Origin of the sequence: Peptoniphilus olsenii, assembly GCF_040545475.1 — a bacterium.
Lineage (GTDB): Bacteria > Bacillota > Clostridia > Tissierellales > Peptoniphilaceae > Peptoniphilus_A > Peptoniphilus_A olsenii.
The window spans coordinates 1-57,671 of record NZ_JBEPMA010000010.1 but is presented as its reverse complement, the minus strand read 5'-3'; the positions used below and the strand labels follow the sequence as shown (position 1 = coordinate 57,671).

Here is a 57,671-nt window from a genome sequence, read left to right as displayed (position 1 = left end):
GCCGCATTTTTAAACTCTTCGTCAAGTATTTTTTGACCTTGTGTAGATTTTAAATCTCCTGGCAAATAGGTTAAAATATCATAATTTACACCAGTCATTTTATAACCAATAAATGATGGTATAAGAAGAAAAGTCATCACCAAAAGAACTAACTTCGGGTGATGAGAGATAAATTTTGTAAATTTTTTCATATACTCACTCTATCTAAAAATTTTTTCTACAATTTTGAAAAGTACAGGTTTCATTTCTTCAATACTTAATACAGAATCTTCCATAAGCGAAGACTTACAAGTTGAAAGTACAATGTGAATTGTTAATGATAAAATAAATAATTGTTCAGATTCAGACAGTTTTACAGAAAATAATGAAGCATATTTATTCAAAATAAATTTTAAAGTTGTGTCCGCTTCTTTAAACCTATCATCATTTTCTACTTTTGCATAAAGAGCCCAATTGGCATTCTTTGAAATTAATTCCAGCTCTAGAGGATCTTTTATCAAATAATCGATTATATAGCTTATAAAACATATATATCTCTTAGTCGGATTTTCCTCATCGCTGCACTGTTCTTCTGCCTTATAAAATAAATCTGTAAGTATATCTAAAACTATTTTTTCTTCTAAATCTTTTTTATCTTTAAAATACAAATAAAAAGTACCTAAACCAAAACCTGATTTTTTCATGATGTCTCTTATCGAAGTCTTATCAATTCCTTTTTCTCTAAAGGAAGAAATAGCAGCTTCGGTTATTTTATTTTCTTTTTCTTTTTTTCTCTCGTCTACTGTTAACATTCATACCTCCAATGCTATTGAACGCCGTTCATTTAACGTCAAATATTATAATACTACAATTATGAACAATGTTCAATAGCTTTTCTGTTTTTTATTTACTACTATTATATCTCATAAAATGAAACAAGATTTCTTCTTTAAGCAGAGTTTGTTAAATTTAAAAACTATATTAATTTCATATATTAATATGATAAAATATTTATTGTTAAACCTCTTCACAAATCAGCAATTACATACTATAATAGAGATATCGGAAAATGTTTTTCTTAAATGTATTTTTAGTTAGATTTGTTATTAATTATTTAGCCTATAATTTGATTATTTTTGTCATATTAATTTTTTTGTAAGAATATATTTATTTGAGCATACTTTTAAGATTAATATTATAAGAAGAATATTTTAGATGAATTTCTGTATTTTAATTTAAAATATAGGCTACTTTAAAGCAAACTATATATGTATTTCAGATGCTGATTTAATATACATTTGTTTTATATCCTGTAGAAAACGATTTCTATGTTTGCACTATTAATATTAATCACTAAATTTACATATCTCGCCTACGCGAGAAGATTTTTGTTTCATTTTTTAAGGAGGGTTATTAATGGAAAACAAAAATTTAAAACCAAAGGCTAATGGTGCGGCACTCTTACCTTTTATAGTTTTTGTGCTTGTATATCTTGCTACTGGTATTATTTTAAATGCCATGGATGTAGAAATGGCTTTTTACCAAGTAGCAGCACCTGTATGTATACTTCCAGCTATTATACTAGCCTTTTTTATGTTTAAAGGAACAGTTGATGACAAGTTTAACGACTTTGTGCGTGGCTGCGGTGATGAAAACATAATTATAATGTGTTTAATTTACTTATTAGCTGGAGCTTTTGCCACAGTTTCTAACGCATCAGGGGGCGTTGATTCTGTAGTTAATTTTGCTCTATCCTTAATTCCTGTGCAATATATAACTGCCGGAATATTTTTAATCGGCTGTTTTATTTCAATTTCAACAGGAACTTCTGTTGGGACAATTTCAGCTGTTGGCCCAATTGCTGTGGGTGTTGCCCAAAAAGGTAATTTGCCACTTGCTCTTGTTATTGGATCTCTAGTTGGGGGCGCAATGTTTGGAGACAACTTATCTGTAATTTCGGATACTACAATTGCTGCTACAAGGACACAAAATGTAGAGATGAAAGATAAATTTAGAGCAAATATTAAGCTGGCTATTCCAGCGGCTATAATTACTTTCATAATATTATTAGTTGTTGGTAAACCTGAAGGTGAAGTTGTTTTAGATGATTTAAGTTATAATTTTGTTTTGATAATTCCATATTTATTCGTACTAATTGCAGCTCTTGCTGGTATGAATGTATTTTTAGTTTTGACTAGTGGTATAGTACTTTCGGGTATAATTGGTATTGCAACTGGTGGTCTTAGTATGATGACTTTTGCACAAAATATATTTACTGGTTTTAGTGGCATGTTTGAAATATTCTTATTGTCATTATTAACTGGTGGTCTTTCATATATGGTTGCAAAAAATGGCGGCATCGAGTGGCTAGTGCAAAAAATTAGAGGATTTGCCAAAGGTGTTAAATCTGCAGAAATATCAATTGCACTCTTAACTCTTGTAACTGACGCTGCAACTGCAAACAATACTGTTGCCATTATAATAGATGGTCCCGTTGCAAAAGAAATTTCAAAAGACTTCAAAGTTGACCCTAGAAGATCTGCATCTTTCCTTGACTCATTTTCTTGTGTGATGCAAGGTATAATCCCATATGGAGCACAAATTTTAATTGCTGCAGGGCTTACTAAAGAACTTGGTGCACAAGCGGTAGCACCTGTTGAGCTCATTCCATATTTATGGTATCAAGCTCTTCTTGCGATTTTTGCTACAATCTCAATTTTTGTTAGATTTGCAGAACCTAAGGGAGAATGGAATTTCGAACTTGATATGCCACAAGATGAAGTTAATCAAACTACAAAAGCATAATTAGACAATTTAATAGGACTTTGTTCCAAAATAATAAAATTTAAAAAGAAAGAGGGATATTTTAATGAACAGTAAAGACGAACTTAAAAAAATGCATTTTGAAACTAAAGCAATTCATGGTGGATACGAAAAAAATAAATATGGAGCATTAGCTACTCCTATTTATCAAACTTCCACATTTATTTTTGACAATGCAGAGCAAGGTGGCAAGAGATTTGCCCTTGAAGAAGAAGGTTATATCTATTCAAGACTAGGAAATCCTACTAACCAACAAGTTGAAGATAAAGTTGCTCTACTAGAAGAAGGTGAATCTTGTGTATCTGCTGCCTCTGGAATAGGTGCAATAACTTCTGCTATATGGCCTTTTATCGCTTGTGGCGATCATATTGTAGCTGCAAAAACTCTTTATGGTTGTACTTTCGCATTTTTAGAACACGCTGTTTCTAAAATGGGTGTAGAAGTTGATTTTGTTGATATTACAAATGTGGATAATATAATTAATGCAATGAAAGATAATACAAAAATTGTATATCTAGAAACTCCAGCAAATCCGAATATGGATATTTGCGATATTGAGCTTGCGGCAACAAAAGTGCATGAAAAAAATAAAGACTGCCTAGTTATTGTAGATAACACTTATTGTACTCCATATATTCAAAAACCGCTTACTCTTGGAGCAGATATTGTAGTTCACTCTGCTACAAAATATTTAAACGGACATGGCGACGTTGTTGCTGGTTTCGCAGTTGGAAGAAAAGAGCTAATAGACCAAGTACGACTTGTAGGTATAAAAGACTGCACAGGTGCAGTACTAGCACCTATTAATGCTTATTTAATTTTAAGAGGAATGAAAACTCTTCAAATTAGAATGGAAAAACACTGTGCAAATGCTATGCAAGTGGCAGAATTTTTGGAAAAACATCCAAAAGTTAAAAGTATTCAATATCCAGGTCTTAAATCCTTTAAATATTATGATGTAGCTAAAAAACAAATGGCTCTGCCTGGTGCTATGATTGCCTTTGAAATTGAAGGCGGCAAAGAAGCCGGTGCAAAACTTATGGATAGTGTAAAATTATGTACTCTTGCAGTTTCACTTGGAGATGCAGAAACACTAATTCAACACCCAGCTTCAATGACTCACTCACCATATACTGCCGAAGAAAGAGCAGCTGCTGGTATATCTGAAGGTTTAATTAGACTTTCTGTAGGGCTTGAAAATGCCGAAGATATCATTGAAGATTTAAAACAAGCTTTTGAACAAATTTGATTTTCATTTTTAACTCCATAAACATTATAGTTAGTGTGTTAGAATTTAATTATTCTAGCACACTACTTTTTTATTTAAAATATATACAATTTCATTATCTTTTTATTTTGTGATAGAATCAACTTAGCAAATCAATAGGAGTATTTTATGAAAATTGAAGTTAAGGATAATAATTATTTTATAGATATAGATTATAAAAGTGACTCAAAGCTAAAAAAATTTTTGACTGAAAACAAAGACTCAAAATATTTAGTAATAACAGACGAAAAGGTTTATTATATTTACAAAGATAGAATAAATGAAGTGATGCGTGGGCTAAAATATTTTATATTTAAATTTATTCCAGGTGAAAATTCTAAATCTATAGAAAACTATATAAAAATCAATACATTTTTATCAGAAAATGAATTTAATAGAGGCGATTGTATCATAGGATTTGGCGGTGGCGTAGTTGGTGATATAGCTGGTTTTGTGGCCTCCACATATCTTAGAAGTATAAGTTTTATATCTGTTCCCACTACTCTACTGTCTATGATTGACTCATCCGTTGGCGGTAAAAATGGTGTGAACTTTATGCATCTAAAAAATCAAATAGGTAGTTTTTATTTTCCTGATTATGTTCACATAGATTTTAGTTTTTTAGAAACTTTGGATAATAGAAATATAAACAATGGTCTAGCCGAGATTTTCAAATATTGTGTTCTAAAAGACAAAGAACTTTTTGATTATCTTAAAAATACAGATAATATAGATTACGAAAAAATAATCTTCAAATCTTTAAATATAAAATTAGATTTTGTAAAAAACGATGAACATGATAAAGGTAAAAGACAAAAATTAAATTTGGGCCATACAATTGGTCATGGAATTGAATCACTTTCAAATTATAGCTTAAATCATGGAGAAAGTATTGGCATAGGAACAATATATATGGCGAGAGCTAGCTACAGAATGGGGCTTAGTGAGAGTGATTTTTCTAAAAATTTAATTGATGCTTTTTCAAAATACAATCTACCTACAAAATACGATTTCGAAACTGATGAAATTTTAGAAATCTTAAAACATGACAAAAAAATAAATAAAAATTTAATCAATATAATCCTGCCTATTAGAATAGGTGAAGTTATAAATAAAAAAGTATCTTTTGATGAGCTACGAGATATAATTGAATTGGGTAAAATAGATGAATAGAATTGTAGAAAACAAAAAATTAAAAGGCGAAATCACTGCCATTACATCAAAATCTTATGCACATAGAGCAATTTTTTGTGCAGCTCTTTGTAAAGGCGAGTCTATAATAGAAATCGATAATATATCCAAAGATATAGATAGTTCATTAAATGCGATAATTTCAATGGGAGTAGAGGTTAGAAGGTTAAAAAATAAGTTTTATATAAGACCACCTAAAGAATTTACTAGTCCTATTACAATAAATGTAGGTGAAAGCGGAACTACCTTAAGGCTACTCATGCCAATAATTGCATCGCTTGGCCTTGTAGCAAAAATAATTCGCACGGGCAGTTTAATTAATAGAACAAATTCAGTTTACTTTGAAGAGTTTCCAAAACACGGCGTCAATATATATGAAAAAGACGAGTGTATATTTTTGAGTGGTAAACTTCAAAATTATAATTTTGTACTCCCCGGCAATATAAGCTCTCAATTTATCTCAGGGTTTTTGATAGCATCTGGTTTTTTTAACGAAAATTTTAATATTCATATTTCAACTCAAATTGAGTCTAAGCCATATATTGACATGACAATAGATGTAATGGAGAAATTTGGTGCACTTGTGGTAGAAAAATATAATTCATATATTGCCAAAAATACTTTTCTATCTACAAACTATGTGGTGGAGAAAGATTGGAGCAATGCTTTATTTTTCTTAGCAGCTGGTGTTAATGTGAAGGGTCTTGATATAAACTCAAAACAAGGTGATATAAAAGCTCTCGAATTTTTTAAAACATTGGGTTATGAAAATATTTCAAAGAGGGGTTTTCATCTAGTTAAAAAGAGCCCCACTCAATTAACTAGAGTTTTGGATGCCAAAAATATGCCCGATGCCGTGCCAATTTTGTGTGTAATGGCTGGTCTTTCTAAAACTAAAACAAAAGTAATAAATATTGAAAGACTTAGATTAAAAGAAAGTGACCGGGTAAAAAGTACAGTAGAAATGTTAGAAAATTTAGGAATAAAGGTTAAACTTGGTGAAAAGTCTTTCTCATTTGTTGGTATAGATAAATTTAATAAAGCTACTATCAATTCTTATAATGACCATCGAATTGCTATGACGGCAAGTATTGCAGCATCATATTCAGATGGAGCTTTGACTATAATTGACAGTGAAAGTGTAGAAAAATCTTATCTAAACTTTTTTGATGACTTTAAATCTTTAGGAGGAGAAACTCATGTCTTATAGCTTTGGCAAAAACTTTAAAATTACAATATTTGGCCAATCTCATTCCAAAGAAATTGGCGTTGTCGTTGATGGAATTAAAGCAGGATATAAAATTAATCATGACCTCATATCTAAAAATTTGTATAGAAGAAGACCTGGAAAAAATAAATATTCAACTAGTAGAAAAGAACAAGATATATATAAAATAATAAGCGGCGAAGTTGATGGAATAACTTGTGGTGCTCCATTATGTGCAATAATTGAAAATAAAGACCAAAAAAGCTTAGACTATGAAGAATTAAAAGACAAACCTCGCCCATCTCATGCTGACTATCCAGCTTTTGTTAAATACAATGGTTTTAATGATATAAGAGGAGGCGGCCAATTTTCAGGTAGAATGACTGCTCCAATTACAATAGCAGGTTCAATTGCTGAAGATATTCTAGCCAAGAAAGATATTGAGATAGTTTCTCGAATAAAAAGTATCGGTAATATCAGAGATGTCGATATAGATTATATAAATATTAACTCTCAAATTATTGAAAATCTAAAAAATGATGAGTTCCCGACTATAGATAGTGATGCCAAAAAAAGTATGAAAAACGAAATTCTAAAAGCCAAAGAAAAAGAGGATTCAATAGGTGGAGTTGTAGAAATTGCCATTCTAAATATGCCAGCAGGCTATGGCGAACCATTATTTAACTCTGTTGAATCTGTAATTTCTCATGCAATATTTTCTATACCCGGCGTTAAAGCAATAGAGTTTGGCAGCGGATTTAGTTCTACAAAAATGTTTGGCAGCGAGCACAATGACCCATATTATTATGATGATGATTTAGTAAAAGCCAAGACAAATAATCATGGAGGCATAATTGGTGGCATAACAAGTTCTATGCCTATAGTGTTTAGAGTCGCAGTAAAACCTACAAGTTCAATCGCAAAAGTACAAGACACCATATCTCTTAAAAACAAAACTAACGAAAAATTATCTATAAAAGGCAGGCATGATCCATCAATTGTGCCAAGAGCTCTTATAGCACTTAAGATGATTACTGCTATTGCTATTTTAGATTTAACAATAGAAGGTGACAAATGAAAAATTTAAATAAATCTAGAGAAAAATTAGACAAAATAGATTCCCAAATAATAAAACTTCTAGAAAATCGAATGAAAATTGTTAAAGATATAGGAATATATAAGCTAGAGAATAATTTAAATATAACTGACAGCTCGCGTGAAGATATAATAATTGAAAATCTAAAAAAACAAATATCTAAAGAGTTCGAAAATATAGTTGAACCAATTTATGATAGAATTTTTCATCAGAGCAAAGAAATAATCTCACAAATAAAAGATAAAAATTTTAAGTATGGACTTATAGGTGAAAGCCTATCTCATAGCAAATCTGCAGAAATCCACTCTATGTTTGGCAGATATAATTATCATCTTAAAAATATAGAAAGAGATAAACTAGAAGAATTTTTCACAAAAAGAAATTTTAATGGGATTAATGTCACTATCCCATACAAAAAGAAATCTATCAAATATCTAGATGACCTCCACCCATTAGCCCAAAAAATTGGAGCAGTAAATACAATTGTAAATAAAAATGGAAAACTAATAGGTTACAATACTGATTATTTGGGTTTTGATTACAGTCTTAAGTTTTTTGATATAAATCTAAAAGATAAAAAAGTTCTAATACTTGGCAGTGGCGGTGCTAGCAAAATGGTCGAAGAGTATTGCAAAGATAATTTAGCAAAAAATATTGTAATTATCAGTAGAAACGGTGAAAATAATTATCATAATTTAGAAAACTACAAAGACTTTAATGTTATAATAAATGCGACGCCTGTTGGGATGTATCCACACAATTTAGAATCAAAGGTCGATATTTCAATTTTTGATGACTTAGACTTTGTAATAGATTTAATATACAATCCATTAAATACAAAGCTAATCTTAGATGCAAAGAAGAATAATATAAAAACGATGCCTGGTCTGTTGATGCTTGTGGCACAGGCTTTCTATGCATGCGAACTATTTGTAGATGAAAAATTAGACGAAAGTTTAATTTCAAAAGTCTACAAAAAAATAAAAAGAGATATGTTAAACATTGTATTCATAGGTATGCCAGCAAGTGGCAAGACAACAATGGCAAAGCTTTTGGCAGATAAATTAAATCGAGAATTTTGGGATACAGATGTATTAATTGAAGAAAAAGAAAATTCATCTATACCTACAATTTTTAAAACTAAAGGCGAAACATACTTTAGAAGCCTAGAGACAAAAGTGTTAGAAGAAGTTAGCAAAAAAACAGGTGTAGTAATAGCCACAGGTGGTGGCACTATTTTGAAAAAAGTAAATAGAAATCTTATACTACAAAATTCTTTTGTAATATATCTAGATAGAGAAATTGAAAATCTTGAAACTGTTAATAGACCACTATCTAAAAATTTAGATTCACTAAAAGAGATATATTCTAATAGAAGTGAAATATACAATCAACTTTCTAATCTCAAAACAAAAGTTATAGAAAACAAAACAAAAACTCTAGAATTAATTTTGGAAGGACTTAAAAAAGATGAAAATTTTAGTAATTAACGGACCAAATATAAATATGTTGGGCATAAGAGAAATTGATATCTACGGCAAAGAAACATACGAAAATTTACTTCAATCATTGCATACAATAGGACTTGAAGAAAATATAGAGATAGAGCACTTTCAATCAAATCATGAGGGAAATATAGTTGACATCATCCAAAAAAGTTACAACAATGTGGATGGAATAGTAATAAATCCAGCTGCATACACACATACCAGCATAGCAACTCTTGATGCATTAAAGGCTGTAAACTTACCCACAGTTGAGGTGCATATTTCTAAAGTATCCAAAAGAGAAGACTTTAGACAAACAAACTTTATAAGAGATTTTGCCATTAAATCTTACGAAGGATATGGCATTGATGGATATAAAAAAGCAATAATATATCTAAAAAAATATTTAGAGGAGCAAGTATGAAATCACTAATAGTAGACAACTATGATTCCTACACTTATAATTTATTTCAGTTAATAGGAAAAGTTACTGGCACAGAGCCAATTGTAATTAAAAACGATGAGATGACTTATGAAGAAGTTCTTAATTTAGACTTTGACAATGTAATAATTTCACCAGGCCCAGGAAGCCCAAATAATGAAAAAGACTTCGGCGTTTGCAAAGATATAATAGAGAATTTAGAGAAACCCATTCTAGGTATTTGTCTGGGACATCAAGGCATATATCATTATAATGGCGGAAAAGTTATAAAAGCTAAAGAGCCAATGCATGGCCGTCAGAGTAAAATAAAACACAACGGCAAAAATTTATTCAAAGGATTTGAAAATAATTTTTTAGTCACTAGATATCATTCACTAGTCTGTGAAAATAAAGAGTTAGATAATATACAAATAGATGCTACTACTGATGATGGAATAGTGATGGCGATATCTCATAAATATAAACCTATTTATGGAGTGCAATTTCATCCTGAGTCAATTGCTAGTGAATATGGAGAGAAATTAATCGAAAACTTTATAGATATTTGCAAAGACTTCTACAATAATTCATCTCTTTATTATGAAATCATTGCCATGAATATTGATACTAAGGATTTGTACGAAAAATTGTATCTATATGATGAAAACACAATTTGGCTAGACAGTTCTAAGGTAGAAGATGGATTGTCTAGGTTCTCTATTTGTGGATTAATTGGCCCTAAAAGAGGACATGTATTAAAATATAATGTAGATGTAAAAACAGTAGAAAAATATAATCCATTTACCAATGAAGTAGATAAATATAACAACAATATATTTAATTATTTAAAAAACAACCGACCAAAATGGCAATATGTCGAAGAGTTGCCTTTTGATTTTCAGCTTGGATATATTGGATATTTGGGTTATGAGTTAAAAAATGATACCGAAAATATATCAAATAAACATAGCTATTCCTACCCAGACGCATATTTTAAATTTTGCGACAGAGCTTTAGTTTATGATCACAAAGAAAAAAACTTGTATATACTATCTTATAAAGACGACAAGAATTGGATATCAGAAATAAAAGAAATTATAAAAAAAGATTTTGAACCAAAAACAGATGATGAGTCACAAAGAGAATTTCCAAAATTAAAATTTATAAAAGATAAAAATACTTATTTATCTGACATCAAAAAAATCAAAGATTTAATTTGCGAGGGCGAAACTTACGAAGTATGCTTAACAAATAGACTTGATATTTATGATAATATAGATGCAAAAGAATATTATATGCACCTAAGAGAAAAAAGCCCGGGCCAATACAGTGCCTTTCTACCCCTTGATGAAATAAAAATTGCATGTTCATCAATGGAAAGATTCATAAAAGTTGATAAAAATAAAATTGTAACAACTAAACCAATAAAGGGTACAATAAGACGTGGTACTGATGCCAAAGAAGACAAAAAACTAATAGAAGCATTGCGAAGCGAAGAAAAAACAAAATCCGAAAACTTAATGATTGTTGACTTGCTAAGAAATGACTTGGGCAAATTCTGTGAAATAGGTTCAGTAAATGTGCCAAAACTCATGGATGTAGAAACTTATAAAACACTTCATCAACTTGTGACTACAGTTTCTGGTAAAATAAAAGAAGATGTCGATATAATCGAAGTCCTAGAAAAAACTTTTCCAGGTGGATCTATGACTGGCGCTCCAAAGAAAAGGACGCTCGAAATAATTGACGAATTAGAAAATATCCCTAGAGGTGTTTATTCTGGTACAATAGGATATATATCAAATAACTCTACTATGGATTTTAATATAGTGATTCGCACAGCCATAATAGAAAAAGATTTAGCGACTATAGGAGTGGGAGGTGCAATAATACTGCTATCCGACGCTTATGAAGAATTTGACGAGATTGTTCTTAAAGCTAAAGGAGCTTTATTGGCATTACAATCTTATTATAATAATTATGACGAAATCAAAATTGAGGGAAGTAATTAGGAGATAAAATGAAACAAGATTTAAGCAGCAATAAAATAATAAAAGTTAAAGACTTAACTATAGGGGACGGAAATCCTATAATTATAGCTGGCCCTTGCTCAATTGAATCGAGAGAACATATTATAGAAGAAGCAGCCCAGTTAAAAAAATTGGGTGTAGATATTTTGAGAGGTGGAGCATTTAAACCTAGAACAAGCCCTTATGACTTTCAAGGACTTGGTTTTGAAGCTGTAAAATATTTAAAAGAAGCTTCTGAATCCACAAATTTACCAATTATTACAGAAATCTTGAGTGAATATCATGTGGATTTCATGAACCAATATGTCGATATATTTCAAATTGGATCAAGAAATATGTACAACTATTCACTGCTCAAAAAAGTAGCTCAAACTGGCAAACCTATACTCATTAAGAGAGGATTTTCAGCTACACTTAAAGAATGGGAAATGGCAGCAAAATATATTGAACTTGAAGGCAATGAAAATATAATTTTTTGTGAAAGAGGAATTCGCACTTTTGAAACCGAAACTAGAAATACCCTAGATCTTGCAGGAGCTTATTTATTAAAACAAAAGACAGGTTATCCAGTTGTTGTCGATCCAAGTCATGGAACTGGAAAAAGAGAACTTGTTGAACCAATGACAAGAGCAGCCCTTGCACTTGGACTTGATGGAGTGATGATAGAAGTTCATCCAAATCCAGATGATGCCATGAGCGACTCTTTCCAGACAATAGATTATAAAACTTATCAAAGAATTGTACAATTTATGGGAAAATATAATGAAAATTGAATTTGACGAAGGCTATTCTTTTGGAAAAGGAGCCTTTGAGACAATTAAAGTAATAAACAAAAATCCACTCTTCTTAGACGAACATTTATTGCGACTCAAAAAGAGCCTGGATTTTTTTGAAATAGATATTGATATAAAAAAAGAGAAAATTTATCAATATATTGAAGATACAAAATTGAATAATTTTGCCCTAAAGATTATAGTTTCTGATAAAAATATTATTTTGACTCATAGAGAAGATAATTATAGAAAAGATGATAAAAGTTTTAAATTAAAAATTTCGAAAGTAAAAAGAAACTCCACATCTAAACTCGTATATCACAAAAGCTTATGCTACTACGAAAATATATTTGAACACAAAATAGCTTTAAAAGAAGGGTATGACTCTAGTGTATTTTTAAACGAAAGAGATGAAGTCGCAGAAACCTCTTTTGCCAATATATTTTTTGTAAAAGATAATAATATTTACACCCCTGCCCTATCTTGTGGGTTATTAAAGGGAACTATGCGAGACTATCTGTTAGAAAAATATAAAATTTATACAGATATTATAAAACTAGATGAAATTGATAATTTTGATGAATGTTTTATATCAAATTCTCTAATGGGAGTTAGAAATGTAATCTCAATAAATAAAATTGAATTTACAAACCAAAATATGACCAAAATAATACAAAAAAATCTTAAAAAAATTGGATTCTAATATTAAATTATGTCAAAACCAGAATATATTAAAAATTTAATTTTTAAATTCAAATAATAATATTAAAATAGTTGTTAAACTCCTCTCCTATTTTAATTCGATATCAATACAAAAGCACCTAATGGAAATATTCTATCTAGGTGTTTTAATTTGTCATTTTTGAGATATATATTATTTAAGTAATAAACTAAATTTCCATAAACATATATGAAAATTTAGTTTATTTGCTATATTGAATTTTAACACTAAAACTATAACCTTTACCTTTATCTAATTATAGTTATCAAGTTATAATTAGTGTTAAATATGGTTTTTTATTATTCATTATTTAATGGATAATAGTGAGAGGAGGAAAAATTATGAAAAATTATGCCGAAGATGTAAGAAAAATGTTGGATAATAAATTTGAAAAATTTAGCGAACTCTCCGACTACATCTGGGAGCATCCAGAGGTCGGATTAATCGAATATGAATCAAGTAAAAAATTAATGGAATTTTTAGAAAAAGAAGGTTTTGAAGTAGAAAGCCCTATTTCAGGCATGGAAACAGCATTCAAAGCAAGCTATGGCGACAAAGGTCCAGTAATTGGATTTTCAGTAGAATATGACGCCTTGCCAGGACTTTCACAAAAAAGAGGCAGTACTACAAAAGAAGAAGTAACACCAGGTGGTGCAGGCCATGGCTGTGGCCATAATTTACTTGGAGTTGGAGCACTTAGTGCAGCAGTAGTTCTTAAAGATTTAATTGAAAAAGAAAATTTAGAAGCGAGTATAAAAGTCATTGGAGCACCATCAGAAGAACGTGATGGAGCCAAAACATTTATTGGTCGCGATGGTCATTTTGATGGGATTGATATAATGCTTACATGGCATCCCGAATCTAAAAATGCAATATGGAATGGTGGAAGTCTTGCAAATGTTATAGTGACATATAAATTTAAAGGGACAACATCCCATGCAGCGGCAGCACCTCATTTAGGTCGTTCAGCTCTTGACGCATGCGAGCTAATGAATGTAGGAGTAAATTATATGCGTGAACATGTAGTCGATAGTGCAAGAATACATTATGCATATCTTGACGTAGGTGGCAATGCACCAAATGTAGTTCAATCTCACGCTACACTTTATTATTTCATAAGAGCTGCAAAAATTGATGACGCACTTGAAATATATGAAAGAATAAATAATATAGCAAAAGGTGCCGCGCTAATGGCAGGAGTCGAAGTTGAAATTAATTTAAAAGGGGCACTCGCAGACTATAGCCCAAACCTTTATCTATCCGGTATATTGCATGAATCTATAGAAGCATTTGGCACACCTAAATTTGACGAAGAAGATTTTAAATTAGGTAAAGAACTATACGAAACCTTAGATGACAATACAAAAAAAGCTGCCAAAGATAATATGATTGCATTATATGGCCAAGAAATTGCAAAAGAAGAAATAGAAAAAGGACTCTCCACTGCCCTTGCACCTTATGATGGTAATTATGGGAAAATGGAAGTTATATCATCTGATGTTGGCGAACTCTCACATTATGTTCCTACCGCTCAAATGTTTTTAGCAACATCAGCAGTAGGTACACCTCTTCACACTTGGCAAATGTGTTCAGCTGCCGGAAGTACACTCGGCAAAAAAGCACTTTATTCTGCCATAGGTTCGCTTGCCACTTGTGGGCTTACGGCAATTAAAGAACCAGAAATTATAGAAAAAGCACGAGAAGAATTTAAAAATGTAATCGGAGAATATCAGGCTCCAATTCCTGATGATTTAAAAATTAGAGATCCAAAAATAGAAAGTTAGGTGTGACAATGAATGAAAAGAAAAAAAGTAAAAATGTAAACCCTTATCTCTTGCTCTTTTTGGTAATAGTTGCCTGTGGACTTTTATCTTATATAATAAGTCCAGGTGCTTTCGTAAGAGAAACAATAAATGGAAGAACAGTAATTGATCCATCCTCATACCATGCAGTAGAAAGAACACCAGTGTCATTTTTAGATTTCTTTAAAGCTGTGCCCGAAGGTTTGATAGGCGCTGGCAATGTAGTCTTTTTAATATTAATAGTAGGTGGCTCAATTGAAGTATTAAATAGAAGTGGCGCTCTAGGTATGGGCATAAACAAATTGATAAACAAATTTGGCGACAAAGGAAACGCCATGATTATAATAATAATGGTATTCTTTTCAATATTAGGAGGATTCCTAGGTTGGGTTGAAGCAGCAGTTCCTTTTGTGCCGATTATTATACCAATAATTATAGCCCTGGGCTATGACGCAATGACAGCAGCAGCAGTTGTTATACTAGGACTTTTAGTTTCTTTCTCGGTAGGGCCAACAAATGTCTACACTGTGGGAGTAGCTCATGAAGTTGCAGAACTAAAAATGTTTTCTGGTTTTGGATATAGAACCATAGTATATTTAGTTTTTGTAATAACAGCAATACTTTACACATTAAGATATGCAAATAAAGTCAAGAAAAATCCCGAATTGTCACTTACCAAAGAAGTTGACACAAGTAAAATGTCTATAGACCTCACACAATTTGAAGGAAAAGAATTTACAACAGGTCAAAAACTTTCCTTATTAGCCTTGTTAATTATATTTGTCATAGTTATGTATGGAATGTTGCAACTAGGATGGGGCATGAATGAAATGACAGCAATGTTTTTCTTATTTGCAATAATCTGCGGTATACTAAATAAAATGGGAATAGATGGAACAAGCAATGCAATACTTGATGGAATTAAAGGTGCAGTCAATGGAGCAATGATAGTTGGAGTTGCCAGAGGAGTACAATGGATACTAGAAACAGGTGGAGTAATTGACCCAATAATAAATGCATTATCCAAAGCAATATCTGGTTGGCCAACAACACTTTCAGCAATAGGAGTCGTGATAATCGTATCACTATTAAATGGACTTGTACCTTCCGGCTCAGGAAAAGCAGTAGCACTTATGCCACTAGTAATACCATTAGCCGATATAGTAGGGCTGACAAGACAAACCGCGATACTTGCTTATCAATTTGGTGATGGAATAACAAATATGTTTTGGTTCACTTATGGAACATTGCTTATGTTTTTAGGATTTGCAAATGTTCCGCTCAAAAAATGGTACAAATTCCTATGGCCTTTAGGACTAATACTAACAGTATTCGCTTGCATATTCCTATTTATAGCAGTAAAAATGAAATATGTATAAACCTTGTTAATTAGGTTCACGTCAAACCTTGTTAATTAGGTTCACGTCAAACCTTGTTAATTAGGTTCACGTCAAACCTTGTTAATTAGGTTCACGTCAAACCTTGTTAATTGGGTTCACGTCAAACCTTGTTAATTGGGTTCACGTCAAACCTTATTATTTGGGTTCACGCTCAACATTTTGAGAATATGAATAAAATCTATTCTCAAAATGTTTTTTTATACTAAAATTTCTATCAAATCCCAAGTCATCCTGAGCGAAAGAAATCTGTCAAGATTCAGAAGTAGAAGGATATATATGTGGTGGAGAGAATCTGTAATGATAAAACAAAAAAGTATTCAAGCACCCAAACCAAGAACAATTATAGCAAAAAGTCGAAAATGATTTTTAATTATTCATACAGAACAAGTCCTATACAGGTAGATTCCTCGACTACAGTAAATTCTTTTCAAGAATTCACTTCCGCTCGGAATGACAGTTGTGGAGGTTGTAGCGGTCTATAGGCTTCAATTCTTGATAATTATTCTTTCGTGTATTCAAATGACAATAGTAAATCTTAAATGAAATCCTCTTATAGTGTCATCTCGACTAAGTGAGCGGCTGCGAACGCGTGGAGAGATCTGCATTTGGTGGAGAGAATATGTAGAGTTTTAAATAAAAAAGTGATTTTAAAAAATAAGAAAAAACTTCTATTTGTTCTTACAGAGCGACTCCTATACAGGCAGATTCCTTACTCTTCGAGTACACAGCGACTTTCCAAATCCTACGGGTTTTCCGCTCGGAATGACAGTTGCTGAGGTTGTCGTTGCCCTTTCCCATGTCATCTCAACTAAAAAGCATAAAGATTCTTGCATGTGGTTGAGAGTATACGTAATGATGAAATAAAAATAGTAATAACACCAAAAAAAGAGTGGCAACCACTCTTATTTTAAATCTTATTTATATATTTCTAAATACTCTTCATGAGTTTTGTTTGGATTTGTCAACCTTTTGCCCATTTTTTTTGCAGCTTTTTCGTCAAAATATTTTTCATGGAAGTTTTTTAACCAATCTTTGTCGCTATTTTTTAGTAAACAGTTCTAGTGTTCTCGTCCCGTTTAACATCAAGATTTAAATAATCTGCAATAAATCTAAGTGGCACCATTGTTCGGCCATTTTTAATCTCGGGTGCAACATCTGCTCTATATGCACCTTCACTAATTTTTGCAATTGGTGAACCTATATGCAAAGATATTCCTAATGGTTCATATGTTCCACGAACATACACTGATTGATAATTATATTCCTCATTTTTATTGTATTTTACTTCGTCACCAAGTTCTTCGGTTATAAATCTAACTGGCACCATTACTCTATCATTTTTTATATAACATTCTACATCTGATTTTATTTCTTTTCCGTTTACATTAATTTTTATATCAGACGATGCAAATATATTGCTGCAAATTATGATGCCAAAAATAAAAGTAAATATCAAACTAAATATAATTTTTTTTAATCATTTTTATACCTCTCAATCTTTTAGTTGCCACTCTATTTTTCATACTTCTCATGTAAATTTTTTTATTATTAATAATATAATATTTATTAAATTTACAAAAATTTGTCAAAATTATCTCGTTGCTGCAAAATCTTCTTCTTTTCTTCAAGATTTGCAAAAAGTTTTTGATTTTTTTTCTTATAATTTTCATCTATTACTGAATTGCTGATTATTTCTTCTTGTATTTTTATAATATCTTTTTGAAGATTTCTAGTGGTGATTAAATTTCTGGATATGTTTTTATGTCTATGTTCAATTATATCAGATAAATCATTTAATCTGTCACCTACTGCCATCTTTAATTTTTCGGTGTCATTTTTTACGCGTTCAAGCCTTGCTTTTACTCTTTCTGTTCTAAATACGAGTTCTGGGTATGCGTCTATAATTCTTCTGTGAAAAACAGATTTATTCTCTAAAAGATATCTAACTTCTTTGGCTATCGCCTCACTTTTGTCTGCTTCGGAGCTTTCTACTCCTTCTTTTAACAATTTGATTATGAAATGAGATAATATATAGTCAGCTCCCATAATTAGAATTATTACTGTGGATAATAACCTAATTGTATCTATATGTATTTCTCCTAAAAAATTCATGATATATGGATTAAAGACCTTGTCAATGAGCATCCCTCCTATTCCAAATAGAATTAGATTTCCAATCCACACTCTTCCATGAAAATTCATTGGTTTAAATGAATAATCCCACCATCTTGCATGAAATCTTTTTTCTAACATGAAGCTTGTATAATACTCCAAAGCTCCACAGAAAAAGAATGAAATCAAAAAACTTGTTCCCAGTGATGAGTCATATTCTGAGAGTAAATTGCTTATTATAGTTACTATCACAGCTCCAGTTCCATAAATTGGGCAATAAGGTCCAATTAAAAAACCTCTATTTATAAATCTGTGATACTGAAAATATTTAAGTGTTACTTCCATTACCCAGCCAGCTACAGAGTATATAAAAAATATCAAAACTAAATTATCAAAATATAAAATGTCCATATCATGCCTCCTAATTATATATTTTAAACTTCAATCTTGGAAATTATAAATAAAAACAATTTTTTATTTTATATAAAATTGAGATTTTATGTTTAAATATTTTTCAATGGGATATTATTTATTAATAAAAATTTATTGACCAAAGTTCAAATTATTTTAATTTGACGATTAAAGTCAAAAACGACATTAACTTGTGTTTAATTATACCCTTATAACCTAAATTAAATATATTATATGAATATTATTAATTTTTGTGGTATAAGGGTATAAAGCAATCAGCTGCGAAAGGATGATGATTATGGGCTACATACCTAATTATGACGAAGCTCTTGTTATTCTTAAAAAATATAACAAAGAACCTTTTCATATTAAACATGGCAAAACTGTGGGAGCTGTGATGGGTTATTTTGCCGATAAATACGATTCTTATAATCGTGATTTTTGGCAAATTGTAGGCTTATTACATGATCTAGATTTTGAAATTTATCCAAATGAGCATTGCATAAAACAGGTAGAGCTTATGAGAGATGAAAATCTAGATGAGAAAATTATTCGTTCTACAATATCGCACGGCTACGGCATGGCACAAAAAGAAGTTGAACCTAGTCATATTATGGAAAAAATTTTATATACAATTGACGAACTCACAGGCATTATTGGTGCTGCAGCACTTATGCGTCCATCCAAATCTGTATCTGACATGAATTTAAAATCTGTAAAGAAAAAATTTAAAGACAAAAAATTTGCTGCAGGTTGCGACAGAGAACTCATAAAACATGGAACCGAACTGCTTGGTTGGGATATCGACTTTCTGCTAACAGAAACTCTAAAAGCCATGCAAGCTACTGAAGAAGAGTACAACTACTAATAGAATAAATAAGCTAAAGCAAAAGACACTAAGAAAATAACTTAGTGTCTTTTGCGTTTTTTGAAAAATTGTAATTATATTGATTATTAAAAAATTTTATAATTATTTACCAAAAAGAATATTGGCAAATTCTTCGGCTGTTTCTTCTCTATTCCAGTCTCTTTGAAGTTCGCATGCAAGTTGAACCCAAGAGATTAATTTAACTCCTGCTTGTTCCATTCTTCTTAGTGCTGTTTCGTGAGCAGTTTTACTTGTTCCACCAACTGCATCAACTACTGCATATACATCATAGCCTTCTTTAACAGCATCTAGTGCTGGAAATGACAAACAAGCTTCTGTCCATAGTGCAGTCATGATGAGTTTTTTTCTGCCTGTGGATTTAACTGCTTCATTAAATTCTTCATCTTCCCAAGAATTTATTGTAGTTCTATCAATTGGTTTTACATCAGGATATAAATCAGCAACATATTGCAAAATTGCATTAGCCTGCGTTTTTATTTTTTCATTGCCTGTATCAAGTGCTGGCACTGCTCCCAATGGATTAATTTTTTTATATTCATCAGAACCTAGCTTCACTTGCTCTACTTCATAATCTGCCCCCGCCCATTCGAGCGATATCCATACAGATAATGCACAAGTGCCAGGTGCATAATATAGTTTCATCATAAAACTTCTTTTAAAATTTTATACCCGAAAAATCTTATACCATCATCTAAAATAATTAATTTGCTATATACATTCATAATATTACCTCTAAAATTTTCATAATAATATAATTTGTCGCATTCACACATTTACACATCAAAAATGATTTATTGAAATTATTCTGTAAGTCTAGTATATTTTATGTGTATATAATAATCAATATATCCATATAGGCAAATAAGATTTATAATAAATTTTTGGTTTCACCATTAATTATAATTTATTACAATTTTAAATTATGTTCACAAAGGAGGACATTATGCAATATATTTCCCAATATAACTCTTTACTTGGCAAAATTGTTTTAGCAAGCGAAGAAAATTACTTGACGGGATTGTGGTTTGAAAATCAAAAATACTTTGGCTCTACTTTGGGAGAAGAATATATTAAAAAAGATGATTTAAAGATTTTTGAAATAGTTAAAAAATGGTTAGATAACTATTTCGCAGGCAAAAATCCTTCAATTGATGAACTTAAAATTAAACCCTCAGGCACCAATTTTAGGAAAATAGTGTGGCAACTTTTATGCTATATTCCCTATGGAGAAGTTATCACCTACAAAGAATTATCCCAAAAAGTTGCAAAAATTTTAAATATAAAGAGCATGTCTAGTCAGGCTATTGGCGGCGCAGTGGGACACAATCCAATTTCAATAATAATCCCGTGCCACAGAGTTGTCGGCACAAACAAAAAATTAGTTGGATATGCCGGTGGACTTGACAAAAAAATTAAACTCCTAGAATTAGAGGGCAACAATATTTATAATTTGAAATAAAAGAGATGGTTAAATGATAATTAGTGCAAGCAGACGTACAGATATTCCTGCATTTTTTGCAGAATGGTTTATAAATAGATTAAAAGATGGATATGTTTTGGTTCCAAACCCTAAAAGCTCCAAAAGATTAAGCCATATTAATTTATCACCACAAATAGTAGACTGCATCGTATTTTGGACCAAAAATCCAATACCTATATTTGATAAATTAGATATTATAGATGACTTAGGCTATAAATATTATTTTCAATTTACTTTAACACCCTATGGAAAAGACATAGAGCAAAACCTTCCCGATAAATTAAATTTATTAAATGCTTTTATAAGGCTATCAGAAAAAATTGGCGAAAACCGTGTTATATGGCGATACGATCCAATTATTTTAAATTCTAAATATAATTTGAAATGGCATATCAAAAACTTTTCTTACCTTTGCAATAAATTAAAAGGAAAGACAAAAATATGTGTATTCAGTTTTTTAGATATCTATAATAATATAAAAGGTGAATTTCAAAATGTATCTGATGCAGAAGTACAAAATATAGCTAAATATTTTTCTGCTATTGCCAAGGATAACAATATTAAACTAAAAGTATGTGGCGAAAAATATAATCTAGAAAACTACGGAATAAAAAAGGCAACATGTATTAGTAAAAAAATAATTGAAAATATTACAGGATATAAAATAAACGCAAAAAAAGATATAAATCAAAGAAAATTGTGCAACTGTATACAGAGCATAGATATTGGAGCATATAACACTTGTAAAAATGGATGTAGCTATTGCTATGCCAATAATAATTTAAATTTAATATATGAAAATGAGTTGAATTTTGATGTGAACTGCCCTATTTTGACAGGTTCAATAAAGGGAAATGAGATTATTAAAAAAAGAGTGTGTGAGTCAAATAAAATAAATCAAATTAGTTTTTTTGATTATTAAATTTTAATGATATTAAATAATCGCTTATAGCAATATTTATAACAAAATAAAAAGCCATGGTTTAGAATTAGTCTAAATCATGACTCTTATTTCTTTCAAATTTCAATTTTATTGTATTTCAAAATAAAATAATTAATTAATTCGTATATAACAAACATAATAAGCGAAAAAGTAAAAATTATGAAAAAAGCAAAATTAAATCTAAACTTATTAATAATAGATAGGAATATTATATTTACTACAAATAAGATAAAGATGAACGCTGAATTTCTCTTTACTTGGTACAACTTTGCATTTCCATCACTTTTTATATATCTCAATTCTTTGCAATTTTCAACAATTCTTCTATCAATAATAAAAAACGCCAAGATATTTGAAATTATTAAACAAAGTAACATTGGAAACATATATAGTTTTATAAATCTAATTTCCTCTTTGCCCTTTGAATTTTGATCTACTAATTTAATATAAGTATTTTCGAAAATATTTTTATAATCATTATCTAAAGAATTTTCTAAGTCAGCTTTATCCAATTTAATATTTTCTAATAAATAAATGATCTCTGTCCCATATAGGTTGTAATCAGATATATGTTGAAATTCTTTAGATTTTGATATTAGGAAAATATACTTAGAACTGTCTGAAAATTCCAATATTCCGAGTTTTTTAAGTTCAACTTGAATATTTTCATTGAAATTAATTAATTCAAAATTCTGATTTATATTTTCCGTCATAAAATCTATTGGTACAATCCATATATATTTATTGGAATATTCTTCAATATTGTTTGAAATAAAAACTTGTATATTGGTATTATATTTCTCGTTCAAGAAACGAGATACAAAACTGGTAGAACCACCTTTTTTTAACAAATTATCTAAACTTTCATATACATTATTATTTAATTTTTCTTCATATGAAGTAGGTACGGCAGAAAATCCATATGAATCAGATTGCTCCATATACACTTCAACAAAATAAGAGTGGAAAATTTCAGTGAAAAGTATTGTACTAGCTAAAAATAACAATAACAAAATAATAAAAGAAATTTTATTTTTTCGTATATCATAAATACCATGTTTAAAAAAATTACTATTCATGTTTTCTCACCAAATTTTCTGGTTTGTCGGAGCTAATTTTATAAACACCAGCAGCAAATAATGTTAAGAATACCTGTATCTCTATAAAATTAACCACCCCTAGACTAAGTTTTCCAATTAAATGTAAATATAATCCTGTCAGTATCAAGGAAACGAATATACATAACAACGAAAGTAATATAAACGAAGAAAATTTTACAGAATATCTTTTTTTCATTTCAGATACATACAAATTCAATACATAAACTTCTGCAATAAAAACTGCCAACAAAGTCATAATAACTGTCCGAGAATGAGATGTACTATCCAAAAAAGATTTAATAAAACTAGATACAATAGAACTATTATTAGGTTTTATTTCAATATAACCTAAATCCTTCATGCTCTCTTTAACTGTTTTTAATTCTTTCAAATTATCAGAATCTATATAGATCTTATTGATTACATTACTATCTAAGGCAAATAAATTCTCGACAATTCTCAAGTTTTTATAAACTATTTTGGAACTGGTATCAAAATAATTAATTATATCTAGGTTATAATACTTGCGTATAAGTTCATCATCTATTTCACTAATACCTCCCTTTTTGATCTTATCAATAGAGGTTATTACAATGCCTACTTTGTTTTTCTCTTTATAATCTTCTGTATCAAAATACCTAAAATCATTTGGATTTATAAACTTAGTAGCTGCAACATAATATTCCATAGATGGATCATATATGCCAATTAAACTTTCATTATTGGTTTCTGCAATAGCGACAATATCATCATATCCTTGTAAAAACTGCAATTCTTCAATAGAATTATCTTTTTTATCTTTTTCCAATAGGATATGATTATTGCTTAGGCTATAAACATTGTCAAACTTAATATCCCCAAATAGATAATTAGTTCCTAAAATCAATACGGAATTAATTACTATAAAATATAATAATATAAGTTTCTTATAAATATTTTTCATAATCATATCCCCATTAATTTAAATTATTTTATAAAATTTTCATCAATTTGAATTATATTTTCCACCTGATTCAGCTGTTGCAGATTGAATATCTCCTTGTACATCATATGTTATCCTTGTCCATGTATAATATATGTTTCTTCCATCAGAACTTACTCCCCTATCTCTTCCTCTAACAGATGCAGTTCCAATATATGTGTCTGCCAGGAAATTATCTCCATGTTCAGACTTAACAAAGGTATAATCACTTGCTCTCCAAAGAGTATTAACGCTCGCAAAGGCATTCCCAATAACAATACTGATTAAAATAAATAAAGCAACTGCCATTCTTGTAATCCTTTTCATATTTATTATCCTTTTTATATAAAAAATATAATTTACAAGGCATATGATGACTTGTTTGTATTATATCATAATAATCATCGGATGTAAATCGCAATAATACAATATTATGATAAATAGATGATATGATTTTTAAACAACAGCTATCTAAAATTTATATCATCTAAACTCTTTTATTTCCCTCTTCATCAAAGTTTTCTTTTAAAGCTTTCTCTATGGGAATAATAGTACCCACAATAGCAATTACCTGCAAAATACTAATTATCCCACCCACAACGCCAATATAATCTTCACTTTTATTTATCACAAAAAGCATTGGAATTAAAGTCAATATAAGTAATAACCCAACTTTTCTCCACAATCTACCCATACACTTATTTGCAAAAAGCCAAGTTTCGTTACTCTTCATTGATCTCTTAGTCCTATAACCAGTTCTCTTGCTGATAGACTTAGGCGGTTTGTTATAAAAATAATTACCAACAAAAATCATACTTAAAGGTACAATTAATAGCATCACGAACATAAAAACCCAAAATTTCAATATTGTCCCCCTTGAAATTACATCTTGAAATACAAAAATATATCAATACCCAATATTATCTATATCATATAACATTTAAATAAATAAAAGTGTAAAATCTCAATTAAAATTACAGATGAAAATTCTTGTAAAATCTATTATATGAACTAGCACCAAAATTTTGCTAATGGCAAAATTAATTTTTATATTTGTCCTCAATAGATGCAAACAAAATAATCCATATACAAATTTTAATATCTTAATAAATATTAAAAATATTGCTATCCTATAATCAATATTGATAAAATAAGGAGCAAAAATGAATACCTCAGATGTGGTAAAATACCAAATTATAATGATTTTAATACAAATTGTACTTTACTTTGGTTGCGAAATATTTCAAAAAAACCCAAAATATATAAACATACCCTTAGATGAAAAAATTCCATTAATTACACTTTTCACTTTGATATATATTATGTGGTTTCCGATAATAGCAATCTTTCCGATAAGTCTATTCAAATCATCTGTCGATTTATACAAAATATATATGGCAACATGGATTATAGATGTATTAATAAGCATCTTGATTTATATAATATATCCCACAACATTTATAAGACCAAAAGACTTAGACAAATATTTCGGTGGATGGATGTTAAAAATAATATATAAATTTAGTTATAAAGGATTAAACTGCATGCCAAGCCTTCATTGCTCGCTTTCGACAATAATTTTTATATTCGCAAACCTCAGCAAAACATTGCCAGTGGAACTAAAAATAATATATTCACTCTTATCCATAGGTATAATAATTTCAACATTATTTACAAAACAACATGTAATTATCGATATGATGACAGGCGTAGGTCTTGGAATTTTATCATGTGTGTTAGGTTTTGTTGTTTTTTAAAAATTATAACATTTCATCTGAATTTGACTAATTAATATTTATAAAAATTTTAATTAAATTATGCTTATAATTTTTTATTTTTATAGTAATTTATTAGCCCTCCACTAATTATAATATTAGTCTCATCTCTAGATAACTTATCTAAATATAAATAAAATTCTTTATCATTAGTTAAATTCTTGGCAACTATCTTAGTTTTTTGTGCAACTAAACTTTTAAGAATATCCTCGACTAATATATAATCTCCTATACTAAATTCTTTGAAGTCTTCTGCATCTACCCTAAAAGGCAATAACCCCCAATTTATTAAATTAGTTCTATATCTTTTAGTAGCGTAATCGATGGCAATATTAGCCCATCCTCCTAGTATTTTTTGCGAAGAAGCAGCCTGTTCTCTTGCCGAACCATCACCTGGTCTTTTAGCAAAAATTGTAGAACCAATACTTAAATCATCTTTATCTAAATTGTAATTAGATAGAATATTTTTTAATATATCTGTATTTTTTTTAGCTAAGTTTTTCACTTCTAATGCTCTTTTTACATAAAATGGATCTTTCTTGGATAGGGTATATTCTGCTAACTTAAAAGGATTTGACCTATATGATGCAGTTTCGCCTGATGGTATGAGTTCGTCTGTAGTTGTAACCTCATCAAAAATTATAGAGCACACTTTTAATAGTAAATTTGATTTAAGACTACAAAAATTAGACCACGATTTGATATTAGGTCCTAAAATTAGATTCTCATTTTGTGATGCTCTTTTGAAACAATCAGTAACTCTGTTTTTATAAATACTTTTATCATATTCAAATTTAATTTGCCTAAATTGATATTCCTCTAATTCATCAGCTCCTGTTAGCCTACCTTTATTTAAAGCTGTAGCTGCAATCGATTTTGCATCCATAAGCGCTACAAAAGAAGCTTGGTTTTCAGAAGGAATAGAACCTTCTCGATAAGGAAAATTGCGTGTTGCATTTCTAACTGAAAACTCTCCACTTGCTGGAGTATCGCCCGCTCCAAAACAAGGCCCACAAAATGATGGTTTAATCAAAACTCCAGCTCTTACTAAATCATCAATAATCCCATTTTTTGACAAAGACAAATATGAAGGCACAGACTGAGGATATACGGACATATTAAATTTTGCATTTCCTATATTTTTATTTTTTAAGATTTGTCGAGCATTATATATATTCTCACAAGTCCCTCCAGCACATCCAACTATAAGGGCCTGATCAACATATACATCTCCTCTATATATTTTATCAGATAATTTATATATTGAATTAGGATAAAACTTTTCAATATTCTTATCAATTTTTGAAAAAATTTTCGCAGGATTTGCTTTAACTTCTTTTATTGTATAGGCATTTTTAGGATGAAAAGGTAAAGCTATCATTGGCTCTATCTCACCTAAATTTATTTCTATCACCGCACTATACAATGCTCTATTTTTTAACTTTAACTCTTTAAAATCGCATTCTCTATCAAATGACTTATAAAAGTCTTTCACTTTATTGTCAGTTTCCCAAATAGTAGATAAAGACGCCATTTCCGTTGTCATTGTATCAATACTATTTCTAAAATCAATAGATAAATTAGAAATTCCATCACCCATAAACTCTAACACTCTGTTTTTTACAATATTGCTATCAAAAACTTCTTTTATTAGAGCTAGGCTCACATCATGAGGTCCCACAAAATTTTTTGGTTTCCCCTTTAATATTATAGCTACAGTTTGAGGTAATTTAATATTATAAGTACCGCCGATTAACTGTTTTACTAATTCACCTCCACCTTCACCAATACCCATTGTCCCCAATGCTCCATATCTAGTATGAGAATCCGAACCTAAAATCATTGCTCCAATTTTAGTCATCATATCGCGATTATACGAATGAATAACAGCTAAATTAGCAGGCACATATATTCCCCCGTATTTTTTTGCGGCAGAATAAACAAAAGCATGATCATCTTCATTTATAGTCCCACCTACTGTACATAAGCTGTTGTGACAATTTGTAAATACATAGGGTATTTCAAATTTTTTAAGTCCTATAGCTTTAGCAGTTTGTATAATATTAACACTGGTAATATCATGCGATGTCAAACTATCAAAACTTATTTTTAAATCTATATCAGAATCAGATTTATTGTGTTTTTGCAAAATATTATAAGATAAAGTATTGCAAATTAAACTTGTATCACCATTAAACTCTTCTATTTCATATTTCTCATTTACAATTTTATGTTCCGGATATATATTCATTACAAATTTCCTTCCTAAAATAAAATTATTCTTTAAAAAACTTCTCTACAGTCTTAATAAATTCTAAAGTAATTTTGGACTTATACATATTTGGATTAGCACACAGACATCGTATCCAATAAGCTTCTTCAGAATCAATAAAATAATAATCATAATCTATATCTTCATTAAAAATTTTAAGATAATAATGTGGCATGATCGTAATTCCATAACCCCTGATAGCCAGTCGCTTAGCAGTTTCAAAATTAGTCGTTGTTAATTTTATTTTAGGTTCAAACTTTGCTTCATCAAATATAATGTCACAAATACGACGTATTCCTCTATCTTTTCTAAGTAAAATAAATTCTTCATCCTTTAAATCAATTAAACTTAAATAATTTTTATCATCTTTCAACTTAGAATATTTAGAAACAGGACTATTCTTTTCAGTTACCACTACAAATCTATCACAATACAAATCATTGTATTCAATAGCAGAATTTCTTCTTAATGGATGATAATGACTAAGAGCAAGGTCTACCTCAAAGTTCTCGACTTTTTTCTCTAAAGATTTTGAATCTCCTTCAGTTATATATATTTCAATATTAGGATATTTCCTGTTGAAATCAATTATTACCTCAGGGAAAATCATTGTACCTAAAAAAGTAGTAGCACCCACATGTATAGTTCCCTTTTGAAGATTATTAATATATGAAATATCATTAGTAAAATCATTATATATAGATAAGACCTTTAGTGCAGTTTCATAATACTTCTCACCTGCAAAAGTCAAATTCACACCTTGAGAACTACGATTGAAAATTTGTGTACCAAGACCCTCTTCAATTTTTTGTATAGTCTGAGATAAACTAGGTTGCGAGATATAAAGTTTAGCAGCAGCTTTCGAAATAGATTTCTCTTCTGCTATAGTTTTTATATAAAGAAAATCCTTATAATTAAACATATAGGTCCTCCTATTCATATAATATATTATACATTAATATTTCAAATCCGTTTAACTTGAAACAAGAAAAAGTGCCTGTAACGGCACTTTTTCTTACATTCTATCTTTGTAATTTTCAAATTCTTTTTTTATTTCTTTTATTCTTTCAAGATTAGTTAAATCAAAAACAGTAGCTGCCAATATCTTTGCTGAATTTATTATACATTCATGAGCTTCTTTAGTCTTACCATATTCTAAAAATACATCTGAATGTGAAGTTGTTCCATCAGGAACAAATTGTACCCTAATACAAGCTCCCGGAATAATATAAGTTACATTTCCAAAATCTGTAGAACCTGTTTTTTCTCTAGCTTCTTTAAGATTAGGAGCATTTATTAATTTAGCATTATTTATTAATAATTCATTTAAGGAATGCACGGGAACTTTACTTTCAAGCCTTTTTACATTTTTAACTTCTACATTTGTTTCTGTCATTAAAGCAGCACCATTTACAATTTTTTCAAAACGAGCGACTATTTCATTCAAATATTTAGAATTATAGCTTCGCAAAGAAAATTCTCCAACAGCTCTACTTGGAACAACATTTGGTGGACCTGGTAATTCGCTTATAGTATAATGCATTCTTGTATCTTCTTTAACATGTTCCCTAAGAAATTCAATACCTTGGAATGCCAACATCAATGCATCTAAAGCAGAACGTCCATCTTCGGGTTTTAATGCTGAATGTGAACTTTTACCTTTAAATACAACTTTATGTGTAGACATTGCCATGGATTTAACGTCAACTTGAGTAGCTGGCCCTCCATGCATCATTAAAGCAATATCTAATTCTTTCATAAAGTTTTGTTCCAGCATTTTTATCTTGCCCCCACCGCCTTCTTCTGCTGGAGTTCCATAAACAATTAAATTGAAGGGTAATTCTAATTTCCTAAGAGCAACAGCAGCTCCAACAATAGATGGACCTTGCAATTGGTGACCACATCCGTGCCCCATTGGTAAAGCATCATACTCACACAAAAGACCAATATTTATTTCACTATCTTCATTGCTTCTATATATTGCTCTAAAGGCAGTTTTCAAATTCCCCAATCCACGTTCGACATAAAAACCATTGTGTTCAAGATAATCCTCTAGAATTTTTGAAGAAAAATTTTCTTCAAATGCAAGTTCTGGATTATCAAAAATTTCATCAGACATTTTGACTAATGTATCTTTTTGTTTTTCAATATCTTTAAATAACTTCTCTTTCAAATAAATCTCCTTTTATATATAATTGAAAAAATTTGTCCCTATCATTATCAATGATCCTAAAGCAATCCAAACACCAAATATTTTTCCCATAAATACCATCCATTTATCATAAGGAATATCTGTAGCCCCTAATATACCCATCAAAGCGGTTGATGTTGGTAAAATATAATTACAAAATCCATCTCCAAAATTATATGCCAATACCGCAGTCTGTCTCGTAATTCCAATTGTATCTGCTAATGGAGCAAAAATTGGCATTACAGCAGCAGCTTGTCCTGAACCTGAAGTTATAAACATATTTACAATAATGTTAACTATAAACATCAAAGGTGCCTTGATTATATGTGGAAACATATTAATAGCATTAGTCATAGCAAATATAGCAGTATCCATAATTTTGCCTTCATCTAGAACCCCAGATACTGTTCTAGCAAATCCGATAATAAGTGCAGCACCTATCATTTTTTTAGCGCCTTCAACAAAATATTTTGCTATCTCTGAAGGAGTAAAACCAGCAATTAGTCCTGCTAAGACAGCTAACCAAATAAATACTGCTGCAGTATTATTCATCTTCCAATCCAACTTAATTCCACCATAAACAATAATAAATAAAGCTGCAAACAAAGATATAATTACCATCCATTTTCTAGTATTCATTGATTCGTTAAAATCTTTATTATCTTCTGAATTAATATCTCTCTTTTTATCTATTTCATACATAGGACTGAGTTCCGGATTTTGTTTTATTTTTTTAGCATACTTTATCAAGAGAAAGTTTGTCACTATATAATATAAAATAAAGCTAAATACTCTATAACCCAAACCAGAATACGGAGCTAGACCAGCTATCTCTTGAGCAACAATAGTAGTATTAACATTTAATGTTCCAGTAGAAAAACCCACAGCTCCGCCCAGAAGTATAATCGAAGCTCCTACTATTGAATCATATCCCAAAGCCAACGAAATCATGACCATTATAGGTGCAAAACCTATGAAAGTATTTACACCTTGAGTCGTACAAATCAAACCAAAAATTAATGTTAATATTGATATAAAATAATATTCTTTATCTCTTGTTTTACGGGATACCATACCTATTAATGATTGCAAAGCACCACTTTTGGTAATTATATTAAAAGCTGCCCCCGAAAATAATATAACACAAATTAAAACTGCACTTTTTTCGAAACCTTCGATAGCTATTGTGAATATATTTAAAGGATTCACGCGAATTTTATCTATGTAATGAAAACTACTTGGATCAATAACTTCTATTCCTAAATCGTTTTCTACTCTGACATATTCGCCCGATGGTATAACCCAACTCAACACAACAGCCACTAAAATTATTAACATCAGAATAACTAAGGTATGTGGCATTTTTTTAATTCCTTTTCCGCTAACGTTTTCTTTCATTTTTAGTTTTCCTCCTTTATTTAGATAAAGTATAACATCATTAATAGTATTAGTAAAATTCATATTAGTTATAAATAATATGATAATATGTTATAATAAGAAAAAGGAGATACTTTTATAATGGATTCAAAATATTACGAATATCTAATTGCAACAGCAGAATATGGAAATATTTCTAAAGCTGCTCAATCTTTATTTATAACTCAGCCCGCTTTATCTAAGGCGATTATTAAGATAGAGGAAGAGTATGGAATAAAAATATTCGAAAGAAGTAATGGAAAATTAGTACCAACAGTTTCTGGAGATTTAATAATAAATGCTGGTAAAGATATACTTAAAATTGAAAAGAATTATAAATATGAACTTGACGAAATTAATAATTTACATAAAGGTTCGCTAACAATTTCTATAACACCTACTCGCGACTTATATATATTGCCTATTGTATTACCAGAATTCAGAAAAAAATTCCCTGATTTTGACCTAGAAATAAACGAACAAGGCATTAACGAAATTGAAAATTCTATTCTTAATAAAGAGTCTAAAATAGGAATTTATATAACTGACAATTTTAATACTGATTTGAATTATGAAATAATACAGGAAGAAGAGGTAGTCATTGGCATAGCAGCCAATTCCAAATACATTAATTATGTAGAAGACAAAAAAGAATTTAAATTTCCTTGGATCGATTTAACCTTATTGAAAGACGAAATATTTTTTATTAGTAACCCTTATAAAGCTAAACTTGGAAGCTTAGCAAATATTTACTTCGAGGAGTATAATATAAAGCCCAAAACCATGGTTATTAAAAACATGGAAACGAGATTAAGTTTAGCTTCTATAGGAGAAGGTATAGCATTTTCATATGAAATCGGCAATAATTTTATAGATATCGATGATAAAAAATTAGTTTTTCTATCAATCGGCAAGAAGAGAAGGAGCGATAAATTTGTCATCTCCTATTTAAAAGAAGCAGCTCTCAATGATGCATATAAAGAATTTATAAATATAACAAAAAATTATTTAAAAAAATAAAAAAGCTTATTTTTATATACACTATTTTTTAATACTAACTACTAATTTTCCAAATACTTCAATATAACTTTCCATTCACGTGCCAAATCTTCTAATCTGTATCTTGCATTTGCAGGGCTCGTGGATGGTAGCTTTACGGCTTCTAGATTAAATTTTTTACTGTGGTATTTTTTATAATATTTATATGCAGTGTTTCCATTGCAAAACACTTCTTCTATATTTGCACTTTTAAATATTTTTGATAAATCTGATGGCACCACATTTTGAATACTTGCATCACTTGAACCAATAATATCGCATTTATATATTGAATCATATATTGCTATCTTGTGTTTTAACAAAAACTCTCTTCTTTCATCAATATCCCGACTGAGTTTTCCATCAAATAATATTTCCATTAATTTCCAAAATCTATTTTGAGGATGCCCATAGAAAAATCCATATTCTCTTGTTTTAATTGATGGAAATGAACCCAGTATTAGTACTTTTGAATTATGGTTATAAAGTGGCATGAGTGGATGAGTAATTGTTTCATGTTGTGCTATTTTTGTGATTTTCATATTTAACCTCTTTTCCTACCTCTATTCAAATAATACTCCGAAGCATTTATATTTTAGCATTATGCATCTTTTCTTGATGCTTTTTTAAATCTTCTACACTACTTTTTTTCATAAAATCGGATGGGATATCAAATATAGTTAGTGCATTGGCCCAACTTTGTGCTTCGTTATTCTTAGCTCTATCTTTTTCAGGAACTAATATTATTGAGTAATTATTTATATTTAATGGTTCTTTGTCTAAAATATTCATCAAATTTTTTAGGTTCGCTAAGGCTAAATCATAACTAGGTTCTTCGGCAAAGGCATATATATTTGCATCTACATTGAAAGGAAATTTATCTATATTTATTTCATCATTTAATTTTATTTTATTGTGATAATCTTCATCTGCGATGGACAAGTTTATTTCGTAATTGGTATTTTCTCTGTTTTCAATCTGCTTTCCATATTTTTTTATAAATTCTTCATATCTTATAAAAGTATTAAATAAAATATCGCTCGATGTATCGTATTTCAATCTTCCTAGTGAATCAAATCCTATTTCAAATTTATTGTCGATACTTTTTTTATCTTGAACAAAAACTGTGTAAGTCCGATTTACGAAATTATATACTACTTCTGATTTTTCAAAGTTAATATCACTATAATTTTTATCTAAATATTTATCGGCAGAATTTCTAACCAATTCTTTAGAGATAGGATTACCCACAAAGCTATTCATGATAAATAAAACTACCAAAATAGCAATTATACTAAATATTTTTAAACCATTTTTCATAAAAACCCTATCTTTTTATATCAATCTTCTGCAAGACGTTCTACTGCTGTGGGTATTCTATACGCAGAGTCTGTGTTGTGCTTTGTAAACAAAAATACTCCATAAAGAACAATTGTAATTCCTACTGTCATGAAAAAGTCATTCCAATTAAGAACTCTATTTTCTATAATAGATGGATCCAAATTATCTGAAAAAAATAAAATTAAATTATTGTTAAAGTAATGTATCAAAGAAACAGTCCAAACTGACTTAGTCTTTGTATATGCATATCCCATAATAATAGCTAGAGCTATACAACCAACTAGTTGATTGACAATTGAAATAAGTTCGCTGCCTTTTGCTGCATAAAAGAATAAGTTTAAAGGAAGATGCCATATACCCCATATAAGTCCCAAGAATATTAATCCTTTTCTCATTCCATATTTTTTTTGTAAAATTGGTTGAAGAAAAAATCTCCATCCATATTCTTCGCCCCAAAATGGTAAAAAAGACAGTGGGAAATTAATTAAAAGTATTAAAGGAATAATGAGTTTTTTAATAGAAAATAATCCTTTTAAAGTTTCAAATCCCTCTGTAACTAGAGTTGCTAAACTTGCGACAAAAAAATATATTATCACAAATATCAATAGAGTTAATAGGTTTGATTTTAAAGAGTATATTCTTAAATTAGATTTATCTTTTTTAGTTTTATCTTCTAGTATAAAAACAACTATTAAAACTAAAGAACTGACAATAAATATGATATTGCTAAAATCTACATTTTTAAACACAAAATTAGAAATTAGATTAATTACAAAAACAAAAGTTAGTGCAATATAAGTTAGATAGCTCCTTTTGGCTATTTTATCAACATCTACTTCAGTTGTTAAAATACTAATTATTGCTGCCAAAGCGGGAAAGTACATTTGTAGTGCTGCAAAATTTGAAAGCGGAAAGTCTTGCTTTTTGGCAAAATAAATGCAAATTCCGAGTATAAATACCAAACCAAAATTAATAATTAAAAATTTCTTCAATAATTTATTTTCCAGCTCATTTTGTGATTTAATAGTTTTCATTCTGACCTCCAATTTTTTAAAAATTCTTTGCTACCAAGTACAAAGCCCTGTACTTTCCTGTATTTTCCACAAAGTGCGTAAAAATATACTATCTTCATAATATTGTTCAAAGGGTAGAGTATATTCGCCATCTACATTATTCCAAATGTTTTTATAATAATTATCAAGTTCTTTATAAATATCACTATTTTTATTAAAGACTACCTCTACATCAGTCTCCAAATTATAGTTTTGTAAATTTCGCCTTGTAAAATTGGCACTTCCCAATATTATTCTTGGCTTTTCATTTTTATAATTAAAATAGGCAAATTTAGAGTGGTACTGTTCTCCGTGAGTTTTGTACCATCTTACATTTATATTTTGGTTTTTATCAACCAATTCGCTTAATGCGGGTCTGTTGGGACATCCATTTTTCTCAAGTCCAAAAGCATCCTTATTTAAATCGGCGACAATATTTATCTTAACACCCCTATTTGATGCACTAGACAAATCTTTTAAAAGTTTTTTGTCGGCAATATAAAATATTCCAATGTTAATCACATCACCAGCAGAGGCTTTGTCAACATTATCCTTCAAGGCCCTATATATGGCCTTTTCTGAGATAGCTCTCAAATAAATATCTTTATCTTCAAAATCTCTCACTTTAAAATTCTCGATAGTTGGGTGAGTGTTATTAACTAAAGCAAGTTCAGATTGTATTAAATCTTCCATTGCTTTACCATAAAATTTGACAGCAACATTTGAATGATTGCTGCTAGGGTCATGTGGATTAGATGACGAAACTAATCCGCATTTTTCTGTAACCATAACTTTTCTGTGATTTGCTTTAAAATTCAATAACTTTAGAAAACTCCTCACAGAAACTTTAGGCCCTTTAGGAGCAAAAATATTTTGAATACTACCACCTTCAGGCGAACCCATCCAATTTAGATAAAACTTATAAAAACCAGAATAAGTTGGATTCGAATCCCTTATCATATTAGGGTCTGTAATTGTCACATCTATCCCATTTTCCTTTAGTCTTTTTATATTATCTTCAGTATAAGCGCCATAAAAATTATTTATCTCATCAGTTATAAAAACAATGTCAATATTTGGATTTTCTTTCTTTTTCTTAATGAGTTTATCGGTCATTAATGAAACTTGATTTTTAAAACTCATCTTATCTTTGTCATATTCATCATTAAACAAAAATAAATCTATGAGTATAAACTCCTCTGAATCATCAATCATCTTTAACTGCTCATCAAAAATAACTTGTCTTCTCTTTATTTTTCCATTTAATTTATAGCTAAGATCATACAAGAATTTAACATCTTGGGCAGGATAAAAATCACCATTTAAATTAGATTTATCATAACTTTTTGAAAACAAACTATAGACAAATGGAACTATTAAAATTACGAGCAGAAAATATATAATTCTCTTTCTAAGCATATGTCACTCCCAATATTATATGAAGCTTTTGTTTTAATAATTCAAAATTGCATTCAAATAATTAATAAATTGATAATACTTTTATAATTATTTTATAATCTCTTCCATAATTTTTTGTGTCTTTTCTTTGTCCATATGATGATAAAATTTACCATTAATCATTATATTTGGACCGTATTTACATTTTTTAAAACAGTTTTGACTTCTTAGTCTTATTTTGCCATCCTCTGTAGTTTCATTAAAATCAATTGCCAAAGCATTTTTAACAGTCTTCAAAACTTCCATAGAGCCATTTTTGGCACATCTCGGTCCGCTGCAACACACTATTTCATATCCGATTTTAGACTCTTTTACAGAAGGCATAAATTTAATAATTGTACTTATAATTTTTTCGCCTAAACCAAAAGCCTCTGCAATCTGCCTTTGATGACTGACAGAAACAAAACCAAAATCCTCTTGGCAATTTTTAATAGCAATTTTTGCTCCCTCTTGACTGCCCTCACCAAAACCATTAACAACATCTTCTAGTTTGTCTTTAAAAATAAGCTCTTCATTTTTTTCTTTGCACATATTGTCTCCTTTTATAAAAATTACAACACTAAATCACAAAAATCTTTCAAAATAATTCCTCGAGTTTTTCTTTTAATTTACCTTTTTTTGCATAAGGTAGAGCGTCAAACTCTTTGAGATTATGTTTTAATATTTTTATATCACCATTAAACCCAAGTATGAAATTCTCACAAATTCTATAAATAATTTCTGTTGGGGCAAGTCCGTAAACTTGATGTTCAAAAATATGGTTTAACCTTTCCTCTCTATTTGGAAAAATTTCTTTCATTTTATCACTTTTATAAAGTCTTTTTACAATCTCTGCAATATACAGTCCTGATTTCATATATAAATCTATAAATGTCTTATCAGAATCATCAAAACAACCTGGGTTTTCCTCTTCTAAGAAATTCACCATTTCTATTACTATTTTCTTTGGAGTAAATATCTGATTAGTCTTTTGAGGAGGGATATAGTCAAATATATCTTTTTTATTATTCTCATCAAAATAATTTGAAAGTTCCTTCTTCTTTAATAGAAATTCTTTTATAGATTCATCAAAGACTGTCTCATCAAATAAATTACCTATAAAATGTTCCTCTATATCAGTTTCTTCATTAAAATAAGTTCCACCATCTCTTAAGAAGATAAATTCATCTAAACTGATACTTGTAACTTCTTTAAACACATTCTCTGGAATAATTTTCTCAATATTACAAAGTCTTGTATCTTCATTTCCATACGCCATTAAAAATGAAGGTATTGCTCGGGCAAACCCTCTGAGGTTATCTCTAATTTCATCTTCATGAGATTTCTTTTTTTCTTTTTTCTTTTCAGTTTCCACTTCTTGTATGATAGATTCTGTGGATTTATCGAGGTAATCAGACTCCTTGATTTTTGTTTTTATATTTTCCACAAGTTCTTTTTTTCTATTTTCAATTTTCTTTTCATATTCTTCATTAATTTTTGTAGTGTCTGCCATAGATTTGGCTTCTTTTATTCTTTCTTCTCTCTCATCTACAAGATTATTATTATCGATTTTCCAATCATTATATTCACTAGTTATTAGCTTTTGGGCATCTTTATTCAATATGTTTAGAGTATTTCTCTCTGTAGATTTTTTTAAATCTTTTCCGTAACCATCTTTTGCAATATCAATTAACATATTATTTACTGGATCTATAATTGTCTTTTTAATAATTTCTATATCTTTCTTCTCATTTTCAAATGTTAAAGTATCGGTTCCAATTTCAGTCCCATCTTCTTTAATTAAATATATGTCCGAAATCATTTCATCCGTATCGTTATAGATTTTTTGGCCAAATAATTCCCTGGCTTTTCCTATTATTTTTTCCTTTGGAATATCAACCTCATTATTATCATTTAAATCCAGTTCATCTCTCGTATTTTCATTTATATTAAGAGGTTTAAAATCTTTCCCTTTATCCATCTTTTCTACAATTTTTTTGACAATATTTGGTGCACTAAAAATATTAGATATATTTGCAAATAAGAAATTTGACATAAATCCACGATTCACAACTTCTTTAGCGTATATTTTTCTCGGAGTAATTAGAACTTTTTCAGCATCGAGAAGAACCATTTTACCTTTTTCATCTTCACCATAAACTGGAAAAAAGTTTAATAGCTCCCTGACATTTTTCTTGCGAGTACCAGTATTTCCCTTTCCATTGGAAGTGGCAGAATTTAAGTCATTTGCAAATTCCTCAAATATCTTTAGAGTCCTCGCTGGGTCAAAATCAAATACATAAGCATTTTCTTTTCTAAGCGCTCTCCCCTTCTCTCTAAATAAACATGGATTTTGACTTCTAAAAGCAGCCTGCATATAAAGTGCTGGGCTTGCCATATTGCTAAGCATAAGTACAGCAGACCATTCAGGAATAGTTACGCCAGTGGTTAGCTGACCTACAGACAAGGTGATAGTCTTTTCATATTTTTTAATAGCATCTACCACTTTATCATATGATTTTTTTATTTCATCTTCTTCTGAGAGCTTTCCATCTCCAGCTGCAACAATAACTTTATAATCTCTAAAAATTGGTGAGTCATTTAATTTTCTTGCCATAGCTTTTACACTGTCAACTCTATCAAGTAGCCAAAAAGTATGTTTTAGTTCGCCTCTAAGCTCTGGAGTTGAAAAAGGAAATTTTTCCAAATTTACAAGAGCATCTAAAAATTTATCTACGTCACTCTCATAAAAGAATTTGCCATTTTCTTTAGTCTTAAAAAATTCATTCAAATCAAAAGCATAATTCTCCCAATTTCCATTAATTTCAACACCTTCTTTTAAATTATCATATATAATTTCTGACATTTGATAAGTAAAAAGATTTAGTTTAGGAAGTGTATAATATGGATTTTCTTCTTCACTAGTAATATCCCAATCCCTTTTTGCCTTTTGTTCATCAGCATAAGTCCAATTGTAAATCGCATCTTGTGGAAATTTATCACTTGCAATAGCCTTAAAAGGAGTACCCGAAAGATGAAGTGTATTTAGTCTATCAATATTATCCAAAGCTACATCAGTCTTTAAAGTGTCTACACCCTCATGTGCTTCATCAATAACCAAAATATCCCAGGTGATTCCCATTTTATTGCCTTTTTCATCAAGCCCTTTATACAGTTCTTCCAATTTATCTAAATTAGGATCTCCACCAAAATATTTTGAAGTTTTAATATCTTGAAGGCTCACAAACTCAATACATCCACGAGTATTATCATTAGTTAAAAGGTTTAAATATTCATCTCTTGACAGTACATGTTCTTTATCTTTAATAGCGTCAACACGGCTCACGAAATAATATCCAGAGCTTGCGCCAATAAACTTTAGATAATCTTCATACCACGAATTTGCAATTGCAGGTCTATTAGTAACGATTAAAATATTTTTGAAATCCATTTTCATACACAAATCGTAAGTTGAAAGAGTTTTGCCAAATCTTGGCTTCGCATTCCACAAAAATTCTCCATTTATGTGCGTATTAAAATATTTAATTGTTCTTTTTACTGCATCTTCTTGCTCAGCACGCAGTATATATGGAATTGGATCATCATTTGACTTAATGATTCCTCTATTCTCTCTAAAATCGTTAAAATGATTTTTAGCAATAGTAGAATCAATCTTAAACCATTCTGTACTTGGCTCTCTTTTAACACCTAATCTATTCAAATATCCATGAAATTCTTTGTCTGTAAAAGTTTCTAGGCTGCCTTCATAAGTTGCATTTTTGTGCCATTTTATATCAAATTTAATGCCTGCAGTTTGAGTTTGTTCTTTAATTCTAGTTTCAACATCACGTTCCGTAAAACCAATTTTAGTCCAGCCATTGTGGTATGAAATTCCAGGAGTAGTATAAGCATAACATTGTGGAATAACTTCTTTAGTAGTTTTAATATTAAGCATTATTTCATCTCCTTGACATTTGTTTCTATAAAATTAATCTCATCTTCACTTAAATCATATTTTTTATATAATTGATTGTCTATTTCATGAATTGACTTTGACCAGTCTATATCCGAATTTTCTGTAAAGTCCTGTAAGGGGACATATTTCCAAGTAGCTTTAGGATTATGTTGAGTAATTTTTAATATACCGAGCATTGTTCTTGCAAATTTACTTCTCACATATTTAAGACAGGCTTTTGTTTCTCCTAGTGTATCAAATTTTCCTATACTTATAAATGTTTGAGTATGCCCGATTAGGGGCTCCCCGATTAGGGGAGTGCTTAACTCCTCTCCTAAGGCTCCAGACCCGTTTGATTTCGGCAGTATTACCTTATATGCGTGGAGATTCCCGTGATTTTCTATAAAGTCTTTATTTACCCACTTTTTAACTCTTTTATTTTTTTGCCTTCCTATCATTTGAATATATCCATCTTCAAAATTACCATTTTCTATAAAAATAAAAGGTAATTTATCAAAAATATTTGTTGTTATATCATATTTATGACCTTTACTAAGCAATTCTTCGGCTTGTGGATATACTTCATGGAGTTTTTTTGATAATTTATAACTTTCTGGTGCATATATTAATTCACTAAAACTTTTCTCATTTTTTATTTTGACTTTATAAAATATTGAACGTAATTCTTTATAAGTTATAAAAACTTCTATATTTCCAAAGTTTTTATTTTCATCTCTATATGTAATTACAACTCCACCTTTGATATCAGTTTGTGAAAATACTTTACTACTTTTTTGAACATACTTTACGATTTTTAAGTGTTCATCATTTAACATTTTTTTATTCCAAATTTTAGATGTGTTTCCCGCATTAAAAAGAAATCTTGCTGGAGTTATCAATAAAACTTTCTCAGAAATCATATAAGCTTCATCCATCAAGTAGTTATATATTGGTTTATCGCTAGTATCTTTTGATTCTTCTTGATAAGGTGGGTTTCCAATAATAAAATCAAATTTCTTCATATCTTGCTCCTTATATTCTCTAAAATACCTTGACTCTCTTCTCCTCCAGTCACGTATTTTAGAATATTTAACTTCATGTTCTACTTCTTCATCATCTAATTTACTATCTAAAATATCAAATATATTTATTTGTTTATCTTTATCTTTGATTGCGGCAAGTGGTACTGTATAACTTAATCCATCCATTTGCCATATATTCCAAGTTATAATATTTGTAATTGTATTTAAAAGTTTTTTCTCAGGTTTTTTATCCCATCTTTTTTCAAAATAATCCACAAAAGTAAGAAGTATATTTGCTCTTGCTATCAAAAGATTATCTCCTTGATACTCATAACCATAGACACTTTCGACTGCTTTAGTCGCCCAGTTTATCCATTCTTTTTCACTATTTGTATTTTCATCTACAATTCTGAGCTTTCTATCAAGGATTCCTATTCTATGTAATGTATCTTCTATAAATACTCCACTTGTGGCATCGTATCTTGAAACTAAATAAGGCCCTTCACCACATGTTATTTCGAGAAATGTAGTTGTGATATAATTTTTCCACATATTTTCTTTTGGAAATTTTATTTTTTGCCTAACCACTTCCCAAGTGTTTCCTTTTTCAATATTAAAAACGTTTTTTCTGCCGAAAAACATCTCGTCTGCATAATTATTCATCTCATTAACTATCCATGAAGGTGTGAAAACTTCTGCTTTATTTCTAGTTCTATTTAATTTTTCTTCTGTACTTTTTAATATTCGCGGCCTCAAATTAAATCCCATTTTAAAAACAATTTCAGTTATTTCGTTTTTATCATCGAATTCACGACCAAGGTGTTCAAATACATTAGTCGCCCATATTATATTTTTGTTTGTAGTCTTATCTTTTAGTAGTTTTTTTAAAACTGAGTTTAGTGGGTATTTTTTAAAATCTAATATTTCTGACATTTTCTCCTCTTTAATTTTTATCTGATAATGTATTTAGTCTAACTTCAATTAATAAATTAAAAAATATTCAATTTTTATAAAATGATTCAATTTATTAACTAATTAATATATGTTCTTCTCACCCAATTATAATCCAAAAAATTTTGGGTAGAAAGCCTGATTACAATTTTTCTATTATCTAATGATTATTATATCTTATAAAGAGCCTAGTTTGCTACTTACTTTTATTTATATATTAAAACTAGTCCTTGGCAGCTGAATAATTGTGTCGACTCCATTTGTTTCACAGTAGTTTACAAGTTCAAAAAATCCATTGTTTACTTTTTCTGCAATTCTTGGCATAGTTTTAGTTGCTTTTTCTAATGGTTTAAAAAAATTATCCCAATGCATAGGTATAACAAGTTTAGCATCTGTAATGTTTATAGTTTCATCAAAAAATTCTATTCGATTTTTAATTTCCATTTTCATAAGTCCAGCTATTGCCAAAAATACTACATCAGCTTTATAATCTTTAAGTCTATTTTTAATATAATTTCCACTTGGATGTATTAAATATGTTTTTCCTTTATTTTCTATATAAAAATCATAAGAACCACCTTCTTTAAAATTTTTTAGTTTTTTGGGATTTTTAAGGGGTTCTTTGATTTCTTCGCCCAAGTCATCATTAAATATTCGTGGTTTCGAATGCAGCGTTGGAATTACAGTTATTTTAAAATCTCCAATTTGATATACTTGATAATTTTCAAAAACTACTATTTGACTGTTATTTACATTTTCTCCAAGGGCTATATTTTTAGTGGTAATACTTCCATATAAGGCGGCTCCTGTAGTCTTTGCAATATAAGGGGCATCCATAACATGATCATAATGTGAATGAGATATGAAAATGGCTTTGAGTCTATTAATTTTATGAGCTTTTTTCATATCTTCTATAACTTTTTCATCGCTTGAGACTTCTTTTAGGAGATATTCTTTGACAGAAGGTCTAGTAAAATGAGCATCAAAAAGAATTTGACTTTTTCCATCGTCAAACAATAGAGTTGTGGTTCCAAAATTTGTAATTTTCAAAGTTTTTATAGCCTCCAGTCTTTATTATAATTTTATATTAACACAATTATTTATATGCTAATACTAAAACTTCTCTAAAATATAACTCATTTCAAAAGAAATTAACTTTACAATACATATAAATAAATTAAAAAACCCCCGTCCTTAAAGGATAGGGGCAATTATCTAACTTAAAGTACTTGTGCGTCATAACCAGCTTCTTTTACTGCTTCTTCTAATAGTTTATCTTCTGCATTTCCCACTACAACGGCTTGTTTTTCGTCAAGTGATACTTGTGCACTTTCTACTCCTTCTACAGATTCTAAGGCTTTTTTTACTGCGGCTACACAGTGATTACAACTCATACCTTCTACTTTTAATATTTTTTCCATTTTTATATCTCCTTTTATATTTTCTTTTAATGTATAACCTGATTGTGTTATTATTTTTTCTATTTCATCATTTGTTATACCCTTATTTATAAATTTTACTTCTCCACTTTTAGCATCTGCTTTTACTGACTGAACTTTCCCTGTCGATAAAAGTGCATCTTCTACTCTCTTTTCGCAATGCTGGCAAGTCATATCTGAAACTTTTATTGTAGAAATTTCTTCATTATTTTTCACATCATCTTCATGACTTGTTATTTCTTTTGATGCTGAATTTTTTTCATATACTCCACGGGGTTTAAATGCTTTTAAGCGGAGTGCGTTTGTCACTACAAATATTGATGACATACTCATCGCAAATGCTGCAAACATAGGTGATAGTTTTATCCCAAATGATGGAAACAATAATCCTGCCGCCAATGGAATTCCTATTGCATTATAGAAAAATGCCCAGAATAAATTTTCTTTGATATTTTTAATTGTAGCCTCAGAAATTTCTATGGCACTAACTACATCGAGTAAATCTCCTCTCATTAGCACAACATCCGATGCTTCAATTGCCACATCTGTTCCATGCCCTATTGCCATTCCAATATCTGCCTTTGCAAGTGAGGGGGCATCATTTATTCCATCGCCAATCATCAAAACTTTTTTACCAGATTTTTGTAATTCTTCTATTTTTTTATTTTTGTCTTGAGGTAGTAATCCGGCAAATTTTTTGTCTATTTCAATTTCTTTTCTGATGGCTTCTGCGGTTTTTTCATTATCTCCTGTGAGCATTATAATCTCTTTTCCTTTATTATGAAGAAGCTCAATTGCTCTTTTGGAGCTTTTTCTTGGCAAATCTTTTACTGAAATTAAGCCAATCACATCTTCTTCATTGCCAAAATACATAGATGTCTTGCCTTCTGTAGATAGTTTGTCAGCATAATCTTCATAATCTCCTATGTCGATATTTTGCTCTTTCATAAATTCAAGATTGCCTGCAAAATACTTTTCATTTCGATAATCTGCCAAGATGCCTCTCCCACTAAAAGATTTAAAGTTTGTGGATTTTGGCACATCAATTTTAGATTCGTTTACATATTCAAGTATTGCTTTTGAAAGTGGATGCTCTGAATTTTTCTCTAAGGATGATGCAATCCTTAAAAATTCTTCTTCATCTAATTCTGTTTTGATATCCGTTAGTTTTGGATTTCCTTCTGTTATTGTTCCAGTTTTGTCCATAACTATTGTGTCTATTTTATGCAAATTCTCTAGAATTTCTGCATTTTTAAATAGCAATCCAAATTCTGCCGATTTACCTGTGGCGACCATTATTGATACTGGTGTCGCAAGCCCAAGTGCACATGGGCATGATATGACAAGAACTGAAATTGCAAAATTAAGTGCAGTTTCAAAGTCATTTCCCAAATAAATCCACACAATAAATGTCACTACAGAAATTGCAATAACACTCGGCACAAATACACCCGATATTTTGTCTGCAAGTTTTGCTATAGGTGCCTTAGACTGGTTAGCTTCGTCTACTAAATATATTATTTGTGAAATTGTGGTGTCTTTGCCAACCTTTGTAGCTTTAAATTTAAAAGAGCCCGTTGTATTGACAGAACCCGAGATGACATTATCTCCTTCTTTTTTGGATACAGGTATTGACTCTCCTGTCACCACTGACTCGTCCACAGAAGACATACCCTCAACTACTACGCCATCTACAGCCACATGTTCACCAGGTTTTGTTAAAATAATATCTCCAACTTTTACATCTTCAATATTTTTAACTACTTCTTTGTCATCTTCTATTACAGTTGCTTTTTTAGGTGCTAAATCCATCAAATCTTTTAATGAAGATCTGGTTTTACTTTTTGATTTTTCTTCTAAATATTTGCCCACTGTAACAAGGGTTAAAATCATGGCAGCAGATTCAAAATAAAGACTGTGACTATATCTGTGAATTAAATTAATATTATTTGTTGCAAGGCCTTCATTTATTCTATATATGGCAAAAATTCCATAAATTAGAGCAGATATTGAACCCAGTGCTACTAAAGAGTCCATATTAGGTGCTCTATTTTTTAATCCTTTAAAGCCATTTATATAAAAATCTCTATTTATATAAATTACTGGCAGTGCCAATATGAACTGTGTGAATACAAAATTGGCAAGTCCTTTTTCTCCCCTAATTAGAGGTATTTGAGAAAGCCCTACCATTTCTCCCATTGCTACATACATCAAAATTATCATAAAAATAGATGAATATATCAGTCTATTTTTTAATTTATTTTCTCTATCATAAGTATTTAAGGATACTTCTTTTTTCTGTCCACTTATGCTGGCATCATAGCCAATTTTCTGTACTGAAGTTATGATTTCATCATCTGATGTACTATCTTCATCGTAGATAACTTTCATAGAATTTGTCATTAGATTTACATTTACATCTTTGACTCCATCTAATTTTTCGACAGCCTTTGTGACATTTGCCACACAAGATGCACAGGTCATGCCATCTACATCAAATTTCTTATTTTTCATATAAATCAACTCCACCTATCTAAATGATAACACTTATTAAAATTTAGACAAGTATTTTCTTCCCTCAATGTGTTTTTATTAATAATTATTTATTAAAATATCTATAAAAAATCTATTTTATAACTTACTTTTTAAACAAAATTTCATTTTCAAGATATATATGTTTTCTCATGTGAGTATCTAATGTTTTCATTTTGTCTTCTAGTTCTTTAATTTCACTAATTTCTGTATTTAAATTATAAGAATGAGTTAAAACTTTAATTCTATCAAATAGACCAATAGTCTTTTCATGTTCTGCAATTAAATTTTCGAAGTCGACTTCTTTACCTTTTAAAGCTTCTTTAAATTCAAATTCTTCTTCACTAGAAAAATGACTCACGAGTTCAGCTTTAATGAGCAGTACAATTTCATAGATTACAAAAAGCTGTTCTCCTCTTTCTTTGTAGTATTTCTTGATAGTTTTTCTAAATCCGCTGTCAATTTGCTCAACCATATCGAGTTCGTATGGATGAATAACTGTAACTATGTGTTTTATAATCTCTTCTATACTTTTGTCTCGAAATTGTTCAACTTCTTTATAAATATTGGGTCCTTCAATCTCTTCAACAAATCTATCAAAATCTATATTTTTTTCGCCAAGTGCATCATTTAAATTCTCCATTGCAACTAAATTGTAGTCTATTCCCATATCTGCAAGCTTTGGCATGACATCTTTATTTTCCATTACAGCTTCTTCTACCGTCATATCTTTTCTTAACATAATTAATTACACCTCAATTGATTTTAAAAATCCATTTACTTCATCTTCTCTAGTTCTATAGTCTGTCACTAGCCTAATTATACTTTCTTTTTTATTTTCAATTTCAAAAATATTTTCTTTTGATAGTCTTTCAATTTCACTTGGACTAGATTTAATAAAAATTTGATTAGATTCTCCAAATAGAGGTTCTCTGCCTCTACTCTTTAGGCCTTTAACGAGTTTTCTACTCATGTCATAAGCATGTTTTGCATTTCTATAATAAAGTCCATCTTCAAACAGAGTTTCAAAAGATAGTCCTATCAAGAAAGATTTTGCCATCATTGCGCCTCTTTGTTTCATATAAGATCTAAAATTTTCTTTTAAATCATCATTTAAAATAATCATGGCTTCTCCAAAAATTGCACCATTTTTTGTGCCGCCTATTGAAAATATATCGCAATTTTTAGAAATATCACTTAAATTCATATTACCAGCTGCCAATGCATGGGCAATTCTTGCTCCATCAATATATAAATATAAATTATATTTTTTACAAATTGCATATATTTCTTTAATCTCATCAATGCTATAAACCGTACCAAGCTCAGTTGTGTTTGAAATATAAATAAGTTTTACACTTACATCTATCTCTTTAGCTTGGGTATTTATAAATTCTTCAATATCTTCGGGTTTGAGTTTACCATTTTGTGTATCTATTGTAACAACTTTGTGACCAGTTGCTTCAATTGACCCAGTCTCGTGATGGGTAATATGTCCTGTAGTTGCAGATAAAACTGCCTCATATGGCATGAGGTTAAATGTAGTTGCCAAAATATTTGCTGCAGTTCCGCCAGATATAAATTCTATATCGCAATCTTTTTTTATTTCTTTTTTTAAAACTTCTCTAGCTCTATTGCATATTTCGTCATTTCCATAACCCGAAATTCTATGGTCAAAAATTTCATTCATTTTTGTATAGATTTCTTTATTTCCAAAATCCTTATAATCATTTAAAAAATTATTCATGAAACACCTCTTTTATATATTACCCTAAAGAGGCTCTAAAGTATCTTTATTTCTCATTTAATATAGAGTACAATTGAAATGAAAGCTGACTAGAATTTTTAATAAAATTATTATAGATAAAAACTACAATGAGGTGGTAAAATGACAAGCCATGGTGCTAATGTATTTGATATAGCAAAAAGTAAAAAGATAGATGTAAAAGAAATTTCAGATTTTTCGTCAAATATCAATCCTCTAGGTGCAAGCAAAAAAACTTTAGAATATTTAAAGGACAATCTAAATCTACTTTTCACATATCCCGATCCAAAATATATAGATTTGAAAAAATCAATAGCAGATTATACAAATTCAAATCCACAAAATATTATACTAGGACTTGGGGCCACAGAGATTTTAAAAGAGAGTATAAAATATTATCAGTCTGCTAATTCAATGATACTGAGCCCTTGTTATAGCGAATATGAAGAGGAACTTGAAAAAATAAATTCCAGAATTTTTTATTTTGATTTAAATTATACAGATAAATTTAAAATAAATGTAGATGAAATAATCAATGCAATTAATCTCAAAAAAATTAATTTATTAGTGTTCGCAAATCCAAATAATCCCACTGGTACAATATTAAAAAAAGATGAGATTAAAAAAATTCTACAAAATACAAATGTTAAACTTATTGTTGACGAAACATATGTGGAATTTTGTGACCAAAATATTTATTCATCTGGTGAACTCACTAAGAAATATGAAAATCTACTTATAGTTAGGGGAACATCTAAATTCTTTTCACTGCCAGGTATTAGACTTGGATACGGACTTACAAGTGATATTAAATTAATAGAAAATTTCAAAAACAAAGAAGTTTTATGGCAGATAAACTCTGTAGCAGATATATGTGGTCAAAAAATGTTTAAGGATGACAAATATTTAAATAATGTCTATAGTTTTATTGAAACTAGAAGAGAATATTTACTCAAAGAATTAAATAAAATAACAAATCTAGAGCCAATAGAAAGCAAGGGGAATTTTATTCTAGTTAAAATTCACAATGAAATCACCTCTACTAAATTAAGACAGATATTGGCACAAGAGCTTATGATTATAAGAGATTGTAAGAATTTTCGTGGACTTGATAGTTCTTATTTTAGATTTTGTATATTGAGTGATAAAGAAAATGAAAAGTTACTAAAAAGTTTAAGGAAAATATTTAATTAAATATACTAATTTTTATAAAAATATCTAAATATAATTTATAGTTTTATAATTATATTTTGTTTTTTGTGGTATCAATAAAGATAAGAATTTAATTTTATAAAATTCTCTAAGGAGGAATAAATGAAAAATATAAAGAAACTTATCACTACTTTATTATTAATACCTGCTCTCATTGTGCCCACTTTTGCGGCAACAGTTGAAGATGTAGTCCTTGACAATAAAGAAGTAGTTACAGAAAATAAAATTTCAGACAAAGATGACAGTTTAGATAATAAAATAGAAGACATAAAAGAAGTGGAAAACTCTGAAGATAATTCTTCTCCAAATGAATTTTTAAGTTTAAGTCCTTGGGCTGTAAATGATTTAAATGAAGTGCAATTTATGGGGCTTTTCCCAATAGAAAGATTCTTGGATGGTTCTGATTTTAGAAAAGTGGCCACGCTTGCTGATGCAAATACGGTTTTTAAACTATCTAAGGAAAAATTATCATCTGCAGGGATTGACACTGGTAATTTTACATTCAAAGACACTACTAGATTAGAAATCTTAAAATCAATATCAAGCCTTATTAAAGATGAATACAGTATCGAAAAATTAAAAAATCAAAAGGTATTTATGGGTTCATCGGGTGAAAAATATTTGAATTCTAAAATACCACTTGAAGAGATGCTAGCTCTATACAGAAGAGCTGTCAATCAAAAATTACAAAAAGAAAATCAAACATCAGAAGGATTTTTCTATGAGGTCAAAAATAACAAGAATACAGTTTATATGTTAGGCTCTGTCCACGTGGGCGAACCAAAAATGTATCCTCTAAATAAAGAAATTACAGATGCTTTGATTAAATCTTCTAAAATCTATATGGAAATTGATTTAACGAAAGAAGAAGCTGCAAAAGTAGTTCAAGATAAATCCTATTATAAAGATAATTCTACTCTAAAAGATGACTTAGGCGAGGAATTATATAAAAGGGTTGTCAATATATTTGAAAGCTATGGTATACCAGAAAGTTCTATAGAAAAAATGAGACCTTGGGCACTATACAACAATCTATCAAGTGATCCAAGTAAATCAGCTTTAGCTGCAAGCTATGGTATAGAATCTTATTTTATATCACAAGCACTCTTAAACAAAATACCAATAGATCAATTGGAAACTGTAGAGTACCAATCAAATGTACTTTCTGAATTTGATAAAGAAACTTATATAGAGATGATAAAAAACATTGTGCCTGAAATTGAAAAAAATGGCTATACAAATTTAAATAAATCTATGGATGGCCTTTTAAATGCTTGGGTAGAAGGTAATGACAAAAAACTAATTTTCTATATTGATGGTGGTAGCAGTGCGGAAAAAGAATTTACCAATGCCCTAACTTTCGAAAGAGATAAAAACATGGCCAAAAAAATAGACAAATTATTAAAACAAGATGGTGAAAACACATACTTCGTTTTGGTCGGATCAGCACATTTAGTGCCTGAGAATTCTGTAACAGGTATTCTAAAAGAAATGGGCTATGATGTAAATAGAAAAAACTTCAAATAATTAATAAAAAAGGCAGGTCATCCTGCCTTTTTTATTGTGCATATTAAAATATTTTTAAAATAGGTTAAAAATATTACTAAATTTTATTTAAATTTTAGTATTTGTAAGCAAATAAGAACTGTTTATGCTGATGCATAGTTTTTTTGTGTAACCTAATATTAATAGGGTAAATAAATAACAAATGTATTTTAAATGAATAAATAATTTTAGGAGGTATTTTTTTATGTCAGATTATCATGAACCAGCTAGTGAAATGTCAGAAGAGGCAAGAGATTTAGTACGTGGTTTAAAAAGTTTTATAGAAGAAGTTGAAGCTGTATTTTGGTACACTCAAAGAGTAGAGGTTGCTACTAATGAAGAACTAAAAGAAATTATGTGGCACAATGCGGTTGAAGAAATGGAACACGCTATGATGAGTCTTGAATGGCTTCGTCGCAATCAAGAAGGTTGGGATGAACAAATGAGAACTTATCTATTTACTGATGTTCCTATTATGGAAGCAGAAGAAAATGCAGAATGTGCTTCTGAAAAAGAAAATAAAGATCTTGGAATAGGAGAACTTTAATAATTAGGAAATAATTAGGAGGAATAAGATGGATATTCTAAAAAGAAGTCTCGCTCCCATACCACAAGAAGCATGGGATGAGATAGATGAATCGGCAAGAGACGTTTTAAAAAATGTTTTAATGGCAAGAAAATCACTTGCTATAAATGGTCCTAAAGGCTGGGACTACCCTGCAGTTCCTGAAGGAAGACTTGATATAATAGAAGACAACAAACCTAGCAAAGATGTGTCAAATATTTGCACAGGAAAATACAAGGTTAAAAGTCTTGTAGAAGCTCGTGTTAGCTTTAATCTTGATAGATGGGAACTAGACAATGTAAGTCGTGGAGCTAAAGATATTAATTTAGATAATCTTGAAGCTGCTTGTGAAAAACTTGCAATGTTTGAAGATGATGTTATATTAAATGGCTATAAAAATGAAATAACTGGACTTGCAGAAGCAGCTGGCCACAAATATTCTTTTGGCAAAGAAATAAATACTATTCTTAAAAATATTGGTCAAGGCGTTGAGGATTTAAAATATTCTTATGTAGAAGGACCTTATGACTTAATTGTTTCTGAAAAAGCATATGATTTGATTAATGTAATCATTGATGGCGGCTATATGTTAAATATAGTTAAAAAATTGATAGGTGGTTCAATAATTAAATCGAAAGCATGCAAGGGTGCAGTATTAATCCCTCATAAGGAAGAAGATATAGAATTTACCCTTGGACATGACTTTTCAATAGGATATGAAAAAGAAGATCCTCAAACAGTGGGATTATTTGTTTCAGAATCATTTACTCTTAGAATACTAGATGAAGACAAAATAGTGGCTTACAAACTTTAATTTTAAATAAATATAGCTTAAAAGCTGGGTGAACTAAGCCCAGCTTTTTATGATTTAATATTATTTTTCTTGATCTTCCGCTATTCCTTCTAATCCTTTGTCCACTAAAAATTGAAGATTTTCATCTTCAATTTTAGGTGGAGCCATTTCAAAAGAATTATTGACAACTGTAAAATCAAAATATCCAAGTCTCGCCACAGGTCTTATACCTACAATATCAACTTTTCCTTCGTCGTTAATAAATTCATCTTTTATATGTATTCCAATTACTTTACCAATTATAACATCTATTGTATTTATAATGTCATTGCCAGGAAGTCTTAATGTTTGTACATATTCAATTTCATAGTGAACAGGTGAACTTTTTACCATTGCGACATCTACTAATTCTGCTTCTTGTTTTTCTACACCTATATATTCAAATTTATCCTGCAATCCATTAGGTAATTTTGCAATTGAAGATTTATTCATCGCTTCAGCTAATTCTTCACTAACCATATTAAATACAAATTGACCTGTTCTTTCAATATTTTTTACTGTATTCTTTCTATCTTCGAAAATATTTTGATTCGCAGAAAACAATACATATGGTGGGTCAAAAGTTAAATTAGTAAATTGAGAATATGGTGCAATATTATCAGATCCATCTTCATTTCTTGTTGATATCCACCCTATACATCTTGGTACAGTGCATGATTTAAAAGGGTTGTGTGGTAATCCATGATTATTTTTTTGAGTTTCGTAAAACATATTATTCTCCTTTTCTTTATCCTATGAGTAAATAAGCTATAGGAACAGTAATTAAAAATATCAATATAGTTCTTTCAAACCATATAATAACTAAATCTTTAATAGATACTGGTATTTCAGTAGAAACTATTGTTGGTATTGTTGTTGAAAACATTAAAATTTGAGATACACTCATCACGCAAAGCACGAATCTAGTAATTAGTGGTGCATCTTTAACCAACATGACTGGTAAGAACATTTCAGCAAGTCCTAAAAAAGCCGCTTTAGCCGCTAATAAAGGTTCTGGTATTTTCAACAAATAAGTTAATGGGTAAAATATATATCCAAAAAAATCAAAAATAGTTGTATAGTTTGCAATTATCAAGGCAATTAATCCAATAGACATAAAATTTGGAAGAACTTCAAATACTAAGTCAAAAGAATCAATAACGTTTTGTGCAGTTACTCTAAAAACATTACCAGCCTTTTTGCAAATTCCTAATCCGTTGTTCAAAGCTCCAACAAACAAGTTTCCCTCTATATCTTCTTCAGGAATTCCTTTTTGATTTAAAAAGTAAGTATCTGGTTTTTTAGATAAAGGCGGTATTCTTACAGTTATAGCAGTCACTGCGAAAGTAACTAGAAATGCCTCAAAGAAAAACTCACTCCAAAGCTCCATTATGTTAGCTGTTTTTGCAATAACGACAAAAAATGAAATGCTTACAGTCGAAAAAGAAGTGGCTACGACTACAGCTTCTCTAATACTATATTTAAGTTCTTTATATAAATCATTTGTCATCATAACACCAACGGCAGTAGAACCCATGAAGGAAGCCACTGCTACAACCGCTGTTCGTCCAGGAGTTCTCCAAATTTTTCTCATTACAGGTTTTAGAAATTGTCCTATAAAATCAATAGATCCATAATCCATCAAAAAAGTTAAAAATATAGATCCTATAGGAATGAGTGTCCCTACCTGAACAGCTAAAGAATCAAACAAAAATGGAGCATGATCAGGTCTAGCGACAGCCTCTGGTGCATACCCAGAAAATAATATTATTGTGAAAATAGCTCCAACTAACTTTGATATAGAAAAAAAGGTAGTAACTTTATCTATATTCCAATTTTTTCTTACAAATGGCCGAAATGCTCCAATCATAATAGCAATAAATGCATAAATTTTTACTACAATAGGTAATTTTTCAATCAAAAAAGATATTACAATTTCTAAAGGTATTGTAGCTTGTCCATTGTATTTTACAGGAACGAAAAACATAAAAATTCCAATAGCACTCAATAGAATAAATTTGAACAAAAGACCAGTATCTTTATACAATTTTTCTTCTTTTATCACAAAATTATTATCCATAATACACCTCCATATGTTTACTTTATTATAGTATTATGATTTCATATTATCTATGAAATTTATTGCTTATAATTATTAATATATTGCTTTTATTGTGTTATAATCTTTTTAGTGATGATTATGGAAAATAAAAAGAAAAATTTAGACCTATTCCTTGATATCCTCGATAATCCAAGCGAAGAAGGCTTAAACCAATTTAAACTTTTAAGAGAATATATTTATAATAATAATAATAATATATTAAAGAGCATTGTAATCGATATCCTAAAGAGAGAATATATTTATAATTATATCTATGGCAACCTAGAAAGAGCAAAAAATTCAAAACAAATCTTCAAACTCTTTAACCTTGACATAAGACCTAATATTGTTTTGACAATAATTTATGATAATTTTTGGATGCTATGTGAAAAAGATAATAATACAGCACGATACAAATTAAAGAGAGAGCTAATTGATGCCACAAACTTACTATTAGAAGGAATTAAATCTGTAGCGACTACTTTAATAGGAACCGATAAAGTAATAGTTCTAATTGATTGTGAAGACAGAAGTGAAAAAGAAGCTATGAAATATGTTGATAAAATAACAAATAAATTGTTAATAAATTTACACGATATGACAAAATATTCTGTAAGTATAGGAGTAAGTTCTTATAAAAAAGATGAAAAAAACCTAAACGATGCATATGAAGAATCTTTTAGAGCTTTAGACAATATATTTACATGATTTAATAATAAATATAGGTCATAATAATATTGAAACAGCAAACGAAATTATAAAAAGGATGTATTACTTTTTAAGAGCAAAAAATTATGACTCTAACTATATAAAATCGATAAGTTTAATATTTATTTTTGAAATATCAAACTACTTCAGTTTCGATGAAAATAAAGATATTTTAAATGTTGTTCTAATGGATAATACTGAATCATTGTTAAGAACCACGACTTTGAACGAAATTAAAGCTATAATAAAAAAATATTTAAAAACAATAGTAGATTATTTTGAAGAAACTAACTCAATAAAAAGAGGTGTAAATGTTGCTAAATCCTATATTGAGAAATATTATATGTTAGATATATCCCTCGAAAAAATATCTTTTGTAGCTGGTTTTTCACCTTACTATTTCAGTCGTAATTTTAAAAAAATAACTGGATCTAATTATATTGATTACTTAATAAATATTAGAATTGATAACGCAAAATTATTACTCAGCACGACTGACAAGACAATATTAGAAATTTCATTAGAAGTGGGTTTTGAAAATTTTAGTTATTTTTCAGGACGTTTCAAAAAATTATGTGGTACTCCTCCATCTGAGTACAGGAGAATTTTCAAAAAAACTAAAATATAACTAAAACTTAAATAATCTATTATAACTGCAAATTAATAATTTAATTATTAATCTAAAAGGAAAAGCGACTCTATCTCTAGGGATAGGGCCGCTTAAGATAATTATAATTTTTAATTGACACATTTTATAAAGAATAGTTTTTATATTGAAAACGCTTCAAATATAAGAGTATATAATAATTACTATTGTTAGTTATATTATTATAACTTGCATTTATTTAAAATTTTTATAATAGCTCTATTTTTAGAAAAATAACCATAAAATTGGTGCAGTAATTAAAATACTTAATATTACCCTCTCTATCCATATAATGATATAGTCTGTAAACTTTATCGGAATATCTGTTCCCATAATACAAGGAATAGAAGCTGAGAAAAATAATATTTCAGAAACTGAAACAACTGCTACTAACATTCTCGTAATAATATCAAAATTTCCACCAGCAACGATTGGTGCAGGAAGAAGCATCTCTGCAATGGAGAGTGCAAGAGCTTTTGCAGTAATCATAGGTTCGGGTATTCTAGTTATTAGAGTAAAAGGATAAAATATATAACCGATAATATCAAAAATTGGTGTATACTCAGCCAATATTAAACCCAGCATTCCTATTCCTAGAAGGGAAGGTGCAATATTTAATGCCATTTTAAATCCATCAATAAAATTTGATTTTATGACAACTGGTAGAGATTTAGAATTTTTATAAGCACTCATACCTGCTTCAACAGCATCTCTAAAAGTAACTTTCTTCTTTACATCATTTGTTTTAATCTCGCCCGAAAAATAAACTTCAGGCTTTTTAGATAGGGGATAAATCCTTGTCGTTATGGCCGTTACAAGAAAAGTAACAAAGAGCGTTATCCAAAAATAAGAAATCCAGTGATTCATTAAATCGAGAGTATTTGCTACTATAACCATAAATGTAGCGGAAACTGTTGAAAAACCAGTGGCAATTATAGCTGCTTCTTTTGTAGTGTAATAATCTTGTTTATAAACTCTATTAGTGATTAATAGTGCAAGTGAATATGAACCTACAAAAGATGCAACCGCATCGACTGCAGATTTACCAGGTGTTTTAAATATTGGTCTCATAACAGGTTCCATAAATACCCCAATAAATTCCATGAGTCCAAATCCTGTCAAGAATGCTAAGAATACTGAACCAATTGGCACTATTGTAGTTACAGAAACCATAATTCCATTCCAAATTAGAGGGAGCATATCTCCTTCAAAAAATCTTGCTGGTCCTTTCTTAGTTACATACATAAACAAAAACATAAGACTTGTAAGTTTTAAAATAAAAAATACTGTATTTAAAGCAGAGCCTTGCCAACCCTTTGTTTTTATAGCATATAATATGCCAGCGAGTACAATAAAAATTCCAAATATGAAATTATAATTTGGAATCGTTTTTACAAAATTGGTGATATGGTCAATAGGTATTGTACTTTTTTCACCAATTGTTATGGGAATAAAAAACATAAATATACCAAAAAGTGCATAAGCTAAAAATATGGCTATATCTTTTGAGGTATAGTTTTTCTTTTGTGTATTCTCCATATTTCTCCTCCTTAAACTTAATATAATAGACTTTAGTAAATTATCATAACTTAGTCTAAAAGATATTATATCATAATATGGAATAAAAAAATAGTTTTTTATACTTTTTGTAACAAAATATGTTTTTTTTATAAAAAATAGAAAGATATTGATAAAGTCCATATAATTGTGTAAAAAGAATAGGTCATTTGAAACCAAAACTGGTACAATGTTTTTAAGCAAAAAATAAAACAACCAGGAGGAA

Annotated in this window: 49 protein-coding genes and 1 pseudogene (1 of these 50 running past the window's edge); 23 read left to right on the top strand and 27 right to left on the bottom strand. The window is 29.5% G+C overall.

The genetic code is table 11. The annotated features are described in order from the left end of the window. Nucleotides 1-191 (bottom strand): annotated as a pseudogene (locus tag ABID14_RS07675) (efflux RND transporter permease subunit); it reaches 1,832 nt to the left of the window's first position. A 9-nt stretch (nt 192-200) separates the two neighbouring features. Next, nucleotides 201-791: a TetR/AcrR family transcriptional regulator gene (locus tag ABID14_RS07670; protein WP_354368796.1), complete on the bottom strand. Its 591-nt coding sequence runs from the start codon at nt 789-791 to the stop codon at nt 201-203. Nucleotides 792-1,395: 604 nt separating this feature from the next. On the opposite strand from ABID14_RS07670, the gene ABID14_RS07665 reads away from it, so the two are divergent. The 12 genes from ABID14_RS07665 (at nt 1,396) to ABID14_RS07610 (ending at nt 16,176) form a co-directional block, all read left to right on the top strand. After that, on the top strand, nt 1,396-2,784 hold the full coding sequence (locus ABID14_RS07665; RefSeq protein WP_354368794.1) for a Na+/H+ antiporter NhaC family protein: 1,389 nt from the start codon (nt 1,396-1,398) through the stop codon (nt 2,782-2,784). 64 nt (nt 2,785-2,848) lie between these two features. Then, a complete protein-coding gene (megL, locus tag ABID14_RS07660) occupies nt 2,849-4,051 on the top strand; it encodes a methionine gamma-lyase (protein ID WP_354368792.1) in 1,203 nt (400 codons plus the stop codon). A 147-nt stretch (nt 4,052-4,198) separates the two neighbouring features. Beyond that, a complete protein-coding gene (aroB, locus tag ABID14_RS07655) occupies nt 4,199-5,242 on the top strand; it encodes a 3-dehydroquinate synthase (protein ID WP_354368790.1) in 1,044 nt (347 codons plus the stop codon). Beyond that, the gene (locus ABID14_RS07650; protein WP_354368788.1) at nt 5,235-6,470 is read left to right on the top strand and encodes a 3-phosphoshikimate 1-carboxyvinyltransferase; all 1,236 of its coding nucleotides are present in this window, start codon (nt 5,235-5,237) and stop codon (nt 6,468-6,470) included. Before aroB ends, ABID14_RS07650 begins: the two co-directional genes overlap by 8 nt. After that, nucleotides 6,460-7,545, top strand: a complete 1,086-nt coding sequence (aroC, locus tag ABID14_RS07645) for a chorismate synthase (protein WP_354368786.1) — start codon at nt 6,460-6,462, stop codon at nt 7,543-7,545. The genes ABID14_RS07650 and aroC overlap by 11 nt, the downstream gene beginning before the upstream one ends. Continuing rightward, nucleotides 7,542-9,053, top strand: coding sequence for a shikimate kinase (locus ABID14_RS07640; protein ID WP_354368784.1), 1,512 nt, complete (start codon nt 7,542-7,544; stop codon nt 9,051-9,053). Before aroC ends, ABID14_RS07640 begins: the two co-directional genes overlap by 4 nt. Then, nucleotides 9,034-9,474, top strand: coding sequence for a type II 3-dehydroquinate dehydratase (gene aroQ, locus ABID14_RS07635; protein ID WP_354368782.1), 441 nt, complete (start codon nt 9,034-9,036; stop codon nt 9,472-9,474). Before ABID14_RS07640 ends, aroQ begins: the two co-directional genes overlap by 20 nt. After that, entirely contained in the window at nt 9,471-11,483 is a 2,013-nt protein-coding gene (pabB, locus tag ABID14_RS07630) for an aminodeoxychorismate synthase component I (protein WP_354368780.1), read from the top strand. The genes aroQ and pabB overlap by 4 nt, the downstream gene beginning before the upstream one ends. 8 nt (nt 11,484-11,491) lie before the next feature. Then, nucleotides 11,492-12,274: a 3-deoxy-7-phosphoheptulonate synthase gene (gene aroF, locus ABID14_RS07625; protein WP_354368778.1), complete on the top strand. Its 783-nt coding sequence runs from the start codon at nt 11,492-11,494 to the stop codon at nt 12,272-12,274. Beyond that, nucleotides 12,264-12,977, top strand: a complete 714-nt coding sequence (locus ABID14_RS07620; protein ID WP_354368776.1) for an aminotransferase class IV — start codon at nt 12,264-12,266, stop codon at nt 12,975-12,977. Before aroF ends, ABID14_RS07620 begins: the two co-directional genes overlap by 11 nt. Before the next feature lie 359 nt (nt 12,978-13,336). Next, the gene (locus tag ABID14_RS07615) at nt 13,337-14,779 is read left to right on the top strand and encodes an amidohydrolase (RefSeq protein WP_354368774.1); all 1,443 of its coding nucleotides are present in this window, start codon (nt 13,337-13,339) and stop codon (nt 14,777-14,779) included. 8 nt (nt 14,780-14,787) lie between these two features. Continuing rightward, nucleotides 14,788-16,176, top strand: coding sequence for a YfcC family protein (locus tag ABID14_RS07610; protein ID WP_354368772.1), 1,389 nt, complete (start codon nt 14,788-14,790; stop codon nt 16,174-16,176). A gap of 1,066 nt (nt 16,177-17,242) precedes the next feature. Here the strand turns inward: ABID14_RS07610 and ABID14_RS07605 are convergent. Then, on the bottom strand, nt 17,243-17,653 hold the full coding sequence (locus ABID14_RS07605) for a copper amine oxidase N-terminal domain-containing protein (RefSeq protein ID WP_354368770.1): 411 nt from the start codon (nt 17,651-17,653) through the stop codon (nt 17,243-17,245). 116 nt (nt 17,654-17,769) lie between these two features. Continuing rightward, entirely contained in the window at nt 17,770-18,720 is a 951-nt protein-coding gene (locus ABID14_RS07600) for a putative ABC transporter permease (RefSeq protein WP_354368768.1), read from the bottom strand. A 298-nt stretch (nt 18,721-19,018) separates the two neighbouring features. On the opposite strand from ABID14_RS07600, the gene ABID14_RS07595 reads away from it, so the two are divergent. After that, nucleotides 19,019-19,588: a hydrolase gene (locus tag ABID14_RS07595; protein WP_354368766.1), complete on the top strand. Its 570-nt coding sequence runs from the start codon at nt 19,019-19,021 to the stop codon at nt 19,586-19,588. A 102-nt stretch (nt 19,589-19,690) separates the two neighbouring features. Here the strand turns inward: ABID14_RS07595 and ABID14_RS07590 are convergent, their stop codons facing one another. Beyond that, nucleotides 19,691-20,254 (bottom strand): isochorismatase family protein, encoded by a 564-nt coding sequence (locus ABID14_RS07590; protein ID WP_354368764.1) that lies wholly within the window; start codon nt 20,252-20,254, stop codon nt 19,691-19,693. A 298-nt stretch (nt 20,255-20,552) separates the two neighbouring features. Here ABID14_RS07590 and ABID14_RS07585 point away from each other — a divergent pair, with 298 nt between their 5' ends. Further along, complete coding sequence (locus ABID14_RS07585) at nt 20,553-21,068, top strand: methylated-DNA--[protein]-cysteine S-methyltransferase (protein ID WP_354368762.1); 516 nt, start codon at nt 20,553-20,555, stop codon at nt 21,066-21,068. Nucleotides 21,069-21,081: 13 nt separating this feature from the next. Next, the gene (locus ABID14_RS07580) at nt 21,082-22,011 is read left to right on the top strand and encodes a DUF1848 domain-containing protein (RefSeq protein ID WP_354368760.1); all 930 of its coding nucleotides are present in this window, start codon (nt 21,082-21,084) and stop codon (nt 22,009-22,011) included. A gap of 95 nt (nt 22,012-22,106) precedes the next feature. Here ABID14_RS07580 and ABID14_RS07575 read toward each other — a convergent pair whose 3' ends face one another. The 4 genes from ABID14_RS07575 to ABID14_RS07560 form a co-directional block, all read right to left on the bottom strand. After that, the gene (locus ABID14_RS07575) at nt 22,107-23,111 is read right to left on the bottom strand and encodes a hypothetical protein (RefSeq protein WP_354368758.1); all 1,005 of its coding nucleotides are present in this window, start codon (nt 23,109-23,111) and stop codon (nt 22,107-22,109) included. Beyond that, nucleotides 23,104-24,075: a hypothetical protein gene (locus ABID14_RS07570; RefSeq protein WP_354368756.1), complete on the bottom strand. Its 972-nt coding sequence runs from the start codon at nt 24,073-24,075 to the stop codon at nt 23,104-23,106. Before ABID14_RS07570 ends, ABID14_RS07575 begins: the two co-directional genes overlap by 8 nt. A gap of 42 nt (nt 24,076-24,117) precedes the next feature. After that, on the bottom strand, nt 24,118-24,420 hold the full coding sequence (locus ABID14_RS07565; protein ID WP_354368754.1) for a hypothetical protein: 303 nt from the start codon (nt 24,418-24,420) through the stop codon (nt 24,118-24,120). A gap of 160 nt (nt 24,421-24,580) precedes the next feature. Next, the gene (locus ABID14_RS07560) at nt 24,581-24,958 is read right to left on the bottom strand and encodes an SdpI family protein (RefSeq protein WP_354368753.1); all 378 of its coding nucleotides are present in this window, start codon (nt 24,956-24,958) and stop codon (nt 24,581-24,583) included. A 298-nt stretch (nt 24,959-25,256) separates the two neighbouring features. Between ABID14_RS07560 and ABID14_RS07555 the strand changes: the two genes are divergently transcribed. Beyond that, nucleotides 25,257-25,850, top strand: a complete 594-nt coding sequence (locus tag ABID14_RS07555; RefSeq protein ID WP_354368751.1) for a phosphatase PAP2 family protein — start codon at nt 25,257-25,259, stop codon at nt 25,848-25,850. A 64-nt stretch (nt 25,851-25,914) separates the two neighbouring features. Here the strand turns inward: ABID14_RS07555 and ABID14_RS07550 are convergent, their stop codons facing one another. From ABID14_RS07550 to ABID14_RS07535, 4 genes are all read right to left on the bottom strand, one after another. After that, nucleotides 25,915-28,119, bottom strand: coding sequence for a hydratase (locus ABID14_RS07550; RefSeq protein ID WP_354368749.1), 2,205 nt, complete (start codon nt 28,117-28,119; stop codon nt 25,915-25,917). 25 nt (nt 28,120-28,144) lie between these two features. Further along, complete coding sequence (locus tag ABID14_RS07545; protein ID WP_354368747.1) at nt 28,145-29,062, bottom strand: LysR family transcriptional regulator; 918 nt, start codon at nt 29,060-29,062, stop codon at nt 28,145-28,147. A gap of 93 nt (nt 29,063-29,155) precedes the next feature. Further along, nucleotides 29,156-30,313 (bottom strand): M20 family metallopeptidase, encoded by a 1,158-nt coding sequence (locus ABID14_RS07540; RefSeq protein ID WP_354368745.1) that lies wholly within the window; start codon nt 30,311-30,313, stop codon nt 29,156-29,158. Between the two features lie 12 nt (nt 30,314-30,325). Next, nucleotides 30,326-31,729 carry a YfcC family protein gene (locus ABID14_RS07535; protein WP_354368743.1) on the bottom strand — a complete coding sequence of 468 codons (1,404 nt, stop codon included), beginning with the start codon at nt 31,727-31,729 and terminating at the stop codon, nt 30,326-30,328. A 120-nt stretch (nt 31,730-31,849) separates the two neighbouring features. On the opposite strand from ABID14_RS07535, the gene ABID14_RS07530 reads away from it, so the two are divergent. Next, the gene (locus ABID14_RS07530; RefSeq protein ID WP_354368741.1) at nt 31,850-32,767 is read left to right on the top strand and encodes a LysR family transcriptional regulator; all 918 of its coding nucleotides are present in this window, start codon (nt 31,850-31,852) and stop codon (nt 32,765-32,767) included. A 41-nt stretch (nt 32,768-32,808) separates the two neighbouring features. Here ABID14_RS07530 and ABID14_RS07525 read toward each other — a convergent pair whose 3' ends face one another. The 11 genes from ABID14_RS07525 to ABID14_RS07475 form a co-directional block, all read right to left on the bottom strand. Beyond that, entirely contained in the window at nt 32,809-33,327 is a 519-nt protein-coding gene (locus ABID14_RS07525; RefSeq protein ID WP_354368739.1) for a DNA-deoxyinosine glycosylase, read from the bottom strand. A 46-nt stretch (nt 33,328-33,373) separates the two neighbouring features. Beyond that, a complete protein-coding gene (locus tag ABID14_RS07520) occupies nt 33,374-34,105 on the bottom strand; it encodes a YfjL-like protein (RefSeq protein WP_354368737.1) in 732 nt (243 codons plus the stop codon). Between the two features lie 20 nt (nt 34,106-34,125). After that, nucleotides 34,126-35,160 (bottom strand): CPBP family intramembrane glutamic endopeptidase, encoded by a 1,035-nt coding sequence (locus tag ABID14_RS07515; RefSeq protein WP_354368735.1) that lies wholly within the window; start codon nt 35,158-35,160, stop codon nt 34,126-34,128. A 30-nt stretch (nt 35,161-35,190) separates the two neighbouring features. Beyond that, on the bottom strand, nt 35,191-36,597 hold the full coding sequence (locus ABID14_RS07510) for a phospholipase D-like domain-containing protein (protein WP_354368733.1): 1,407 nt from the start codon (nt 36,595-36,597) through the stop codon (nt 35,191-35,193). An 87-nt stretch (nt 36,598-36,684) separates the two neighbouring features. Further along, on the bottom strand, nt 36,685-37,167 hold the full coding sequence (locus ABID14_RS07505) for an NADH-quinone oxidoreductase subunit NuoE family protein (RefSeq protein WP_354368731.1): 483 nt from the start codon (nt 37,165-37,167) through the stop codon (nt 36,685-36,687). Nucleotides 37,168-37,213: 46 nt separating this feature from the next. After that, the gene (locus ABID14_RS07500; protein ID WP_354368729.1) at nt 37,214-40,570 is read right to left on the bottom strand and encodes a DEAD/DEAH box helicase family protein; all 3,357 of its coding nucleotides are present in this window, start codon (nt 40,568-40,570) and stop codon (nt 37,214-37,216) included. Beyond that, on the bottom strand, nt 40,570-42,525 hold the full coding sequence (locus ABID14_RS07495) for an Eco57I restriction-modification methylase domain-containing protein (RefSeq protein ID WP_354368727.1): 1,956 nt from the start codon (nt 42,523-42,525) through the stop codon (nt 40,570-40,572). Before ABID14_RS07495 ends, ABID14_RS07500 begins: the two co-directional genes overlap by 1 nt. A 228-nt stretch (nt 42,526-42,753) precedes the next feature. Then, a complete protein-coding gene (locus ABID14_RS07490; RefSeq protein WP_354368725.1) occupies nt 42,754-43,593 on the bottom strand; it encodes an MBL fold metallo-hydrolase in 840 nt (279 codons plus the stop codon). 170 nt (nt 43,594-43,763) lie between these two features. Continuing rightward, the gene (locus ABID14_RS07485; RefSeq protein ID WP_354368723.1) at nt 43,764-46,496 is read right to left on the bottom strand and encodes a heavy metal translocating P-type ATPase; all 2,733 of its coding nucleotides are present in this window, start codon (nt 46,494-46,496) and stop codon (nt 43,764-43,766) included. A gap of 124 nt (nt 46,497-46,620) precedes the next feature. Then, nucleotides 46,621-47,256 (bottom strand): hemerythrin domain-containing protein, encoded by a 636-nt coding sequence (locus tag ABID14_RS07480; RefSeq protein WP_354368721.1) that lies wholly within the window; start codon nt 47,254-47,256, stop codon nt 46,621-46,623. Between the two features lie 6 nt (nt 47,257-47,262). Further along, complete coding sequence (locus tag ABID14_RS07475) at nt 47,263-48,261, bottom strand: threonine aldolase family protein (protein WP_354368719.1); 999 nt, start codon at nt 48,259-48,261, stop codon at nt 47,263-47,265. A 141-nt stretch (nt 48,262-48,402) separates the two neighbouring features. Between ABID14_RS07475 and ABID14_RS07470 the strand changes: the two genes are divergently transcribed. The 4 genes from ABID14_RS07470 (at nt 48,403) to ABID14_RS07455 (ending at nt 52,415) form a co-directional block, all read left to right on the top strand. Continuing rightward, nucleotides 48,403-49,473: a pyridoxal phosphate-dependent aminotransferase gene (locus ABID14_RS07470; protein ID WP_354368717.1), complete on the top strand. Its 1,071-nt coding sequence runs from the start codon at nt 48,403-48,405 to the stop codon at nt 49,471-49,473. A 120-nt stretch (nt 49,474-49,593) separates the two neighbouring features. Then, nucleotides 49,594-51,018 (top strand): TraB/GumN family protein, encoded by a 1,425-nt coding sequence (locus tag ABID14_RS07465; RefSeq protein WP_354368715.1) that lies wholly within the window; start codon nt 49,594-49,596, stop codon nt 51,016-51,018. 223 nt (nt 51,019-51,241) lie between these two features. Continuing rightward, entirely contained in the window at nt 51,242-51,583 is a 342-nt protein-coding gene (locus tag ABID14_RS07460) for an encapsulin-associated ferritin-like protein (RefSeq protein ID WP_354368713.1), read from the top strand. 28 nt (nt 51,584-51,611) lie between these two features. Continuing rightward, nucleotides 51,612-52,415 carry a family 1 encapsulin nanocompartment shell protein gene (locus ABID14_RS07455; RefSeq protein WP_354368711.1) on the top strand — a complete coding sequence of 268 codons (804 nt, stop codon included), beginning with the start codon at nt 51,612-51,614 and terminating at the stop codon, nt 52,413-52,415. 60 nt (nt 52,416-52,475) lie between these two features. Here the strand turns inward: ABID14_RS07455 and ABID14_RS07450 are convergent, their stop codons facing one another. Then, nucleotides 52,476-53,165: a flavin reductase family protein gene (locus tag ABID14_RS07450; RefSeq protein ID WP_354368709.1), complete on the bottom strand. Its 690-nt coding sequence runs from the start codon at nt 53,163-53,165 to the stop codon at nt 52,476-52,478. 16 nt (nt 53,166-53,181) lie between these two features. Continuing rightward, on the bottom strand, nt 53,182-54,513 hold the full coding sequence (locus ABID14_RS07445) for a YjiH family protein (RefSeq protein WP_354368707.1): 1,332 nt from the start codon (nt 54,511-54,513) through the stop codon (nt 53,182-53,184). A 120-nt stretch (nt 54,514-54,633) separates the two neighbouring features. On the opposite strand from ABID14_RS07445, the gene ABID14_RS07440 reads away from it, so the two are divergent. Both ABID14_RS07440 and ABID14_RS07435 read left to right on the top strand, forming a co-directional pair. After that, nucleotides 54,634-55,242: a CdaR family protein gene (locus ABID14_RS07440; RefSeq protein WP_354368705.1), complete on the top strand. Its 609-nt coding sequence runs from the start codon at nt 54,634-54,636 to the stop codon at nt 55,240-55,242. 58 nt (nt 55,243-55,300) lie between these two features. Then, nucleotides 55,301-55,870, top strand: coding sequence for a helix-turn-helix domain-containing protein (locus ABID14_RS07435; RefSeq protein ID WP_354368703.1), 570 nt, complete (start codon nt 55,301-55,303; stop codon nt 55,868-55,870). Nucleotides 55,871-56,113: 243 nt separating this feature from the next. Here the strand turns inward: ABID14_RS07435 and ABID14_RS07430 are convergent, their stop codons facing one another. Next, entirely contained in the window at nt 56,114-57,427 is a 1,314-nt protein-coding gene (locus ABID14_RS07430) for a YjiH family protein (RefSeq protein ID WP_354368701.1), read from the bottom strand. Between the last annotated feature and the right edge of the window lie 244 nt (nt 57,428-57,671).

What these genes read in the sequence shown, in the direction of transcription:
- ABID14_RS07565 (WP_354368754.1), bottom strand. Translation starts at nt 24,420, where the DNA reads ATGAAAAGGATTACAAGAATGGCAGTTGCTTTATTTATTTTAATCAGT.
- pabB (WP_354368780.1), top strand. Translation starts at nt 9,471, where the DNA reads ATGAAATCACTAATAGTAGACAACTATGATTCCTACACTTATAATTTA.
- ABID14_RS07590 (WP_354368764.1), bottom strand. Translation starts at nt 20,254, where the DNA reads ATGATGAAACTATATTATGCACCTGGCACTTGTGCATTATCTGTATGG.
- ABID14_RS07465 (WP_354368715.1), top strand. Translation starts at nt 49,594, where the DNA reads ATGAAAAATATAAAGAAACTTATCACTACTTTATTATTAATACCTGCT.
- aroQ (WP_354368782.1), top strand. Translation starts at nt 9,034, where the DNA reads ATGAAAATTTTAGTAATTAACGGACCAAATATAAATATGTTGGGCATA.
- ABID14_RS07670 (WP_354368796.1), bottom strand. Translation starts at nt 791, where the DNA reads ATGTTAACAGTAGACGAGAGAAAAAAAGAAAAAGAAAATAAAATAACC.
- ABID14_RS07495 (WP_354368727.1), bottom strand. Translation starts at nt 42,525, where the DNA reads ATGTCAGAAATATTAGATTTTAAAAAATACCCACTAAACTCAGTTTTA.
- ABID14_RS07505 (WP_354368731.1), bottom strand. Translation starts at nt 37,167, where the DNA reads ATGTGCAAAGAAAAAAATGAAGAGCTTATTTTTAAAGACAAACTAGAA.
- ABID14_RS07435 (WP_354368703.1), top strand. Translation starts at nt 55,301, where the DNA reads ATGTATTACTTTTTAAGAGCAAAAAATTATGACTCTAACTATATAAAA.
- aroF (WP_354368778.1), top strand. Translation starts at nt 11,492, where the DNA reads ATGAAACAAGATTTAAGCAGCAATAAAATAATAAAAGTTAAAGACTTA.
- ABID14_RS07620 (WP_354368776.1), top strand. Translation starts at nt 12,264, where the DNA reads ATGAAAATTGAATTTGACGAAGGCTATTCTTTTGGAAAAGGAGCCTTT.
- ABID14_RS07665 (WP_354368794.1), top strand. Translation starts at nt 1,396, where the DNA reads ATGGAAAACAAAAATTTAAAACCAAAGGCTAATGGTGCGGCACTCTTA.
- ABID14_RS07515 (WP_354368735.1), bottom strand. Translation starts at nt 35,160, where the DNA reads ATGAAAACTATTAAATCACAAAATGAGCTGGAAAATAAATTATTGAAG.
- ABID14_RS07470 (WP_354368717.1), top strand. Translation starts at nt 48,403, where the DNA reads ATGACAAGCCATGGTGCTAATGTATTTGATATAGCAAAAAGTAAAAAG.
- ABID14_RS07595 (WP_354368766.1), top strand. Translation starts at nt 19,019, where the DNA reads ATGGGCTACATACCTAATTATGACGAAGCTCTTGTTATTCTTAAAAAA.
- ABID14_RS07520 (WP_354368737.1), bottom strand. Translation starts at nt 34,105, where the DNA reads ATGAAAAATGGTTTAAAAATATTTAGTATAATTGCTATTTTGGTAGTT.
- ABID14_RS07530 (WP_354368741.1), top strand. Translation starts at nt 31,850, where the DNA reads ATGGATTCAAAATATTACGAATATCTAATTGCAACAGCAGAATATGGA.
- ABID14_RS07550 (WP_354368749.1), bottom strand. Translation starts at nt 28,119, where the DNA reads ATGAATATATATCCGGAACATAAAATTGTAAATGAGAAATATGAAATA.
- ABID14_RS07545 (WP_354368747.1), bottom strand. Translation starts at nt 29,062, where the DNA reads ATGTTTAATTATAAGGATTTTCTTTATATAAAAACTATAGCAGAAGAG.
- ABID14_RS07450 (WP_354368709.1), bottom strand. Translation starts at nt 53,165, where the DNA reads ATGTTTTACGAAACTCAAAAAAATAATCATGGATTACCACACAACCCT.
- ABID14_RS07485 (WP_354368723.1), bottom strand. Translation starts at nt 46,496, where the DNA reads ATGAAAAATAAGAAATTTGATGTAGATGGCATGACCTGTGCATCTTGT.
- ABID14_RS07440 (WP_354368705.1), top strand. Translation starts at nt 54,634, where the DNA reads ATGGAAAATAAAAAGAAAAATTTAGACCTATTCCTTGATATCCTCGAT.
- ABID14_RS07510 (WP_354368733.1), bottom strand. Translation starts at nt 36,597, where the DNA reads ATGCTTAGAAAGAGAATTATATATTTTCTGCTCGTAATTTTAATAGTT.
- ABID14_RS07535 (WP_354368743.1), bottom strand. Translation starts at nt 31,729, where the DNA reads ATGAAAGAAAACGTTAGCGGAAAAGGAATTAAAAAAATGCCACATACC.
- ABID14_RS07575 (WP_354368758.1), bottom strand. Translation starts at nt 23,111, where the DNA reads ATGAATAGTAATTTTTTTAAACATGGTATTTATGATATACGAAAAAAT.
- ABID14_RS07555 (WP_354368751.1), top strand. Translation starts at nt 25,257, where the DNA reads ATGAATACCTCAGATGTGGTAAAATACCAAATTATAATGATTTTAATA.
- ABID14_RS07570 (WP_354368756.1), bottom strand. Translation starts at nt 24,075, where the DNA reads ATGAAAAATATTTATAAGAAACTTATATTATTATATTTTATAGTAATT.
- ABID14_RS07480 (WP_354368721.1), bottom strand. Translation starts at nt 47,256, where the DNA reads ATGTTAAGAAAAGATATGACGGTAGAAGAAGCTGTAATGGAAAATAAA.
- ABID14_RS07610 (WP_354368772.1), top strand. Translation starts at nt 14,788, where the DNA reads ATGAATGAAAAGAAAAAAAGTAAAAATGTAAACCCTTATCTCTTGCTC.
- ABID14_RS07455 (WP_354368711.1), top strand. Translation starts at nt 51,612, where the DNA reads ATGGATATTCTAAAAAGAAGTCTCGCTCCCATACCACAAGAAGCATGG.
- ABID14_RS07445 (WP_354368707.1), bottom strand. Translation starts at nt 54,513, where the DNA reads ATGGATAATAATTTTGTGATAAAAGAAGAAAAATTGTATAAAGATACT.
- aroC (WP_354368786.1), top strand. Translation starts at nt 6,460, where the DNA reads ATGTCTTATAGCTTTGGCAAAAACTTTAAAATTACAATATTTGGCCAA.
- aroB (WP_354368790.1), top strand. Translation starts at nt 4,199, where the DNA reads ATGAAAATTGAAGTTAAGGATAATAATTATTTTATAGATATAGATTAT.
- ABID14_RS07430 (WP_354368701.1), bottom strand. Translation starts at nt 57,427, where the DNA reads ATGGAGAATACACAAAAGAAAAACTATACCTCAAAAGATATAGCCATA.
- ABID14_RS07460 (WP_354368713.1), top strand. Translation starts at nt 51,242, where the DNA reads ATGTCAGATTATCATGAACCAGCTAGTGAAATGTCAGAAGAGGCAAGA.
- ABID14_RS07500 (WP_354368729.1), bottom strand. Translation starts at nt 40,570, where the DNA reads ATGCTTAATATTAAAACTACTAAAGAAGTTATTCCACAATGTTATGCT.
- megL (WP_354368792.1), top strand. Translation starts at nt 2,849, where the DNA reads ATGAACAGTAAAGACGAACTTAAAAAAATGCATTTTGAAACTAAAGCA.
- ABID14_RS07585 (WP_354368762.1), top strand. Translation starts at nt 20,553, where the DNA reads ATGCAATATATTTCCCAATATAACTCTTTACTTGGCAAAATTGTTTTA.
- ABID14_RS07640 (WP_354368784.1), top strand. Translation starts at nt 7,542, where the DNA reads ATGAAAAATTTAAATAAATCTAGAGAAAAATTAGACAAAATAGATTCC.
- ABID14_RS07650 (WP_354368788.1), top strand. Translation starts at nt 5,235, where the DNA reads ATGAATAGAATTGTAGAAAACAAAAAATTAAAAGGCGAAATCACTGCC.
- ABID14_RS07615 (WP_354368774.1), top strand. Translation starts at nt 13,337, where the DNA reads ATGAAAAATTATGCCGAAGATGTAAGAAAAATGTTGGATAATAAATTT.
- ABID14_RS07600 (WP_354368768.1), bottom strand. Translation starts at nt 18,720, where the DNA reads ATGGACATTTTATATTTTGATAATTTAGTTTTGATATTTTTTATATAC.
- ABID14_RS07580 (WP_354368760.1), top strand. Translation starts at nt 21,082, where the DNA reads ATGATAATTAGTGCAAGCAGACGTACAGATATTCCTGCATTTTTTGCA.
- ABID14_RS07525 (WP_354368739.1), bottom strand. Translation starts at nt 33,327, where the DNA reads ATGAAAATCACAAAAATAGCACAACATGAAACAATTACTCATCCACTC.
- ABID14_RS07475 (WP_354368719.1), bottom strand. Translation starts at nt 48,261, where the DNA reads ATGAATAATTTTTTAAATGATTATAAGGATTTTGGAAATAAAGAAATC.